Origin of the sequence: Jannaschia aquimarina (assembly GCF_000877395.1) — a bacterium.
In the GTDB taxonomy this organism is placed as follows: Bacteria; Pseudomonadota; Alphaproteobacteria; order Rhodobacterales; family Rhodobacteraceae; genus Jannaschia; species Jannaschia aquimarina.
The window spans coordinates 53,341-100,000 of the sequence record NZ_JYFE01000050.1 but is presented as its reverse complement, the minus strand read 5'-3'; the positions used below and the strand labels follow the sequence as shown (position 1 = coordinate 100,000).

42 protein-coding genes (1 of these 42 cut by a window edge) are annotated in these 46,660 nt (G+C 64.8%); 23 read left to right on the top strand and 19 right to left on the bottom strand.

Annotation, left to right across the window (positions count from 1 at the left end):
• From msrP to ahcY, 12 genes are all read right to left on the bottom strand, one after another.
• Positions 1-805, bottom strand: partial view of a protein-methionine-sulfoxide reductase catalytic subunit MsrP gene (gene msrP / locus jaqu_RS14350; RefSeq protein ID WP_043919678.1) — the 5' portion only. Its footprint begins 92 nt before the window's first position; the window shows 805 of its 897 coding nt (coding positions 1-805); the start codon lies at positions 803-805; its stop codon lies off the left edge, out of view.
• A gap of 120 nt (positions 806-925) precedes the next feature.
• Complete coding sequence (locus tag jaqu_RS14345) at positions 926-2,437, bottom strand: FMN-binding glutamate synthase family protein (protein ID WP_236687865.1); 1,512 nt, start codon at positions 2,435-2,437, stop codon at positions 926-928.
• Between the two features lie 138 nt (positions 2,438-2,575).
• Positions 2,576-3,058, bottom strand: coding sequence for a fasciclin domain-containing protein (locus jaqu_RS14340; protein WP_043919677.1), 483 nt, complete (start codon positions 3,056-3,058; stop codon positions 2,576-2,578).
• 183 nt (positions 3,059-3,241) lie between these two features.
• Positions 3,242-3,904 carry a M48 family metallopeptidase gene (locus jaqu_RS14335; RefSeq protein ID WP_052500988.1) on the bottom strand — a complete coding sequence of 221 codons (663 nt, stop codon included), beginning with the start codon at positions 3,902-3,904 and terminating at the stop codon, positions 3,242-3,244.
• A 336-nt stretch (positions 3,905-4,240) separates the two neighbouring features.
• On the bottom strand, positions 4,241-6,856 hold the full coding sequence (gene clpB, locus jaqu_RS14330; RefSeq protein WP_043919675.1) for an ATP-dependent chaperone ClpB: 2,616 nt from the start codon (positions 6,854-6,856) through the stop codon (positions 4,241-4,243).
• A 164-nt stretch (positions 6,857-7,020) separates the two neighbouring features.
• Positions 7,021-7,359, bottom strand: coding sequence for a DUF2853 family protein (locus jaqu_RS14325; RefSeq protein ID WP_043919674.1), 339 nt, complete (start codon positions 7,357-7,359; stop codon positions 7,021-7,023).
• Between the two features lie 84 nt (positions 7,360-7,443).
• On the bottom strand, positions 7,444-8,154 hold the full coding sequence (locus jaqu_RS14320; protein WP_043919673.1) for an extensin-like domain-containing protein: 711 nt from the start codon (positions 8,152-8,154) through the stop codon (positions 7,444-7,446).
• A gap of 93 nt (positions 8,155-8,247) precedes the next feature.
• Entirely contained in the window at positions 8,248-9,402 is a 1,155-nt protein-coding gene (locus tag jaqu_RS14315; RefSeq protein ID WP_052500987.1) for a PRC-barrel domain-containing protein, read from the bottom strand.
• Between the two features lie 241 nt (positions 9,403-9,643).
• Positions 9,644-10,048, bottom strand: a complete 405-nt coding sequence (locus tag jaqu_RS20760; protein WP_052500986.1) for a PRC-barrel domain-containing protein — start codon at positions 10,046-10,048, stop codon at positions 9,644-9,646.
• A 232-nt stretch (positions 10,049-10,280) separates the two neighbouring features.
• The gene (locus jaqu_RS20755; protein WP_052500985.1) at positions 10,281-10,880 is read right to left on the bottom strand and encodes a PRC-barrel domain-containing protein; all 600 of its coding nucleotides are present in this window, start codon (positions 10,878-10,880) and stop codon (positions 10,281-10,283) included.
• A 395-nt stretch (positions 10,881-11,275) separates the two neighbouring features.
• Positions 11,276-11,521 carry a hypothetical protein gene (locus tag jaqu_RS14295; protein WP_043919671.1) on the bottom strand — a complete coding sequence of 82 codons (246 nt, stop codon included), beginning with the start codon at positions 11,519-11,521 and terminating at the stop codon, positions 11,276-11,278.
• Between the two features lie 72 nt (positions 11,522-11,593).
• On the bottom strand, positions 11,594-12,979 hold the full coding sequence (gene ahcY, locus jaqu_RS14290; RefSeq protein ID WP_043919670.1) for an adenosylhomocysteinase: 1,386 nt from the start codon (positions 12,977-12,979) through the stop codon (positions 11,594-11,596).
• 539 nt (positions 12,980-13,518) lie between these two features.
• On the opposite strand from ahcY, the gene jaqu_RS14280 reads away from it, so the two are divergent.
• The 4 genes from jaqu_RS14280 to xylA all read left to right on the top strand — a co-directional run bounded on the left by jaqu_RS14280 (position 13,519) and on the right by xylA (position 16,562).
• A complete protein-coding gene (locus tag jaqu_RS14280; protein WP_043919668.1) occupies positions 13,519-14,133 on the top strand; it encodes an HD domain-containing protein in 615 nt (204 codons plus the stop codon).
• 107 nt (positions 14,134-14,240) lie between these two features.
• Entirely contained in the window at positions 14,241-14,690 is a 450-nt protein-coding gene (locus jaqu_RS14275; RefSeq protein WP_052500984.1) for a GNAT family N-acetyltransferase, read from the top strand.
• A 64-nt stretch (positions 14,691-14,754) separates the two neighbouring features.
• Complete coding sequence (locus jaqu_RS14270) at positions 14,755-15,156, top strand: DUF2177 family protein (RefSeq protein WP_043919667.1); 402 nt, start codon at positions 14,755-14,757, stop codon at positions 15,154-15,156.
• A gap of 110 nt (positions 15,157-15,266) precedes the next feature.
• Entirely contained in the window at positions 15,267-16,562 is a 1,296-nt protein-coding gene (gene xylA / locus jaqu_RS14265) for a xylose isomerase (protein WP_043919666.1), read from the top strand.
• A gap of 76 nt (positions 16,563-16,638) precedes the next feature.
• On the opposite strand, the gene jaqu_RS21685 is transcribed toward xylA, so the two are convergent.
• Both jaqu_RS21685 and jaqu_RS14260 read right to left on the bottom strand, forming a co-directional pair.
• The gene (locus tag jaqu_RS21685) at positions 16,639-16,791 is read right to left on the bottom strand and encodes a hypothetical protein (protein ID WP_161793877.1); all 153 of its coding nucleotides are present in this window, start codon (positions 16,789-16,791) and stop codon (positions 16,639-16,641) included.
• A gap of 301 nt (positions 16,792-17,092) precedes the next feature.
• Positions 17,093-17,647: an ActR/PrrA/RegA family redox response regulator transcription factor gene (locus jaqu_RS14260; protein ID WP_043919665.1), complete on the bottom strand. Its 555-nt coding sequence runs from the start codon at positions 17,645-17,647 to the stop codon at positions 17,093-17,095.
• 101 nt (positions 17,648-17,748) lie between these two features.
• Here jaqu_RS14260 and regB point away from each other — a divergent pair, with 101 nt between their 5' ends.
• From regB to trxA, 8 genes are all read left to right on the top strand, one after another.
• Positions 17,749-19,083, top strand: coding sequence for a sensor histidine kinase RegB (regB, locus tag jaqu_RS14255; RefSeq protein ID WP_043919664.1), 1,335 nt, complete (start codon positions 17,749-17,751; stop codon positions 19,081-19,083).
• A 97-nt stretch (positions 19,084-19,180) separates the two neighbouring features.
• Positions 19,181-20,935, top strand: coding sequence for a PAS-domain containing protein (locus tag jaqu_RS20750; RefSeq protein WP_052500983.1), 1,755 nt, complete (start codon positions 19,181-19,183; stop codon positions 20,933-20,935).
• Positions 20,936-21,024: 89 nt separating this feature from the next.
• Positions 21,025-21,549, top strand: coding sequence for a tRNA (adenosine(37)-N6)-threonylcarbamoyltransferase complex ATPase subunit type 1 TsaE (gene tsaE, locus jaqu_RS14245; protein WP_043919663.1), 525 nt, complete (start codon positions 21,025-21,027; stop codon positions 21,547-21,549).
• A complete protein-coding gene (locus jaqu_RS14240) occupies positions 21,546-22,520 on the top strand; it encodes an aminoglycoside phosphotransferase family protein (RefSeq protein ID WP_043919662.1) in 975 nt (324 codons plus the stop codon). The genes tsaE and jaqu_RS14240 overlap by 4 nt, the downstream gene beginning before the upstream one ends.
• Before the next feature lie 11 nt (positions 22,521-22,531).
• Positions 22,532-23,188, top strand: a complete 657-nt coding sequence (locus jaqu_RS14235; RefSeq protein ID WP_043919661.1) for a nucleotidyltransferase family protein — start codon at positions 22,532-22,534, stop codon at positions 23,186-23,188.
• The gene (gene addB / locus jaqu_RS14230) at positions 23,185-26,112 is read left to right on the top strand and encodes a double-strand break repair protein AddB (protein ID WP_043919660.1); all 2,928 of its coding nucleotides are present in this window, start codon (positions 23,185-23,187) and stop codon (positions 26,110-26,112) included. The genes jaqu_RS14235 and addB overlap by 4 nt, the downstream gene beginning before the upstream one ends.
• Positions 26,109-29,504, top strand: coding sequence for a double-strand break repair helicase AddA (gene addA / locus jaqu_RS14225; RefSeq protein WP_043919659.1), 3,396 nt, complete (start codon positions 26,109-26,111; stop codon positions 29,502-29,504). The genes addB and addA overlap by 4 nt, the downstream gene beginning before the upstream one ends.
• A 36-nt stretch (positions 29,505-29,540) precedes the next feature.
• Entirely contained in the window at positions 29,541-29,861 is a 321-nt protein-coding gene (trxA, locus tag jaqu_RS14220; protein WP_043919658.1) for a thioredoxin, read from the top strand.
• A gap of 145 nt (positions 29,862-30,006) precedes the next feature.
• On the opposite strand, the gene jaqu_RS14215 is transcribed toward trxA, so the two are convergent.
• The 3 genes from jaqu_RS14215 to jaqu_RS14205 all read right to left on the bottom strand — a co-directional run bounded on the left by jaqu_RS14215 (position 30,007) and on the right by jaqu_RS14205 (position 32,808).
• Complete coding sequence (locus tag jaqu_RS14215; RefSeq protein ID WP_089268403.1) at positions 30,007-31,014, bottom strand: phosphotransferase; 1,008 nt, start codon at positions 31,012-31,014, stop codon at positions 30,007-30,009.
• A 131-nt stretch (positions 31,015-31,145) separates the two neighbouring features.
• Entirely contained in the window at positions 31,146-32,456 is a 1,311-nt protein-coding gene (locus tag jaqu_RS14210) for an ammonium transporter (protein WP_089268404.1), read from the bottom strand.
• A gap of 13 nt (positions 32,457-32,469) precedes the next feature.
• Positions 32,470-32,808: a P-II family nitrogen regulator gene (locus jaqu_RS14205; RefSeq protein ID WP_043919655.1), complete on the bottom strand. Its 339-nt coding sequence runs from the start codon at positions 32,806-32,808 to the stop codon at positions 32,470-32,472.
• A 270-nt stretch (positions 32,809-33,078) separates the two neighbouring features.
• On the opposite strand from jaqu_RS14205, the gene jaqu_RS14200 reads away from it, so the two are divergent.
• The 8 genes from jaqu_RS14200 (at position 33,079) to jaqu_RS14165 (ending at position 42,207) form a co-directional block, all read left to right on the top strand.
• Positions 33,079-35,232: a transglycosylase domain-containing protein gene (locus jaqu_RS14200; protein WP_084629875.1), complete on the top strand. Its 2,154-nt coding sequence runs from the start codon at positions 33,079-33,081 to the stop codon at positions 35,230-35,232.
• Positions 35,233-35,344: 112 nt separating this feature from the next.
• On the top strand, positions 35,345-37,093 hold the full coding sequence (locus jaqu_RS14195; RefSeq protein WP_043919654.1) for a type I secretion system permease/ATPase: 1,749 nt from the start codon (positions 35,345-35,347) through the stop codon (positions 37,091-37,093).
• Positions 37,094-37,197: 104 nt separating this feature from the next.
• Positions 37,198-38,457 carry an HlyD family type I secretion periplasmic adaptor subunit gene (locus jaqu_RS14190; protein ID WP_043919696.1) on the top strand — a complete coding sequence of 420 codons (1,260 nt, stop codon included), beginning with the start codon at positions 37,198-37,200 and terminating at the stop codon, positions 38,455-38,457.
• Positions 38,458-38,595: 138 nt separating this feature from the next.
• Positions 38,596-39,054: a RidA family protein gene (locus tag jaqu_RS14185; RefSeq protein WP_043919653.1), complete on the top strand. Its 459-nt coding sequence runs from the start codon at positions 38,596-38,598 to the stop codon at positions 39,052-39,054.
• Positions 39,051-39,800 (top strand): glycerophosphodiester phosphodiesterase family protein, encoded by a 750-nt coding sequence (locus tag jaqu_RS14180; protein ID WP_043919652.1) that lies wholly within the window; start codon positions 39,051-39,053, stop codon positions 39,798-39,800. The genes jaqu_RS14185 and jaqu_RS14180 overlap by 4 nt, the downstream gene beginning before the upstream one ends.
• A gap of 26 nt (positions 39,801-39,826) precedes the next feature.
• Positions 39,827-41,029, top strand: coding sequence for a GNAT family N-acetyltransferase (locus tag jaqu_RS14175; protein WP_043919651.1), 1,203 nt, complete (start codon positions 39,827-39,829; stop codon positions 41,027-41,029).
• Positions 41,026-41,253 carry a 4a-hydroxytetrahydrobiopterin dehydratase gene (locus tag jaqu_RS14170; protein ID WP_043919650.1) on the top strand — a complete coding sequence of 76 codons (228 nt, stop codon included), beginning with the start codon at positions 41,026-41,028 and terminating at the stop codon, positions 41,251-41,253. Before jaqu_RS14175 ends, jaqu_RS14170 begins: the two co-directional genes overlap by 4 nt.
• 69 nt (positions 41,254-41,322) lie before the next feature.
• Entirely contained in the window at positions 41,323-42,207 is an 885-nt protein-coding gene (locus jaqu_RS14165) for a mechanosensitive ion channel family protein (RefSeq protein WP_043919649.1), read from the top strand.
• A gap of 119 nt (positions 42,208-42,326) precedes the next feature.
• On the opposite strand, the gene jaqu_RS14160 is transcribed toward jaqu_RS14165, so the two are convergent.
• A complete protein-coding gene (locus tag jaqu_RS14160) occupies positions 42,327-43,142 on the bottom strand; it encodes a MipA/OmpV family protein (protein ID WP_052500982.1) in 816 nt (271 codons plus the stop codon).
• A 96-nt stretch (positions 43,143-43,238) separates the two neighbouring features.
• Here jaqu_RS14160 and jaqu_RS14155 point away from each other — a divergent pair, with 96 nt between their 5' ends.
• Both jaqu_RS14155 and jaqu_RS14150 read left to right on the top strand, forming a co-directional pair.
• Complete coding sequence (locus tag jaqu_RS14155) at positions 43,239-43,544, top strand: DUF1330 domain-containing protein (RefSeq protein WP_043919648.1); 306 nt, start codon at positions 43,239-43,241, stop codon at positions 43,542-43,544.
• A gap of 129 nt (positions 43,545-43,673) precedes the next feature.
• The gene (locus jaqu_RS14150) at positions 43,674-44,114 is read left to right on the top strand and encodes a tellurite resistance TerB family protein (protein WP_043919647.1); all 441 of its coding nucleotides are present in this window, start codon (positions 43,674-43,676) and stop codon (positions 44,112-44,114) included.
• A 43-nt stretch (positions 44,115-44,157) separates the two neighbouring features.
• Here the strand turns inward: jaqu_RS14150 and jaqu_RS14145 are convergent, their stop codons facing one another.
• Positions 44,158-44,643 (bottom strand): CAP domain-containing protein, encoded by a 486-nt coding sequence (locus tag jaqu_RS14145; protein WP_052500981.1) that lies wholly within the window; start codon positions 44,641-44,643, stop codon positions 44,158-44,160.
• A 153-nt stretch (positions 44,644-44,796) separates the two neighbouring features.
• On the opposite strand from jaqu_RS14145, the gene jaqu_RS14140 reads away from it, so the two are divergent.
• Positions 44,797-46,158 (top strand): glutamine synthetase family protein, encoded by a 1,362-nt coding sequence (locus jaqu_RS14140; RefSeq protein WP_043919646.1) that lies wholly within the window; start codon positions 44,797-44,799, stop codon positions 46,156-46,158.
• Positions 46,159-46,660 lie beyond the last annotated feature (502 nt).

Here is a 46,660-nt window from a genome sequence, read left to right as displayed (position 1 = left end):
AGAGCCCACTTCCGATCACCCGCTCGCTGGCCTGCGACCAGCGCGGGTGATCCACCTCGGGATTCACATTCGCATAGAACCCGTACTCCCGAGGATTGGACGCCTCCCACGTTGCGTAGGGTCGCTCGGCCGTCAGACTGATGCGGACGATGCTCTTGATCGACTTGAAGCCATATTTCCAAGGCACGACCAATCGCATCGGCGCGCCATTCTGGTTCGGAATCAGCCGACCGTAGATGCCAGTTGCCAGCATCGTAAGAGGATGCATCGCCTCGTCCATCCGCAGCCCCTCGCGGTACGGCCAGTCTAGGATCGGCCTTCGGACGCCCGGCATCACTTCCGGCAGGACCGCCGTTTCGAAAGCCACGTAATTTGCGTCGTCCTGCACACCGACCTTCTCGAGCAGGGCCCGCAACTCGAAGCCGTTCCAGGGAATCACCATCGACCAGGCTTCGACACAGCGGAAACGGTAGATCCGCTCTTCCGTGGGGAGATCGCCGATCAGGTCGGTCAGATCGTAGTCGCCAGGATTGTCGACCAATCCGTCGACTTTCACGGTCCAAGGCTGCGTCTGCATCGCTCCGGCATACCGGACCGGATCACCCTTGTCGGTCCCGAACTCGTAGAAATTGTTGTAGGTGGTGATCTCTTCCCAGGTGTTCGGCTCCAACACCTCTTGGGCAGCCGCAGAGAACGGCAGCGCACCCGCGAGGGAGCCTGCTCCCAACGCCTGAATAAGACGCCGGCGGTTCAGCCAGATCCGCTCCGGTGTCACGTCATCTCGGGTGAGGTCCGGCTTCCACATGGGCAAGGTCCTATTTCGTGCGGTTCTTCGTTGCCTTCGTAGATAGTAGGAAAATCCGGGCCGCGTCTGGGCCAGGCGCCACGGCTCACGCGAATGTAACCGGGTTTGACCGTCCGTCGACTACTGTGCGGCCATCTTCGCATGCGCATCGGCACGGGGGTGGAGTTCATGCATCGGGATGCTGGTTCCGTCCGCCTGCACAATCCGAACGTGCCGCCGTCGCATCTGCCGCGGCTCGCTGACACCGACGGAATGGGCAATCGTCTCGACCTCCCGGATGATCCCGGTCGCATAGTTCGAGACGCCCTTCCATTTGTCCTCGACGACCAACCCTTTCTGAAGCCGAGGATCGTGCGTCGTGATGCCTGTGGGACAGGTGTTCCTGTTGCACTTCAATGCCTGGATGCAGCCGAGGCTGAACATGAAGCCGCGCGCCGACACGACAAAGTCGGCGCCGGCCGCAAGGGCCCAAGCAACGTCACCTGGACCGACCAGCTTCCCCGACGCGATCAGCCGGATCCGGTCCTTGAGCCCCGCCGCGTCGCGCAGCCCACTCACCATCGGCAGAGCTTCGCGGATCGACATGCCGACCAGATCGATCAATGGCATCGGCGCCGCGCCGGTCCCCCCTTCCCCGCCATCGAGCGTGATGAAGTCCGGAGCAGAATCGGGACCCCGCTCGTTGATCACATCGAAGAGCTCGACGAAGGCCTCGGCAGCTCCTCCTACCGTCTTGATCCCGACCGGTTTGCCGGAGACCTCGCGGATCCGGCCGATCAGATCGAGCAATTCGCCGGCATTCGAGGCCTCGGCATGACGGGTCGGGCTGATGCCATCCTCCCCGGGCCGCAATCCCCTGATCTCAGCAATCTCCGGCGTCACCTTCGCGGCGGGCAGGATACCGCCCTTCCCGGGTTTCGCGCCCTGCGCCAGCTTCAACTCGAACATCCTGACTTGCGGGATCGCCGCGACTTCGCGGAGCTTCTCCTCGCTTAGAGAACCTTCGATATCCCGAAGGCCGAATTTCGCCGTCCCGATCTGGAAGACGAGATCGCAGCCCCCTTCGAGGTGATATTCCGACAATCCGCCTTCACCGGTATTCATCCATATGCCTGCATCCGCACATCCTCGGCTCAGCGCACGGACGGCTGGCTTCGAGATCGCGCCATAACTCATACCCGACAGATTGAAGATCGATGGCGCCTCGAACGGCTGACGCGCACCGGGGCCTATCACCATCGGTTCGGTCTTGGCCGCCTGCGTCTCAAGCGGAGGGAAGGCGGCATTCACAAAGATCGGCGTTCCCGGAATGCCAATATTCCGTGTCGACCCGAAGGCCACCGTGTTACTTTCGCCTTCGGCGGCCTGCGCAACCCAGTCCCGCTGAGCGCGATTGAACGGCATCTCCTCCCGATCCATCGCGAAGAAATACTGCCGGAAGAATTCACCCAGCTCTGTAAACAGCGACCTGAACCGACCGATGACCGGGTAGTTGCGACGGATTGCGTCGTGTGTCTGCGTGCGGTCCACGACGAACAGGACCGCGGCCGTTGCGGCAGCCATGCCGATCAAGAAGACGAAGCCCAAAGCGAGCGCCTGGATTATCCACCCTGCCCAGTCGACCATGATCATTCGGCTCTCCTCGTGTCGCCTGGGATCCCCGCCACACGGCATCCCCCCACAGTCGGAATACCTTTCGCTGACCAGGAGGTGAACGATATCCAAGAAAAAAGGGCGCCCGAAGGCGCCCTTTCGTTCAAGATGCGGAATTCAGCCTTCGGGCAGGATCACGCTGTCGATCACGTGGATCACGCCGTTCGAGGCTTCGATGTCGGCGGACGTCACGGTCGCACCTTCGACCATCACACCATCGTCCAGATCGATCGTGACCGACTGACCTTCAAGCGCGGTGTCAGCTTCCATGTCGTCCTGCAGATCGGTCGACATCACTTTGCCGGGGACGACGTGGTACAGCAGGATGTTCGCGAGCTGCTCCTGATTTTCAGGCTGCAGCAGGCTTTCCACCGTGCCTTCGGGCAGCGCGGCAAATGCCTCGTCGGTCGGCGCGAACACGGTGAACGGACCCTCGCCCGTCAGCGTTTCGACCAGGCCAGCAGCTTCAGCAGCGGCAAGCAGCGTGCCAAAATCACCGGCGGCTTGCGCTGTCTCGACCAGGTTCGGCGTGGCCGACTGAGCGAAGGCAGGGGCGGCCATGGCGGTGACGGCGGCGGCAAGCATCGTGTTGCGGATCATATTCATTCTCCCGTTGGACTTGGGATGGTCGGTGTCGAACCATCACTCATAATACGCAGGGAAGTAGGTTTCGGTTTCCACTTGTGTGAAGAATTCACACTTTTGTTATCTGCATCGGCGGCCTCCCGCGCATCCACAGGAAGAACCGTCGAGGTCTCGCCAGACTGCGCGCCAGAGCAGCGATCAAGATGCAACCGAGATCGCTTCTTGCAAGGCTTCGATCCGACTTTGCGGGGCCGGGTGCGTTGAAAGAAAGTCCGGGCCCCGCTGCCCGCGTGCGGCCATACGCTGCCACAGCGCGACCGCCTCCTCACCTTGATAGTCGGCGCTGCGCATGAGGTGCAGCCCAAGGAGGTCCGCCTCCTCTTCCTGACCTCGTCCGTAGGGCCTCAGCACCCCGAATTCGACGCCGACGCCGAGCGCCGCCGCGATCTCATCCGCAAACTCGACCTCACCCAGATCAAGCAACCAGGACAGGACACGAAGCGCTGCGTTGCCTGCCATCTGGGCGCTCATCCGCTCGCGGGAGTGATCGGCTTCGATATGCCCGATCTCATGTCCGATGACGGCCGCCAGTTGACCCTCGGACGTGACCAAATCGAGCATTCCCTCGTAGACACCGATCTTCCGGCCGGGCAACGCGAAGGCGTTCACCTGATCGCCCGCAAAAACCGCGAACTCCCAATCTCCGGTGTCATGCCCTCCTGCCCGAAGCAGGCGTCCAGCTACACGGCGTGTGACTTCCGAGTATTCGGTGTTCGACGAGAGAGGACTTCTTTGACGGATCGCTGCCCAGGCCTCTTCGCCCATCCGCGCAGCCTCTGCCTCTGAAACGAGGATCGGCATGTCGCACCCGGTTGTCGTAATTGGTGCGGAGAGAGCCGCCCCCGCGAGGAAACGGCGGCGCGTGATCGAGCAATTGCACATGCAAGGCGAACGTATTCGGCGCAAAGGCGTTCCGCACCAGCCCTTGGGTCTTTCACGGTCGAGGAGCCCGTGGGCGTTGTGGGCCTCATCACGCGGCGCAGACTGTTCCAGACAGGGAGCTTGAGGCGTCTCTCAGAGACATGTCGGAGAAAGGGAGCGCGATATCGCAATCAAAGATCGCACCGATGATTTCGGCGCGATCGCGTCGGCTTCTTCCAAAAATGAGATCGGTGCCCCGCCAGGGGCACCGATTGATCAGTGGACGACCGCGTCCTCGGGTGGATGCCGATCGCTTTGCGCGACACGATCTCCGATCATGAGACCGTCCGGCCCTGCGGATACCGCGACGACATCGCCATCGGACACATCGCCCGAAAGGATCATCTCGGCCAAGGGGTTTTGCAGGCTCCGCTGGATCACCCGTTTCAGCGGGCGCGCGCCGAAGACCGGATCGTATCCTTCCTCTGCGAGCCAACCCTTTGCTGCATCATCCAACTTGAGCGTGATCTTGCGACCGCCCAGCCGCTTTGCCAGACGCGCGATCTGGATTTCCACGATCCCGGCCATGTCGCCGCGGGCGAGCCGGTCGAAGATGATCGCCTCGTCCAACCGGTTCAGAAATTCCGGCCGGAAATGCGCGCGCACGGCATCCATCACGTCACGCTTGGCCGCGCTCGCATCGGCTCCGTCAGGCAACTGGCTCAGCGCCTGACTGCCCAGGTTGGACGTAAGGATGATCAGCGTCTGCTTGAAATCCACGGTTCGGCCCTGGCCATCCGTGAGAACGCCGTCGTCCAGAACCTGAAGCAGCACGTTGAAGACGTCCGGATGGGCCTTTTCGACCTCGTCGAACAGCACGACCTGGTAGGGCCTCCGCCGCACCGCCTCGGTCAGAACACCGCCCTCATCGTAGCCGACGTAACCCGGAGGTGCGCCGATCAGACGGGCGACCGCGTGCTTCTCCATGAATTCCGACATGTCGATGCGGACCATCGCACCGTCGTCGTCGAACAGGAACTCGGCCAGCGCCTTCGTCAACTCGGTCTTGCCGACGCCCGTCGGTCCGAGAAACAGGAAGCTGCCCAATGGCCGGGATTCGTCGTTCAGGCCCGCGCGGGCCCGCCGAACGGCATTGGCCACGGCAGTCACCGCCTGCTTCTGCCCGATGACGCGACGGCCGAGTTCATCCTCCATGCGCAGGAGCTTCTCACGCTCGCCTTCGAGCATCTTGGACATGGGAACGCCGGTCCACCGCTCGACCACGGCGGCGATCTGCTCGGGGCGCACGGCCTCTTCGACCATCATGTCGCCCTCACGATCCTCGGCCTCGGCCAACAGGCGTTCGAGTTCAGGGATCCGACCATATTGCAGTTCGCCCGCTTTGGCGAAGTCACCGGCTCGTTTGGCCTGATCAAGCTCGACCCGCGCGTGATCCAACTGCTCCTTCAGATGCCGCGCACTGTCGAGCTTGTCGCGTTCTGACTGCCATTTGGCGGTCAGTTGGGCCGATTGTTCCTGCAGATCGGCGAGTTCCTTTTCCAGCGTCTCGAGCCGGTCCTTCGATGCCTGGTCGTCCTCAAGGCGGAGGGCTTCGACCTCAATCTGCTTCTGCAGGATGTCGCGATCCAGCGCATCCAGTTCCTCCGGCTTGGAATCGACCTCCATGCGCAGCCGCGACGCGGCCTCGTCCATCAGGTCGATGGCCTTGTCGGGCAGAAAGCGGTCGGTGATGTACCGGTTCGAGAGGGTCGCCGCAGCGACCAAGGCAGAGTCCGAGATCCGCACGCCGTGGTGCATCTCGTACTTCTCCTTAATGCCACGCAAGATGGAGATCGTGTCCTCGACCGTCGGTTCGTCCACCAGGAGCGGTTGGAAGCGCCGCGCAAGGGCCGCGTCTTTCTCGACATACTTGCGGTACTCATCCAGCGTCGTGGCGCCCACGCAATGCAGCTCGCCGCGCGCCAGCGCGGGCTTGATCAAGTTGGCCGCGTCCATCGCACCGTCAGTCTTCCCTGCGCCAACAAGAGTGTGCATCTCATCGATGAAGAGGATGATCTCGCCCGCTGCGGCGCCGACCTCGGACAGGACGGCCTTCAGCCGCTCCTCGAATTCACCGCGGTACTTCGCCCCGGCGATCAGTGCCCCCATGTCCAACGCCATCAGCTTCTTGTCTCGCAGGCTCTCGGGCACATCGCCGTTGACGATGCGCAGGGCCAGCCCTTCGGCGATGGCGGTCTTGCCGGTTCCCGGCTCGCCGATCAGAACAGGATTGTTCTTGGTGCGACGGCTCAGCACCTGCATCGCGCGCCGGATCTCCTCGTCGCGGCCGATGATCGGGTCGATCTTGCCCTCTCGCGCCCGCTCCGTCAGGTCCTGAGCATACTTCTTCAGCGCATCGAAGGTGTCCTCCGCGCTCGCGGAATCAGCGGTCCTGCCCTTTCGAATGTCGTTGATCGCAGCATTCAGGCCTTGGGCCGAGACGGCGCCAGCTTCCAGCGCGTCCTTCGCCTTCGACTTCACCAGGGCCAGAGCCATCAGCATCCGTTCGACGGGCACAAAGCTGTCGCCGGCCTTCTTGGCCACTTTCTCTGCTTCGTCGAGGACCGTCGCCGTCTCACGGCTCAGGTAGACCTGCCCCGCGTCGCCGGATACCTTTGGCAGCCGATCCACGGCAGCATCCACCGCGTCGCGCACGCGCGCAGATGCCCCGCCGGAGCGGTCGATCAGATTGGCGGCCATGCCCTGCTCATCGTCCATGATCGCCTTGAGCAGATGCTCCGGCGTCAATTGCTGATGTCCTTCACGGCTGGCAATGGTCTGAGCGGCCTGGATGAACCCGCGGGCCCGCTCTGTGAACTTCTCCAAGTCCATGTCCTGTCTCCTCTCAAGCACCCGGTGGAAAGGCCGCCCCAGACAGGGCACGGCAGCGTTCGGGCCTCATGAAATCGACATGGGTGAGGTGTTGCACATATGCAACCCGCGGGCGAACGAAAAAGGGCGCCCGCAGGCGCCCTCCAATCATCGTCGGGAAAGGGTCAGCCGTAGACCGCTTCCTTCCCGAAATGCTTCGTCAGCATGTAGTAGATGACCGCGCGGTACTTGTTGCGATCCGAACGTCCGTATTGATCCAGCACGGCGTCCAGGCCCTCGTCCAGCTTGGGCCCCTCGCTCAGGCCCAGCTTCTTGATCAGGAAGTTGTTCTTGACTGTTTCGATCTCTCCAGGCTGGCTTGCCGCGATCGTTTCGGAATCCGCGTTGTAGATCGAGGGGCCGCAGGCCTGCGTCACCTTCCGCAGCAGATCCGTGTCGAGATCGACGCCCTTGTCCTTCACCACCTGGATGTACTTGCCGACCTTCTCGTCAAGCTTGCTCATAGCTACTCTTCCTGTCCTTCCGGGCGTCCTCGCGCGCCCCCGGGCAGAGTGTTGCCGTCGCCCGGAGCGGAAATAAAGGGAAAGTTAACGGCAAAGGCCCCAGCCGGCCGATTGAAGGTGCAGATGATCTGCATGGTTGGCGTCGAAATCCGGCCCGAGGACCAGCGCAAAGCGACCACACGACCTGGCATGCGCTTGGCGCCAGAACCGACTCTCTGGGGTGTCGCCGTCCCAGTTTCCCAACAGCGGGATTTCCCGGCCGCCGATGACGACCGCCCGGATGTCGATGGCGCGCGCCGTCGCATGATAGCTCATCCTGTTTCCACCGCGGATGGTCCGGCAGTTATAGCTTCCCTGGTGCCGGACTTCTTCGAGCGGGGAACCGAACGTTTCCTCTGCGACAGCGCGGAGGTCGTGCCTTGCCCACATCGCCAGCCTGAGCGCGACGGGACAACTCGTTTCCACTTCGGGGATCGGGATGCCGCCGATCCCCGTCACGGCGACACGGTTGGCTATGCCGCACCTCGCGCCGTCTTCGAGAGGCGGCAACTCCTCATAAGTCGCGCCGGTCGACAGGGCCGCCAGACATCGGCCCGGAGATGACAGGGCCATCCGAAGCTTGATCGGGGTCAGCCAGGTTTCTGTCAGTGAAACGTCGAGGGGCGTCCCCGGACGCCATTGGACCGGCAGCGGGCTATCGGGGTCTACCGACAGCCACCAACCCACCCAGAGGAGGAGCAGGACAGTCGCGAGGCGTGACAGCAATCGGAGCAGACGGACGGCGCGGCGCAGCATCGGGACAGAATGCTTCCATCGGCGGGGAACCGTAAGCCCAATATGAAAAAAGGGCCCCGACCGGGGCCCTTCCGATTCATTCGCTAGGATCGTTCAGTACGCGTCGCCGACCGTCAGGCCGAGCGGCATGACTTCGCCCTGCTCGTCCCATTCGGGCATCGCCTGCAACTCGGATTCAGTCATGCCTTCGAGCATCAGGCCCTCTTCGGTCATCGCGAACCGGTCAAGCGGGATCGCAACGCTGTGCTCGCCCAGACCGAGAAATCCTCCGGCTCCGACGATCGCGGCAAGTTCGCCTGCGGACGTGCGGATCAGCCGGTCGACTTCACCCACATCGTTCCCGTTCGTCGACAGCACATCCATCCCGACCAAGTCCGAAACGCGAGAGTCCGCAAAAGCCGCGTATAGACCGCCGGACTGCGTCGTCTCGGTCATCTCGCCTTCCGCCATCTCAGTCTCTTCGGCGATCGCGACGTTCGGATCGGCGTCCTCGATCGTCACGTTGGCATCGGCCTGCTCGACCTGAATGTCAGCCGACTCGGCCGCCTCGATATTCACCTGCGGCTCCGCCTCGGTGACCACGACGTTACCGTCGCCTTCGGACTCTTCGATCTGGACATTCGCTTCAGCCTGTTCGAGCGTGACTTCCGCAGCGTCCGCGCGGTTGACGCGGATCTCGGGCTCGGCCGACGTGACCTGCACGTTGGGTTCCGCTTCCTCGATCGTGATACGCGGCTCCGGTCGCACGAAGCGCACGATGGGCTCCGGCTGATCGACGGCGATCTCGGGCTCGGCCGTCGCAACGTTCACGTCAGGTTCGGGCATACGGACTGTGATGGTCGGCTCGGGGATCGTCACGGTCACCTGCGGCTGGGCCTGCTCGATCGTGATGATCGGAGCCTGCTGTTCGACGGTCACGGTCGGTTCGGCGACCGTCACGGTGATCTGCGGCTCCCCCTGCTCGACCAAGACTTCCGGGCGCGCCTGATCGACCGTTACGGACGGATCGGGAACGTTGACCGACACTTCGGCGTCGGGCTGCTCGACGACGATCTGACCGCCCATGGCGCCGGCGGCCATGGTATCGCCTTCGACGACGATCGGATTGCCGTCCTGATCCAGCGTGTTCTCGAGTGCCGTGTCCTGACCTTCGGTATCGCCGTCCAGATCCGCGGTCTGGGCGATGGCGATGCCACCGGTGAGTGCGATTACCGCGACGCTGCTCAGCAGCAGGTTGTGCGTCTTCATGATTCCCTCCTTGGAGGATTGTTTGCAGTGCCTGTTAAGCCCGCGACATTCCGTCCAAGTTCCTGCTCGGAAAAAAAATTCCCGTTCTGCAACCAAAGCGCGGCCGAAGACGTTACAATCACCCACTCCCTCAAGACACGGTACCGCCTGCCCTACAGGGCTTCAGGCGTGCCTGCATTCTCGGGAAATGACACATTGTGTCGCCGCCGACCGGTCCGACGACATACTCGTACACGTCCTCCTACCCGTCCGAATCGCCGCGCGAGCCAGCTACGGTCATGTCGAGCGGCAGAGGGTCGCCCTCGCCTTGATAAGCGATCATCGCTTGCAGGTCCGATCGCGTATAGGCCGACAGGCTGAGGGAGTCCTCCGCCTGGACGAATTCCCTGAGCGGGATCGCGACGTCGTGCTCGCCGAAGCCGAGGAAGCCTCCGACACCGACGATTGCGAGGACCTCCCCGCGTACATCGACCAGTCGTTCCACTTCGCCGATAGGATCGCCATCGGCCGCCAGAACATCGGCTCCGACGAGATCGCCCACGGCCGTGTCCGCGAAGGCGCCAACCGGACCTTGCTGAGCCAAAGCCGGTATCTGCAGGAGAGCCACGGAGTACACCGCAAAAATGATGGGGATGGTGCGCAACATGATCAGGTTCCTTTGAAATGGATCGCGAAGGATCACCCGGCGGCGATGCTAGCGGAAGAGTGCTGGGCCGCCGGCCCCTGCAATCGGCCGGTCCATGCTGCAAGCATCGGCGAAGTCCTGCCCGACCGCCTGCCGAACCGACGAATACGCGTCCGGCGAGACTTGACGGCACCCTGCCGGACCGGGCGTGAAGTGGCCCTACCGGTCCGCGGCAGGGCCAGATACTGGGACGTCACTCGGTAATGACTCCCTCTTCTGCGGCACCGTCTTCACCGGTGGGCGGCTGCATTTCTGTGTCCGGTGCGATCGGCTGGCCGTCCACGGTCATGTCCATGGTCAGCTCGACCCCCGCTCCGTCATAAGGCTGCATCGCTTCGAGTTCGTCTCGCGTCATGCCCGGCAGAACCAGACCGAGTTCGTTTTCTTCAAATGAGGCGAGAGGAACGGCAACGTCACGCTCTCCAAAGCCCAGAAAGCCTCCGACACCGACGACGGCCATGACCTCGTCGCCCCCACCTGCGGTCCGGACAAGGCTCTCGACCTCGCCGACATTGCGGATCTCGCCCTCGGTTGAATTCGCGAGAACGTTCAGGCCGATGAGGTCAGCCACCGCTCGGTCGCCAAAGGCGCCGTAGAGGCCTTCGGAATCTCCCGCCATTTCCGTTTCGGTGCCTGCATCCGGCGCGGCCGGCGCTTCCGCGGTTTCACCGCCCTCTGGGGCGAGGATTTCGGCCTCCGCGTCACTTCCCGGGTTCTCGACCGCCTCCTGCGCGATGACGCCGGTTCCGACCAGCGCCGCAGCGCCGGCGAAGAGGATGCTACGAATAGTCATTCGATCTCTCCTTGGCTGACGGCCACGACGGATGCGCCGCGGCTCGCAACCATGAAAGCGCAGAACTCGGACGATGCCCGGTCCGGATCTCTTGGGCCGACGCTTCTCGCGGGATTCTGCCCGACGCCCGGTTCTGGAGAAGCGAAAACAGGCCGATCAGCCTGCTGGAACAGAATACCGCCGCGCACGGCGTGGAACGCAGCCGTCTCCTCATAGGATCAAGCGGGATCGGTTGGTCTCGACCTGAGCGTCGACGGGTCCGGTTCCTTCGGCCATCCCCCCAGCCCCTATTTCGGACGCACCCATCTCAAGGCGATCCATGGCAACGTGATCCCCGGCAATCGTCGGATCGAGGGCCAACTCCTCACCCTCTCCGGACAAAGACGCCATGGCCTTCAAATCTTCGTCGGTCTTTTCCGGAAAAACGAGGCCGTCTTCGCCTTCTTCGAGCCGGCCAATGGGATGGCGACATCGTTCTCGCTCAAGCCGATAATCCCGCCGACACCAGCGACGGCCAGAACCAAATCGGCCCCGGCGAACGCTGCGACACCCGATAAAAGGGTGGAGCGTAGTCTGATCTTTCCACGAGTGAGGCCGCCCGTAATCGGGCGGCCACCGCCGCCTGACGAGATGGCGGTCATTCCGGTTCCACCGTCCCGTTCAGTCTTCCCGAGACCGGCGCTTGGGCTCGCCAGAAGGTGCTGTCCTTCGCGTCAGTACCGGTAGTGTTCCGGCTTGAAGGGACCGTCCTGCGCCACGCCGATATAGTCGGCCTGCGTCTTGTCCAACTTCGTCAACTGCGCCCCGATCTTCGCCAGATGCAGCGCCGCGACCTTCTCGTCGAGATGCTTGGGCAGGATGTAGACGCCGGGCGTGTAGTCTTCACCCTTGGTCCAGAGCTCGATCTGCGCCAGCACTTGGTTGGTGAAGCTGGCGGACATGACGAAGGACGGATGGCCGGTCGCGTTGCCGAGGTTCAAGAGGCGTCCTTCGGAGAGCAGGATGATCCGGTTGCCGGAAGGCAACTCGATCATGTCGACCTGCTCCTTGATGTTCGTCCACTTGTGGTTCCGGAGCGAAGCGACCTGAATCTCGTTGTCGAAATGGCCGATGTTCCCGACGATCGCCATGTCCTTCATCTCGCGCATGTGCTCGATGCGGATCACGTCCCTGTTGCCCGTCGTGGTGATGAAGATATCGGCAGTGCCGACCACATCCTCGAGCAGGACAACCTCGAACCCGTCCATCGCGGCCTGAAGCGCGCAGATCGGATCGACCTCCGTCACCTTGACCCTGGCGCCGGCCCCGCGCAGCGACGCGGCGGACCCCTTGCCGACGTCCCCGTAACCCAGAACGACAGCCACCTTCCCGGCCATCATCGTGTCGGTTGCACGACGGATCCCGTCGACGAGGGATTCCTTGCACCCGTACTTGTTATCGAACTTCGACTTCGTGACGCTGTCGTTCACGTTGATCGCCGGGAACGGCAGCCCCCCGTTCTTGTGCAGCGCATACAGGCGATGGACACCGGTCGTCGTCTCTTCTGAGACGCCTTTGATCTGATCGCGCGTCTTCGTGAACCAGCCGGGCGATGCGGCCATCCGCTTGGCGATCTGCGCTTTGATCACCTCTTCCTCTTCCGACGTCGGAACGGGGATGATCTCTTCGCCCGCTTCGGCCCGGGCGCCCAGAAGGACGTAGAGGGTCGCATCTCCGCCATCGTCCAGGATCATGTTCGGCCCGTCCTCGAAAAGGAAAGACCGATCCAGATAATCCCAGTGCTCTTCGAGGCTCTGCCCCTTGACGGCGAAAACCGGCACGCCGCTTGCGGCGATCGCCGCCGCCGCGTGGTCCTGTGTCGAAAAGACGTTGCAGGATGCCCAGCGGACATCCGCGCCAAGCGCGGTCAGCGTCTCGATCAGGACGGCGGTCTGGATCGTCATGTGAAGACTGCCGACGATCCTTGCGCCCTTCAGCGGTTGCGCCTCGCCGTATTCCTCGCGGAGGGCCATCAGACCCGGCATCTCGGTCTCGGCGATATCCAGTTCCTTGCGGCCATACCCCGCGAGGTCGATATCCTTGATGACGTAGTCCTTCATGCGCGCGTTCCTCAGCCTGTGTCGGACGGCCGACTAACAGGCCATCCGGGCGGCATCAACGAGACAGCGTTGAGAGTGATACCTGTGATAGCCGCCGTCGAGCGCGTGCTGAAATCAGGCGGGCGCGCCGGGAGCCGCGGCGCCGGCGACGTTCCTCTGCCAGTCGGTGCCGGCCGCCATGATACAGCTCGTCCCGTCTGCCTTTGTCAGCAGGATGGCCCAGCTTCCGTCCTCCGGCGAAGTCCACACCTCGATGATAGCATCGCCACTCTGGAGGCCCCCACCGGAGAAGACCTCGCCGTATGCCTGGTTCAGCCTATCGGTAAGGATGACTCTTGGTGCGCAATTCTGCTGGGCAGAAGCCGAAGCCGCGGCGCAGCTAAACGCGATGGCTGCGAGAGGGATACTTGCCTTCATCCGGAATACTCCCGTCTGGGCGACACGGCGCCGGTTTGGTTTCTCTCCCCGTAACCCCCAATGAACCCCGCTGGCGGCGATAAGGTTGCATTGCCTTTGACGTCGGCCGAAGAACGGAACCGATGGCCCGCGATAGACCTCCAGCCCGTGCATGGCAGCGCATGCTTTCGGGACGCCGTCTCGATCTCCTCGACCCGACCCCCGTCGATGTGGAGATCACCGATATCGCCCATGGCCTCGCCTTCGTCGCGCGCTGGAACGGGCAAACGCGTGGCGATTGGCCCTACTCCGTGGCAGAACATTCGCTGCTGGTCGAAACGCTGTTCCAGAGGGCCAAGGTCGACGCCACGCCCGGGGAGCGTCTGACGGCGTTGCTGCATGATGCGCCGGAATACGTGATCGGTGACATGATCTCGCCGGTCAAAGCCGCCGTCGGTCCGGGCTACGGCGCGCTGGACGAACGGCTGGCCGCGGCGATCCATGTCAGATTCGGCCTTCCGGCGGTGACGCCCCCTGCATTGAAACGGCGCATCAAGGCAGCCGACAGAGTCTCTGCCTGGTTGGAAGCCGTGCACCTCGCCGGCTTCACGACCGTCGAAGCGAACCGCTATTTCGGACGACCCGATCCGGCGCTGATCGACGGGCTCGCGCTGCATTTGCGTCCACCCGCAGAAGTCCGCGAAGCCTTCATGCGTCGCCACACCGATCTGCTGGCGGCCTGCGACGCTGTCCGATAGCGCAGCAGAACCTTTGAGCCCGCAATGCGACTTGTCCCGGCAGCCGTATCCACCACACTGCTAGAAATTGCCTGCAGCGCGAGTCGTCCTTGGTCTCTCGGGCTCGGATGGTGAGCAAGGTTTCCGTCAGGCCCGCGCAGGTCTTCGACTTCGGTGGGATCGCTGCGATCCTGAACCGCGTCTTCGGACGCCCGGGGACGGTGATGCCTCAAGGCCCCGTAAAGGCCGACGAACTAAGCCGATGGATGACCGAAGACGATATCTGGCACGTGGCTGAAATCGAGGGCGAGATCGTCGGGGCCCAGTGGATCGCGCCCAGACAGGAACGTGGCGAGTGGGAGATCGCGACCTTCGTCCCACGCGGAGACCACGACATCCAAACCGGATCGCAGCTCTGGGAGGCCACGCACCGGGCCGCAAGGTCCCGCGCCGGCAAGCGCATCTTCGCCTTCATCCATCCCGGCAATGAAGGCGCGATCGCGTACTATCGCTCGCGCGGCTTCGAACAGGGTGCCGGTATGCGCGACGGCAAGATCGTCAAGGTATTCCGGCTCTGATCCGCACCGGACTAATCCGGTAGCCGCCGCGCGCCGTAACCTGATTGACCACCGGGGGAGGCCCATGCAGATCCTGACACTCTATATCGCTTCGGCGATCGCCTTCCTCGCGCTCGACTCCGTAATGCTGACGCAGGTCATACAGCCTCTATTCCAGAGGCATCTGGGGGAAATGCTGCGCAGCCCCATCGACATGGGAGCGGCGACGCTCTTCTACCTGATGTATATCGCGGGCATCGTCTGGTTCGTCGGATGGCCGGCGCTGAAGGAGGGCAGCGTCTCGCAGGCACTGGTGCAGGGCGCGCTTCTCGGAGCGTTCGCCTATGGGACATACGAACTCACATCGAAAGCGGTCATGCGCGACTGGTCGTGGACCATGGTCGCCACGGACTGGGCCTGGGGAACCGTCCTGACCGGGCTGACGGCGGCTATCGGCGTATGGGTTGCCCGAAGCCTGACTGCATAGGTAGAAATCCCTTCCCTTTGCCGCGTCACCCTTGACGCGACAGGCTCGGCGAATTCCTTTCTGCATTCGGCAGGTCGAATCCCGACCGCGGCCAAACGGGAGGGAGATCCATGGGGTATTTCGACGGTATCGAGCCGGTAGAGTTCGACGCGCGGGGCGACGGCATCACGTCATTCCGGCATTACGACCCCGATGCGACCGTCATGGGTAAGCGGCTGGAGGACCATCTGCGCTTCGCCGTCGCATGGTGGCACGGGTTCGCCTGGCCCGGCGGCGATCCGTTCGGCGGCCAGACCTTCCAGCGGCCCTGGTTCGGCGACACGATGAAGGACGCGAAGGCAAAGGCCGATGCCGCCTTCGACCTCTTCGCGATCCTGGGCCAGCCGTTCTTCTGCTTTCACGACGCCGACATCCGACCCGAAGGCGCCACCTTCGCAGAGAGCCGCCGCAACCTCGAAGAGATGGTGGATTACATCGGGGGCAAGATGGAGGCAGGCGGCCCTAAGCTCCTTTGGGGCACGGCGAACCTGTTTTCCCATCGGCGCTACATGGCGGGCGCTGCGACCAATCCCGATCCCGATGTCTTCGCCTATGCTGCGGCGACCGTGAAATCTTGCATCGACGCGACCCAAAAGCTGGGTGGCCAGAATTATGTTCTCTGGGGCGGGCGCGAGGGTTACGAGACCCTTCTGAACACCGATCTCGCCCGGGAACGGCAGCAGGCCGGGCGGTTCCTGCAGATGGTTGTGGACTACGCCCGCAAGATCGGCTTCGACGGCACCATACTGATCGAGCCCAAACCGCAGGAGCCTACGAAACACCAGTATGACCACGATGTCGCGACGGTTTACGGCTTCCTCAAGGAGTTCGGGCTGGAAGGCGAGGTGAAGGTCAATGTCGAGCAGGGGCACGCGATCCTGGCCGGCCATTCCTTCGAGCACGAATTGGCTCTGGCCGCGTCCCTGGGGATTCTCGGGTCGATCGACATGAACCGGAACGACTATCAGTCCGGATGGGATACCGATCAGTTTCCGAACAACGTGCCCGAGGTCGCGCTCGCCTACTACGAGATCCTTCGCGCCGGCGGCTTCACCACAGGCGGGACCAACTTCGACGCAAAGCTCCGGCGACAATCGCTGGATCCGGTCGATTTGGTGGCGGCGCATGTGGGTGCGATGGATGTTTGCGCCAGAGGTCTCAAGGCGGCGGTGGCTCTCTTGGAGGACGGAGAATTGGAGCGGCTCCGCGCGGACCGGTATGCCGGGTGGGATGGCGTCGCCGCGAAAGCGATGCTCGACGGATCATTGGAAGAGGCCGCTGCGCTGGTCGAGGAAAGGAGCATCGAACCCGAGCCGCGCTCCGGCCGGCAAGAACGTCTGGAGGCGATCGTGAACCGGTTCGTCTGACCTAAAGGGCGCGGCCGCGGGGAGCCGCCCGAACACCAGGTTTGGAAGATGAGAGACCGACCCTGTTTGCCAACAGTCACGAACAACCTTTTCCGGCGGCATCATCACCGTTCTGCCAACCGACGAAGCTGCCGCCTTCGAACACGACCCGAAGATCGCCGATGGCGAACTGCTCCCGCCCCGCGCCGCAGGCCACCGGCCTGGGGCGAAGTCCGGTGACCCTGGTCATACTCTCCAGGGCCCCGTCCCGGTCTCGCCCGAACCCGATCTCTCGCCCGCCAGACCCCGCGACCGATAACCCCCCCACGGACGGCACCAGTGCCAGGTCATGACGGTCGGACTGCGACCCGGGCGAGGAAACAGGATTTACGCCACAGGCAGCCAGAGCCACGACGACAAGAGGCGCAACGCACGAATATGGCTTCCTGCATAATAGGGTGACAAGCCGCGCCCGCCTCGTCGGCAGCAGAGATTGGGGCCGAGTATCCGCTTCCCGATCCATCCCGCCCGACCGCACGATCACGATGCCGTTATCTCGGAGATCTCTTGGCCAAGATCCGCTGCAATGTCCGGCGATGCATGTTGAGGCGCCGTGCGGTTTCGGAGACGTTCCTGTCGCACAATTCATACACGCGCTGAATGTGCTCCCACCGGACCCGATCTGCGCTCATCGGGTTCTCGGGCGGAGGCGGTGCCTCGTCCTCGGGGCAGAGGAGTGCGTCCATGATGTCGTTGGCATCCGCAGGTTTGGCCAGATAGTCAGTCGCCCCGATCTTTACGGCAGCGACCGCGGTCGCGATCGCGCCGTAGCCGGTCAGGATCACGATCTTTGAATCCGGTCGGCGTTCCCTGAGTTTCTCAACGACATCAAGGCCGTTGCCGTCCTCCAGCCGAAGATCGATGACCGCGTAGGCGGATGGGCGCGCGGTCGCCTTGGCCAGCCCTTCCGCCACCGATCCCGCCGCCTCGACCTCGAAGCCGCGCTTTTCCATCGCTCGTTCCAAGCGGCGCAGGAACGCCTCGTCATCGTCGACGAGCAGAAGCGTCTTGTCTGGTCCGATGTCTCTCGCAGCGGCCTCGGCCATAGGGTCCTCCCTGAAAAGCGATCGTGGGAAAGGATGGGGCGATCCCCACGTGGGTCAAACGAGCCCTTGCAGCCAATCGTTCCCGACCCATACCTCACTCCATGCCCACGCAGGCCACCACGACGCTCTTGCCGCCCGAGACCGGGGCCGCCCCGGTTCGCCTCCGGACGCTGATGAACATGCGATGGCTCGCAGTTACCGGTCAGTCCGCAACCTTGGCGATCGCCACATTTGCGCTGTCGTTGTCCTTGCCGCTTCTGGCCTGCGTCCTGATCGTGCTGCTGATGGTCGCGGCGAATCTCGCCGCGCAGCTTCTCTATTCCCCGACACACCGGTTGTCGGAACGGGAGGCGTCGCTCTTCCTGCTCTTCGACCTCGTCCAGCTCAGCGCATTGCTGTTCCTCACGGGTGGACTGAACAATCCGTTCGCCATTCTGATCGTGGGCCCCGTTACGCTGGCTGCGACGACCCTGTCGCGCCGTGCGACGATTCTGATCGGCGCGGTCGCGCTCGTCCTGATTTCTCTGCTCGGGGGCTATCACATGCCCCTGACATCCGAGAGTGGAGACGTGCTGGACCTGCCTCGCCTGCACCTGATCGGATTCTGGTTCGCCATCGTCATCACCACGCTTCTGCTCGGCGCATTCTCATTGCGCCTGACGCTTGAGACCGAACGCATGAGCAACGCGCTTCTGGCGACCCAGACCGCCCTCTCGCGAGAGCAGAAGCTCCACGACATCAGCGGCATGGTCGCCGCCGCCGCGCACGAACTGGGCACACCGCTGGCCACGATCAAACTGGTCTCGGCCGAGCTGGAGGAAGAGATCGAGGATCCCGACCAGCGGGCGGATGCCGCGTTGATCCGCAGTCAGGCCGACCGGTGCAGGGACATCTTGCGAGCCATGGGCGAGGCGGGGCGGGACGCGGACCCGCAGATGAAGGCCGCCCCGCTGCAAACCATCGTCTCGGAGGCAGCCGAACCCCACACGGACCGCGGCATCGACATCCTGTACGATTTCGCCGCCGAAAGCGGGACGTCGCCGCGCCGCCCCAGGATCCTGAGGGCGCCCGAGATCATCCACAGCCTCCGGAATCTGGTCCAGAATGCAGTCGACCATGCAGAGGCCACAGTCTGGATCGAGGGGCGATGGGACGAGAATGCCGTGCGTCTTAGGATCGAGGACGACGGCCCGGGTTATCCCGCGGAGATCCTCAGCCGGCTGGGCGATCCTTTTCTCAAATCCGTGCAGAGCAACCGTCAGAAGGACGGAATGGGCCTGGGTCTTTTCATCTCCAAGACACTGCTTGCCCGGACGGGCGCGCGGGTGCGATTCGCAAATCGGGGGGCCGACGGTCCGGGGACCCGCGGCGCGCTGGCAGAAATCGAATGGCCCCGCGACAGGATCGAGTTCGTCGAGCATGGCGGACAGAACTGATCAGGACGGATACGTCCTCGCGGGGCAAGTTAACGCCCTCTTAACCTCTTGGTGACACCTCCTTGTGGGCCGACGCTCATGTCCGAGAGGGTTGCCCGTGCCAGAATTCGCCGTTTTGCCACTCCTGCTTGTGCCGGCAGTCGCGCTCGTCGCTGGTGGCGTGCTGATCGCGATCACGGTGCTCTGGCCCCTCCCGCGGCGCATCGCGCATATGTCGGATGACATCCTGACCGCGCCCCGAACCTTTCTGTTTCGTGATGGGTATCTCGTCGAGTGCGATGGCGGCGGCTTCTTCCTTCCATCCCCCATCAACAATCTCACGGCTTGGTCCGACCTCAGAAACGCATTGGGCGAACTGATCCCGGGCGCGGACGATGCAATGGACCGCCTCGAGAGCCGCGGAGTTCCTTTCCATGTCGATGGCGGCTTCGGGCAGGACCGCCTTTACGTGATCGGGCTTCGCGACGGGCCCGAGATGCGGATCACGGTCGCCAGCGCGAGCGAGGGGAACGCGACCGTCCGGGTGGATATCGCATCGCTCAACACCTTGGAGCAGGAGATGAGCCTGCTCCGCCATTCACAGAAGATCTCCCCTCTCCTCGCGTGGGTCACCGATGAAGACGGCAAGATCGTGTGGGCGAATGGCCGCTACCGCGCCGAGTTGTCCGCGACGTTGGGCGAAGAGGCAGCGGACGCATGGCCGCTTCCGGTCCTCTTTCCGGAGGACGAGGCGCAGCAGCACGGCCCGGTCCGTCGTAGCCTCGGTGGCACCGGCGCACCCGAGAGATGGTTCGAGGTCACATCCGGACCGGTTCAGGACGGTCTGCGCCACGTCCATGCCCAGCCGCTCGGTCGCCTCATCGAAGCCGAGACCAGCCTGCGGACCTTTCTCCAGACCCTGACACGGACCTTCTCGGCCTTGCCGACGGGACTTGCGATCTTTGATCGCGATCTGCGCGCTGTGATGTTCAATCCGCAGCTTCTGGACATGACGGGGCTGGACGGTGCGTGGCTTTCGGCCCGGCCGCACCTTACGGACGTTCTGGATCAGTTGCGGGAGAACCAGCGCTTGCCCGAGCCGCGAAACTGGAAGGCCTGGCGCAGCGCCGTAATCGATACCGCATCGGACGAAACCGGACGGCCCTGGCGCGAAAGCTGGACCCTGCCAGACGGGCGGAGCTTTCGGATGACGGCGCGGCCGCAGGCGGGTGGGGTGGTCGCGATCCTGCTGGAGGATGTCAGCGCCGAGATGGCTCTCGCCCGCCAGCGGAGGTCGGACGAAGGTGTCCTGACGGCCCTTCTGGAAGAGTCGGACGATGCCTTCGCCGCGTTCGGCGCCCGTGGCGAAGCCCTCCACCTGAACGCCCATATGCGCGAGTTGACCGGGTTCGGGCCGGATGCGACCCCGGACAGGGACGCCTTTCTTTCGCGTTGGGCCCGGCTCTGCCGTCCGTCGCCGCTCTGGGGCGAGGTGCGCAATCTCGCGCATGACCGAACGCAGGCCGCATCCTGGAGCGAGAGCGTCTCGCTGGCCGACGGGACCAGCCTCGAAATACGGGTGGTTCCCCTGCCCGAGGGTCGCCTCGCCGTCCGCGTCCATGGAGATCTGGCCGCGGCACAAGCCGCGATGCGTCCAATCGTCGATCATGAGGGCCATGATGGCCAGCCGAACGGAAAGGCATCGCCGGCCGCGATCTTCGTCGCGCCGGGGCTTTCCGGCCAGGGCCGAACAGACCTTCCGAGACCCAAAAGCATTTCCGGCCTCGCGGCAGACATCGTCGCAAGCGTCACGGACGAGAGATCGGCGACAGGCGACGACACCGAAGACCGGCAGCGAGAGGCGATCGTCTGACAAACGGCGCCGTGCGCTCATCGCCTTGCGCGCGACCCGTCCCGCCGGTTAGGTCGCCGGTCATGGTGCAGGGGCCACGGATCAAAGACATGACGCGGAGTGCGGGGGGGGACGACACTCTCGCCCTGCGCGGGTCTGCCTCCCACCTCACGCTCTCCCTTCCCGACGAAGAGGCGACCCGGCGATTGGGACAGGCGCTTGCACGATCATTGACCCGCGGAGACACGGTTCTGCTGAGCGGCGAAGTCGGGGCGGGCAAGACTGCCCTCGCACGAGCCGTCATCCAAAGCGCACAAGAGATGTCGGGACAAGGACCGGAAGACGTTCCCTCTCCGACATTCACGCTTGTTCAGACGTATCGCACGGCCGGGCCGGAGATATGGCACGCGGATCTCTACCGGCTGACCGACCCATCGGAGATCGATGAGCTCGGCCTTCTGCCGGCCTTCGACGATGCGATCTGCCTGATTGAATGGCCGGACCGGCTCGGCGATCTGCGGCCTTCGGATGCCATCGAGATCGCGTTGGACATGGACGGCCCGGGCCGCAGGGCCCGTCTGACCGCACCTTCCAGGCTGATCGACGCCCTTTCCGAACAGGAGCATCCGGTGTGAGCGACAGTGACAGGATCCACGGGTTTCTGGCCCGGGCCGGACTGGCGGACACACCGCGCCGCCCGTTGGCCGGCGATGCCTCCGCGCGTCGATACGAGAGGGTGGGCCATTACGTCCTGATGGATGCGCCCCAAGGGTCAGGCGAGGATGTGCGCCCCTTCGTCAAGATCGCGGCCCGCCTTGAAGAAGCGGGGCTGTCGGTCCCGAAAGTCCATCTGGCCGACGAAACGAACGGCCTGCTCCTCTTGGAGGATCTTGGCGATACCCTCTATTCCAGTCACTTGGTCAGGCATCCGGGCGAAGAAAGCCTCCTCTATGCCACGGCGGCCGGAGCACTTGCCCGATTGCAGAACGTGCCTTGCGGGGATCTTCCCGACTATGTCTCCGCCATGGCGGATCTCGCCTGCCTGTCGGTCGACTGGTATGCGCCGGGTGCCATCCCCCGAAAGACCCTCGAAGCGGCGATGGCGGCGGCCTTGGCCGACCTACCCGAAGGGCGGGTCCTCGTGCATCGGGATTTCCACGCGGACAACCTGATCTGGATGCCTGATCGTGACGGGGCAGCCCGGGTCGGCCTCCTCGACTTCCAGGACGCGATGGCGGGCCCTCCGGACTACGATCTCGCATCCCTGGTCCGGGACGCGAGGCGCGTCGTCAGCGCCTCTGCCGAGGAGGCGGCGATAACCCGCTACCGCGCGATCTCTGGCCGAGGCGAAGCGGAGGTCACCCGTGGAATGGCGATCTGCTCCGCACAGCGCAACCTTCGCATCCTCGGCGTGTTCGCGCGCCTCTGTCTGCGCGACGGAAAGACCCGCTACGTCGATTTCATTCCGCGCACCTGGGCATTGCTCCAAGAGGACCTCCAGCACCCGTCCCTGTCCGGTCTCGCCGAAGCCGTAGGTGAGCTTCCTGCCCCGTCGAAGGCCCGGCTCGACGCCCTGCGCGCCGGAGCGGGCCGCGGTTCGCCGTGACGCGCGCGGCCATGGTCTTCGCGGCGGGCCACGGGACCCGCATGCGCCCGTTGACCGACGACCGGCCCAAGGCACTGGTCCAGGTCGCAGGACGGGCTCTGCTGGATCATGCGCTCGAACAGGTCGCCGGTCCCGGGCCGCTGGCGGTGAACGCGCATCACCATGCACGACAGATCGAGGCGCATCTCGCGGGCGGACCGGCCCAAGTGCTGGTCGAGGAGAATGCATTGCTCGACACGGGCGGTGGTCTCAAGAACGCGCTTCCGGTCCTGGGCGCCGGCCCGGTGGTGACCATGAATGGCGACGCGGTCTGGCATGGCCCGGCGGCGCGCGCGACGCTTACCGAAGCCTGGGATCCGGAAAGGATGGACGGGCTGCTCCTGATCGTCCCGGCGGACCGAGCGATCAACGCCGAAGCCCTGAGCTTCGGCCTGGAGCAAGATGGCAGGCTGACGCGCGAGACACGGGACCATGCCTTCACCGGCGCCGGTATCGTCAAGATTGACGGCTTGGCCGCATTCGAAGGTGTCTTCTCGCTACGGGATCTGTGGTGGAAAATGCTGGCCGCTGGCCGCCTCTTCGGCGTCGTCCATCCCGGCCACTGGGCCGAGGTCGGCCGTCCGGAGCATATCGCGCCCGCCGAAGCGATGCTTGCGCGCCTTCGATGAAGGTCTGGTACGAACCTCTGGGCGTCGACTTCACGGCGGCATTCGTCGAGGGATTGCGCAACCGGATGGTGGACGCGCCACCGGAGGCGATGGCAGGCGTCACGGTCCTGTTGCCGACCGCACGAATGGAACGGCGCGTGCGGGAGATGTTCCTGAATGGCGGCGCCGCGATCCTACCACGCCTTGCCTTGGTCTCGGATGTCTCGGCCCTGCTTCCGACCCTGCCGCTTCCCGTACCCCGCAGCGGGCTCGACCTTCAGCTCGACCTCGCGCGGCTGATCGACCATTTGCTCGAACGACGCCCCGATCTGGCACCGCGCGGGGCTGTCTTCGATCTTGCCGCTTCCCTCGCCACCCTTCTCAGGGAGATGAAGGAGGAGGGCGTCGGCGCCGACGACCTGGAGAAGATCGACCCCGGCCAATTGGCGGTGCACTGGCAGGACAGTCTCGCCTTCCTTCGGATCGCCGCGAACATGGCGTTGGATAACGGAACATGCGCGCCGGAGGACGTGCAGGCGATCTGCCTCGATGCGTTGGAAGCTGAGTGGAACAGATCGCCACCCGGCCGGATCATCGTCGCCGGCTCGACCGGGTCCCGCGCACCGACCGCCCGGCTTATGCGCATGGTTGCGGGCCTGCCCGACGGCGCAGTCGTTTTGCCCGGCTTGGACACCGACATGCCGGACGCGGACTGGGCAGGCCTCGGTGACGATGGCGGCGCGCAGGACCATCCGCAGTGCCGGCATCAGGCGTTTCTGGCATCGCTCGGGCTGGACCGGACGAACCTGTCCCAATGGAGCGACCGGACACCGGTCGCGGCGGCGCGGAACGCGCTCGTTTCGTTGTCGCTGCGCCCCCCTCCGGTCACGCATGCCTGGTTCGAGGAGGCGCCGGGCCTCGTCGACACGCTCCCGGAGGCCTGCGACGGTCTCACGCTCGTCGAAGCCCAGAGCCCGATCGAGGAAGCCGAACTGATCGCGCTGCGGTTGCGAGCGGTCGCCGAAGACGGGACACGCGCGGCGCTCATCACGCCGGACCGGACATTGTCGCGGGAAGTCTCGGCACTCTTGGACCGGTGGGGGATCGAGCCGGACGACAGCGCAGGGCGGCCATCGAACCTCTCGCCACCGGGGCGGCTGCTATTGGCGACGGCGCGGATGCGCGGTTTGCGTCCGGACTCCGAGGGATTGGTGGCACTTCTCAAGCATCCGCTCGTCCATTCGGCCGGCGCGCGCAACGAGCACCTCCTGCGGACCCGAACCATGGAGCTCGGCTGGCTCAGAGGCGGACCGCTGCATCCGGACCGGGAGGGATTTCTGGAATGGGTCGATCTTGAAAAGAGCCGTATTCGCTCCGACCCCTGGACGGATTGGATGGCAGATCTTCTGCTGCGGCTGGAAGACCAGAGCCCGCGCGCGGACCTCGCCACTCATGTCGCAGAGCATCTGGACCTCCTGCAGGATCTTGCGGGCGGCTCACCATTGGCCGACGCGGAGCGTCCCACCGGCACACTCTGGGATGGGCCGGCAGGACGGACCGCGCGGGAGGCGATGGAAGAGCTTGCCGCCGCGGCGGAGGGTGGCGACGGCCTGATCCTGGGCACGGCGGAGTATGCCCGGCTGCTGACGGCACATCTGTCCGGCAAGGATGTCCGGGAGCCGATCCAGCCCCATCCGGGGATCATGATCTGGGGCGCGCTCGAAGCTCGTGTGCAAGGGGCCGATCTGGTCATCCTCGGCGGGCTCAACGACGGGATCTGGCCATCGCTGCCCGCGCCAGACATGTGGCTGAGCCGGGCCATGCGCGCCGCCTGCGGCCTCCGCTCTCCGGACAGGACGGTGGGCCTGTCCGCGCACGACTTTCAGCAGGCCATCTCCGGAAAAGAGGTCTGGCTGACGCGGGCCACGCGGACGGCAGATGCGCAGACCGTGCCGTCCCGTTGGCTGAACCGACTGACCGGGCTGCTTTCGGGGATGGGACCGGAGGGGCAGATCGCGCTGGCTGACATGCGGAACCGGGCGGAGCGGTGGCGCGCGGCGGCACGGCCCCTTGTCACGGCACAGCCCCGGCATCTGGCCTGCCCTGCCCCGCGCCCCGCGCCCATGCCGCCGCCCAACCGCTTCGGCGACATCTCGGTCACACAGGTCGAGACGCTGATCCGGGACCCCTATGCGATCTACGCCCGCAAGGTCCTCGGCCTCCGGGAACTCGACCGGCTGCGGCCGAAATCGGACCCGGCGCTTCGGGGAACGGTGGTCCACGACGCCCTCGCCCAGCTCGATCGGATCGAGGAAGGCGAGGACGCCCTGCTGGACGCGCTATCGCGGCAAATGGCGATCCATGGGGTCCCCGGGGCCGGGCGGCGGCAACTCTTGCGGGGGCGCTTCGCCCGGATCGCGGGCGAGTTCCTCGCGGAGGAGGCGGAACGCCGCGAGAGTCGCGCAGGTGGCCCCATGCAGGTCGAGGAATGGGGCGAGATGCCGTTGGACGGGCTGGAGGTGGTGCTGAAGGCGCGGGCGGACAGGATCGACGACCGCGGGACGGATGTCGCGATCTTCGACTACAAGACAGGATCCCTGCCGACGGAGAACCAACTCGCCCATTTCGCCAAACAGCTCTACCTCGAAGCCCTCATGGTCGAGGCCGGGGCGTTCCGGAAGCTCGGTGCGCGAAAGGTATCGGAGGTCGCCTATCTGGGCGTCGGCACGAACCTCAGGACGGTCAAAGCCGCAATCACGCCGGAGCTTCTGAACGATCACAAAAGCGGCCTCGAAAGGCTGATCCGGGGATACACCAAGACCTGGGCTTTTCCCGCACGCCTCATGCACGAGCATATCGGCTATGCCAGCCCATACGACCACCTGTCACGCTACGGCGAATGGGACGATACCGATGTGGCCGTGCGGATCGAGGTGGGACGATGAACGAAAAGCCGACCCTCCAGCCGCGCGGCGATCTAGATCCCGCAACCCGCGCGCAGGTGGATGCCGCCGATCCCAGCGGGTCGGTCTGGCTGGCCGCGAATGCTGGATCGGGAAAGACGCGGGTGCTGACGGACAGGGTCGCCTGGTTGCTCCTGCAGGGCACGCCACCCGACCGGATCCTGTGCCTGACCTTCACCAAAGCGGCGGCGGGCGAGATGCAGAACCGTCTGTTCGGAACGCTTGGCAAATGGGCGATGCTTCCCGACGCGGATCTGCGCGCGGCGTTGCGACGGCTCGGCGTGGCGACCGCCATGCTCGACGATCCGGGTGCGATGCGACGCGCGCGAACCCTTTTCGCCGCCGCGATCGAGACGCCGGGCGGCCTGAAGATCCAGACGCTGCACGCGTTCTGCGCCGCGCTGCTTCGGCGCTTTCCGCTGGAAGCGGGCATTTCCCCGAGCTTCTCGGAAATGGACGACATCGCCTCGGCACGCCTGATGATCGAGACGCTCGATGCGATGGCCGAAGATCCGTCGGACGCCCCGCTCGTGGAAGCCCTTGCCGCGCGCCTCACCACGGCCGAGCCCGAAAAATGGCTTGCGGGGCTATATGCCCTGCGGGACACATTCCGCTCGGTGCCGACCGAGCGGGGCTTGCGCGACCTGCACGGGATCACGGCTGCGGACCGCGCGCAGGTCTTCGAGACGGCGATCAACGCCGAGGCGCTGTGCGTTCTCGAACGGGTCCGAGATGCGGCGAAGGGCGGATCGAAGACGATGGTCGATCTGGCCGGTCGCCTCTCTCAGGCCATGCTGGCGGATCCCGAGACGCGGTTCGAACTCTGTTATGCCTCGCTGGTCACGAAGGATGGCGATCTGCGCAAGAAGCCGGTCACCAAACCGGTTGCGGAGAAGCTCGATCCGTCCGACCTGGAGGCGCTGACAGACCTCGGGCACCTCCTGCTCGAGGCGAAGGACGAATTGCTCGGCTTCGACGCACTCGACCGGACCCGCGTCTTGCATGACTTCGCCTCCCGATTCTTCGCCCGCGTCGAGGTCGAGAAGGCGGCGCGCGGCTGGCTGGATTTCACGGATCAGATCCTCATGGCGCGGGATCTGTTATCGACGCGATCGACAGCACAATGGGTCCTGTGGAAATTGGACGGCGGGATCGAGCATATCCTCGTCGACGAGGCTCAGGATACGAGCCAGCCGCAATGGGATGTGGTCGCGGCGCTCGCCGGAGAGTTCGGGGCGGGCGAAGGCGCGCGCCCCGGCACACGTACACTCTTCGTGGTGGGCGACCGAAAACAGTCGATCTACTCGTTCCAGGGTGCGGATCCGGCGGCGTTCGACCGCATGCGCGACGTCTTCGGCAACATGCTCGCCGGAGGGACCCCGCTAAGGGACCACGCGCTGCGACACTCCTTCCGGTCCTCGCCGGCGATCCTGAAACTGGTCGACAGGGTTTTCGCGGCGCCGTCGGGACTGGGAGAAGAAACGCAGCACATCGCCTTCAAGGACGCCCTGCCGGGCCGGGTCGACCTATGGCCGCACGTGCCGGAGCCCGAGAAGCCCGCAGAGCGCGACTGGTCGGACCCCGTGGATGCGCCCGCTTCGGACGCGGCGAATATCGTCCTCGCCCGGCAGGTCGCAACCGAGATCCGGCGCATGATCGACGATGGCGTTCCGATCGAGGCCGGAGGAGTCCGGCGACCGGTCACCGAAGCGGATATCCTCATCCTCTTCCGATCACGAAGCGCGCTCTATTTCGCGACGCTCGCGGCTTGCAAGGCGCAGGGGCTGAACCTCGCCGGGGCGGACCGGCTGCGTCTCGCGGATGACCTGGCAGTTCGCGACATTCTCGCGCTGCTCCGCTTCGCCGTCACGCCCGAAGACGACCTTTCGCTAGCGGCGGTCTTGCGATCCCCTCTGTGCGGCTTGTCCGAGGATGATCTCTACCGCGTCGCGGCCGGGAGAGGCGACCGCACATTGCTCCGGTCGTTGCGGGAAAACGGCCGGTTCGCGCCTGCGGTCGAGACGTTGGATGACATCTTGGCACAGGCCGATTTTCTGCGGCCTTACGAGATGATCCAGAGAATCCTCGTACGCCACGACGGAAGGCGACGGCTTCTCGGTCGCCTCGGCGCCCCGGTTGGAGAGGCGATCGACGGCCTGCTGCATCAGGCCCTGGACTACGAGGCGCTGGAAGTTCCAAGCCTGACCGGGTTCCTCGGCTGGATCGACGAGGCCGATATCGAGATCAAGCGCGAAGCGACCGGCGGCGCGATCCGCGTGATGTCGATCCATTCAGCGAAGGGTCTCGAAGCGCCGGTCGTCATCCTTCCGCAATGTGGCGCGCGACAGACCAAGTCTCCCCCTGACCTCCTCCGCGCGAATGGCACGGTGATCTGGAAACCCAAGTCCGACGACATGAACGCACGCCTCCGTGCGCATGGGGAGGAATGGCAAGCCCGACAGGCGGAGGAAGAGGACCGTCTGCTCTATGTCGCCCTGACACGCGCGGAAACCTGGCTGATCTGCGCGTCGGCCGGAGGCGGACACGGCAAGACGGACGACGCTGGCGCCCATCCTCCGGGGAGCTGGGCCGAGCGGATCCGCGACGCGCTGGAGGCGGAGGGGGCTGTGCCGCTCGCTCATGCCGGGGGAAGTGGATGGCGCCTTCAAACCGGCGATTGGGAAAGCCCAGGTATTGTCACGACACCAAAGCCATCCCACGCGCCCGTCCCGGTTCCCTGGCTGGAGGATCAGGCGCCACGCCCCGACCTCCCGGCGCGGCTCGCAAATCCATCTGATCTTGGGGGAGAGAAGGTCTCCCCCGGCGAATTCGGCGACTTGCTGCAACGCGATGATGCGTTGCTCCATGGCAGGCGGGTTCACGCACTCCTCGAACATCTTCCGGGTGTCCCCGAGGAAGACCGCAAGGCGGCGGCCCAGACCCTGCTCGACCGCCATGCTCCAGGTCTGACAGACGGTCGGGACGACGCGATGGCAGAAGCGGCGTCGGTTCTGGCAGCCTTCCCCGATCTCTTCGAGGGCACGCTTGCCGAAGTGCCATTCGTATTGCCGGCCGGGGACGGACGGCCCGGCCTTTCGGGAACGATGGACCGGGTTCGCGTGACGCCGGACACGGTGCATATCGTCGATTTCAAGACCAACCGCGTCGTCCCGGACCGACCGGAAGATGTGCCGGAAGGTCTGTTGCGCCAGCTGGGCGCCTACCAAGCGGCCGGTGTCGCGATCTGGCCTGGCCGGACGATACGCACATCGCTTCTCTGGACCGCCGTGCCGTCGCTGATGGACATCCCTGCAGAATTGGTCACCGCCGCCTGGAACAGGGTCCCCATTGACGCCGGCGAGGGCACTGCATAGCTTCGCGTCCCACGCCGTGAGCCGCAGGAGAACACCATGCCCACCGTCGCCGCCACCGACGCCACCTTCGACACAGAGGTGAAGCAGTCCGACATTCCCGTCGTCGTCGACTTCTGGGCCGAATGGTGCGGACCCTGCAAACAGATCGGCCCGGCCCTCGAAGAACTCTCGGATGAATATGCGGGCAAGGTGAAGATCGTGAAGGTCAATGTAGACGAAAACCCGCAATCGCCCGGCCAACTCGGCGTCCGCGGGATCCCGGCACTCTTCATGTTCAAGGACGGTCAGCCGGTCGATCAGAAGATCGGCGCCGCGCCGAAGGCCGCGCTGAAGGATTGGATCGACGGCGCCGCCTGACCCCCCCGGATCAGTTCGAAATACGGCCCCGGACCGACGGTTTCGGGGCCGTCTCTTTTTCGGTCCTGGCCATCGAACGGGGCCCGGTTTCACGCGTGTGTCGACAGGTTCGCGGTGCCGCCGCTCTTGCTCGTCTTCGGGGTTCCTACGGCTCAGGATCGGAAGAGAAGACATGTCGAAGAAGGGGACGAAGGCGTTCGTAGCTGCGCCGCTTTGCATCGGTACGCGCCCCCCATCGTGAGGGAACTCGCATCATTGTCTGGATAAGCCGCGCCTGAGCGAGGACCTCGATCGAACGGTCCTCTGAAGGAATGACGCCGTACCCGCCGAAGAAGGCGTCGCGCACATCGTCCGGGATCAGGCGGCCGTGCGGCAGATCCTCCGGCATCCGGAAAAGAGAGACGTAATCCAGCAGAAGCTTTGCGATGTCATGGCCGACGGGGCCGGGTTGGTCCGCCGAGATGTCCACGCCCGACACGCATGTGTCCGACAGGATCAAGTTCCTCATGTGGAGGTCCCCATGGCGACGGGCGTTCACCGTGCTGCCCCCCGAAAGGCAGGATGCCATCGCCTCGACATGCCGGGTCCCTCGGACGATGAAGAACTGCGCAGGAGCGGATCGCTCCCCCCCGCGGATCGAACGTCTCAGGCGCCGCATCTGGCGAGTAACAGGGAGCGTGTCGAAGGGCGCGCGGTCAACCGGCCCCGATCGGTGGAATCGGTCGAGCCAGGCGCCAGCCCGGGTCAGAAACGCGCGCTCCTCCGCCACGTCTGCCGCCTCGCGCATGAGATCGGCAAGCGCGCGGCCCGGGACGTACTCCATGAGCATGGACTGCGACCCCCGATCGACCGCGAGGAGGCCGGGAATCGCGAATGCCGCGTCCGCGGGAAAACCGGCGTGGGCAAGGCGCAGCTGTTCTGCGTGACGGACGAATGCGTCGGGCTCATAGGGTCGAAGCTGGTGCTTGATGACGACGCGGGTTCCGTCCGCGTGGGTCGCGAGGCAGGTGACCCGCGCAATGCCCAGGTCGTCGCGCAGCGAAAGGCGGACGATCGACCACCCCCCATCCGGTAGGTCGGCGGCTTGGCGCAGGCGGGGCCAGGACGCCCGGGCGGATAGCTCGAGATCGGTTTCGATGGGGGCTGTGGGCATTGCCGCAACGATGCCAGCCGGAACGGCGCCCGACAAGCGCGCCTCAAACGAGAACCCCCGGGCGACCGATCGCCCGGGGGTCTTCTTAGGGCCTCCGAAGGGAGGAGTGGAGGCCCGTTCAGTCCGGCAGGTCAGCCTCGGGCGAATTCCGGATAGGCTTCCATGCCCAGCTCGGTCGTATCCAGGCCCGCGACTTCGGCCTCTTCGCTGACGCGGATCCCGCCAGCCGCCTTCAGGATGGACCAGACGATGATCGAGGCGATGAAGACGAACCCGCCGATGGCCGCGAACCCGATGAACTGGGTCACGAACGAGGCGTCGGCATAGACCGGAACGACCATCGTCCCCCAGAAGCCGGCGATCAGGTGCACCGGAATGGCGCCGACCACGTCGTCGATCTTGAACTTGTCCAGCATCGGGACGGTGAAGACCACGATCACGCCGCCGACCGCACCGATCCAGAGCGCGCCGAAGAGCGTGGGCTCGAGCGGAGACGCGGTGATCGAGACCAGACCGGCCAGAGCGCCGTTCAGCACCATGGTCAGGTCGACCTTCTTGTACATCACCTGGGTCAGGATCAGCGCGGCGATGGCGCCGGAGGCTGCAGCCATGTTGGTGTTCGCGAAGATCCGGCTGATATCGGTGACGTCGCCGATGGTGCCCATCGCCAGCTGCGAACCACCGTTGAAGCCGAACCAGCCCAGCCACAGGATGAAAGTGCCCAGCGTGGCGAGCGCGAGGTTCGAGCCGGGCATCGGGATCACGCGACCATCCTTGGCGTATTTGCCGAGACGCGGCCCGAGGATGATGGCACCGGCAAGGGCGGCGAAGCCACCGGCGGCATGCACGAGCGTGGAACCGGCGAAATCGTAGAAGCCCATGTTGGCCAGCCAGCCACCGCCCCACTGCCACGACGCCTCGATCGGGTAGATCAGGCCGGTCAGGACGACGGTGAAGATGAGGAACGGCCAGAGCTTGATCCGCTCGGCCAGTGTTCCCGAGACGATCGACGCGGTCGTGGCGACGAACATCAACTGGAAGAAGAAGTCCGATGCGCCGGAGTACCCGGTCGCCAGATCATCCCCGCCCACCGGATCAATCGCCTTGAGAGAGAAGGTGCCGAAGATGTCCTGGATGATCCAGTTCCCGTCGCCGGGATACATGACGTTGTAGCCGATCAGCCAGTACATGACCGATGCGATCGAGAAGAGCCCGATATTCTTGGTCAGCTGGGTCGTCACGTTCTTTGACCGGACGAGGCCGGCTTCGAGCATCGCGAATCCAGCCGCCATCCAGAAGACCAGGAAGCCGCCGATGAGGAACAGCAGCGTGTTGAAGATATAGGCCGTATCGGCCAGCGACGCGAATTCCGCGTCCTGGGCCAAGGCCGCACTGGGCAGCGTAATCGCCGCGCCGGTTACGAGAAGCTTGGTGAGGTTCATACTCGTCATCCCCTTAGATCGCGTCTTCGTTCAACTCGCCGGTGCGGACCCGGACGGCCTGCTCGACGTCGAGGACGAAGACCTTGCCGTCCCCGATCTTGTCCGTCTTCGCGGTGCCCGTGATCGTCTCGACGACCTGATCCGCCATGGCGGCGGGTACGACGATCTCGAGCTTGACCTTCGGCACGAAGTTCACGGCGTATTCGGCGCCGCGATAGATTTCGGTGTGGCCCGACTGGCTGCCGAAGCCCTTGATCTCGGTGACCATCATTCCGCGCACGCCGATGGAGGTCAGCGCCTCGCGGACCTCCTCCAGCTTGAACGGTTTGATCGCTGCGATGATGAGTTTCACCTTTGCGTCCCCTGCATTGCGGCCCCGATGGACCGGATGGCGAGAGGTTGAGGCGACGGAGGTCCGCGCGTGCAACGTGAGGGGGAGTGCAGAACCATACGAGAAAGTCCCGATGCCGGAAATTTTGCCTCTTTCTGAGGCACTGCATTATTTTTGTGCAGATCGTGGACGCTTCGCTATCGGATGACAGCCCGGTTTTGGGTGCATTCCGAGTCGGCCTCCCCTATTTTGCGGAAAACGGCCCCGTGAGGGCCCGGAGGGATCGGGCAGATGGCAGCGAAGAAGGGCGGCAAGCGTCTGGTGGCGGAACGGCGAGCGGTCGCTCAGCCCCGCAAGAAGACCACCACCGGAAAGAAGCGGCGAAGTGCGCCGGCCCGGAAGTCCGGCGTGTTGGCCAAGGTGCTCTGGCCGTTCCGGTTCCTGGCCCGGCTGATATGGTCCGTGACCTGGCGCAGCGCGGCGGTTGTCGCGCTTATCGTCGCGGCCGCGACCATCTGGAACTACGCGCGGATCCCCGATCTTGCCACGCTGGCAGACGGCAGGGCACGCGGGTCCGTGACGATGACCGACCGGGCAGGCGACACCTTCGCATGGCGCGGCGATCAGTTCGGTGGCATCGTCCTGGCTCAGGATGTCAGCCCCCACTTGAAACAGGCCGTCGTCGCGGCCGAGGACAAGCGGTTCTACCGCCATCTGGGCCTGTCGCCTCGCGGTATCGCCGGGGCGATCCGGTCGAACCTGCGCGCTGGAAAGGGGCCGTTCTCCGGCGCAGGCGGATCGACGATCACACAGCAGGTCGCCAAACTGCTCTGCCTCGGCGAGGACTGGGACCCGAGCTCTGGCATCAGCGAGGCGGAGTTCGAGTCGGAATGCCGTGCCGGGACCATCTGGCGGAAGATCAAGGAAGTCCCATACGCGTTCGCACTTGAGGCGAAGTTCACAAAGGACGAAATCCTGTCGATCTATCTGAACCGCGCCTATCTCGGCGGCGGCGCGAGGGGCTTCGAGGCGGCCGCGCAGCGCTATTTCGCCAAGTCGTCGTCGCGGGTGAACCCGGCCGAAGCCGCCATGCTCGCCGGGCTCCTGCCAGCGCCCAGCTATTATGCACCGACCAACAACCTGCAACGCGCCCAGGATCGTGCGGCGACCGTGCTGCGCCTCATGCGGGAACAGGACAGGCTCTCCACGGCAGAGTTTCAGGCCGCGATGGAGAGCCCGGCCACGCTGTCTCGCGCGGCACGGGACGAAGCCGGCAACGCATTCGCCGATTGGGTGATGAAGGATGGCCCGGATTTCCTCACCTCCGACACGACAGAGGATGTCGTGATCCGCACCACGTTCGACCCGAAAATCCAGCAAGCGGCGGAAGCCGGCCTGCAGCACATCTTCGAGACGAAGGTTCGAGAGGGCTCTGAAGCGCAGGCCGCAATCGTCGTGATGAGCGCGGATGGCGCCGTCCGGGCGATGGTCGGCGGCCGGAACACGCGGGGCGCGGGACAGTTCAACCGCGCGACGCAGGCGGTGCGCCAGACCGGCAGTGCCTTCAAGCCGTTCGTCTACGCCGCGGCGCTCGACCTCGGAATGCGTTACGACAGCGTCGTCAACGATGGCCCGCTCGCCATTCAGGTTCCCGGATCGGGGACATATTCGCCGGACAACTACACCAACCGCTTCTACGGGGACGTCACGCTGACCGAAGCGCTGGCCCGGTCGTTGAACGCCGCGACTGTCCGGCTGTCGGAACAGGTGGGTCGCGACATCGTGCGGAACGTTGCGCGTGACTTCGGCATCGACAGCGATCTGGCCGCCGGTCCGGCCCTCGCCCTCGGCGTGAGCGAGTCGACCCTGCTCGAGATGACGGGCGCCTTCGCTGGCATCCTGAATGGCGGCACGTCGGTCACACCCTACGGGATCACGTCCATGACCCTGCGCGGTGACGGAGAACCTCTGCTCGACCGTGAGAACGGCCTTGGAGAGCGCGTTATCAGCAACGAGGCCGCGCGACAGCTCGTCTACATGATGAGCCGGGTGGTAGAAGCAGGCACGGGGACCCGAGCCGACCTGCCCGACCGCCCCGCTGCCGGAAAGACGGGAACGACACAGGCGGCGCGCGATGCCTGGTTCATCGGCTTCACGGGTGATTACGTCGCGGGGGTCTGGATGGGATACGACGACAACACACCTTTGACCGGGGTGACCGGCGGCGGCCTTCCGGCGGATATCTGGCGCGAGGTCATGGTCCGCATACACGACGGCCTGCCGCCGACCCCGCTTCCGATGATCGAACCACGTCAGGCCCCGGCACAGGTCGCGCAGCCCGCGCCCCAGAGGCAGCGGGACCGTCCGCAACGCCAAAGGCAGGGCGACAACGTGGCCGAGCGTGTCTTGATGGAAGTTCTTGGCGGCATCTTCCGCCGGAACTGACGTAGCGGGGTAACGGAACCCTTACCTTTGGGTCCTACCCCCTCGCCCGCGGGCCGCGGGGCCGCTAAGAGGCAGGAAACGGGGAAGAGCCCCGCCGAAGGGACGGACGAAAATGGCCTCCAGGGGACGCCCACCGCATGACGGTGCGGGCGAAATCGCCAATCTGCGGCGAAAATCGACGAATCTGCTGATTGCGGCGGCGATCTTCTCGGTCGCGGTCAATCTGCTGATGCTGACCGGCCCGATCTACATGCTTCAGGTCTATGACCGGGTTCTCGGGTCACGGTCCGAGGAAACGCTGATCGCACTGACCGTGCTGATCACCTTCCTGTTCCTCATGATGGGCATCCTGGACCACCTCCGTGGCCGTGTGATGGCCCGGTTCGGCGCCCGGCTTCAGGATGGGCTCGATGGTCGGGTGTTCCAGGCGCATCTGCAACACGCGGCCCGCACGCCGGGAGGGCCGGGCGGGCGGACCCCGCTGCGGGATGTCGAGGCGATGCAGAGGCTGCTGTCATCGCCGGTCTTCCTCGCCCTTTTCGACGTGCCATTCACACCACTCTTCCTGACGGCGATCTTCATTTTCCACCCATATCTGGGCATTCTGGCCCTGGTCGGAGGCCTCATCCTCATCTCGGTCGCCGCCTTCAACCAGTGGACGACGCAAGGCCCAATGGCCGAAGCGAACCAGGCGAATTCGCGCGCGGAATACACCGCTCAGCAACTCGCCTCGGATGCGGAACTGGTTCAGTCGCTGGGCATGCGCGGATCCGCCTTTACCCGCTGGCGCAAGGCGCGCGAGGTGTCGCTGGCCGGCACCGTCGCGCTGTCCGACCGGTCGGGTTTCTTCACGGTGACCACGAAGACCCTGCGTCTCTTCCTGCAATCGGCAATGCTCGGACTCGGCGCATGGCTTGTGCTGCAGGAACAATTGACCGCCGGTGCGATGATCGCGGGATCAATTCTCATGGGGCGCGCCCTCGCTCCGATCGAGATGCTGATCGGCCAGTGGCAGAGCGTGCAGGCCGCGCGCCGGGGCCGTAGCGCGGTCATCGAGTTGCTCTCGGAGACCCCACCCGAAGCTCCGCGGCTCGCCCTTCCGCGGCCGGCGGCCCGCATCGTTGCGGAAACCGTGACCGTCATCCCGCCCGGCGCGAGCCAGGCCTCCTTGCGCGGCGTGTCCTTCTCGATCAACCCGGGCGAGGCGATGGGCGTGATCGGGCCGTCCGGCGCGGGGAAGACGACGCTCGCCAAAGCCCTGACGGGGGTTTGGGTGCCGGCGGGCGGCAAGATCCGCCTGGATACTGCGACCCTCGATCAATACGATCCTGACGTTCTAGGCGCTCTGATCGGCTACCTCCCTCAGACGGTAACGCTGTTCGACGGCACGATCGCAGAGAATATCGCCCGCCTGGCCCCCGAACCGGACCCCGAGGAAGTGGTGAAGGCGGCCAAGGCGGCAGGTGCGCACGAGATGATCACCGCCCAGCCCAAGGGCTACGACACCCCCGTATCGGCCATTGGCGGCCGCCTCTCTGGCGGGCAGATCCAGCGGATCGGACTAGCGCGGGCCATGTATGGCAACCCGGTCCTCTTGGTGCTGGACGAGCCGAATTCCAATCTCGATAATGCAGGCAGTCAGGCCCTGAACCGGGCAATCCGCGATCACAAGGAACGCGGCGGCGCGGTCGTCATCATCGCGCACCGACCCGCAGCGATCCAGGAATGCGAGACCTTGCTGATGATGGAAAACGGGATGCGCACCGCCTTTGGCCCCCGTGAGGACGTTCTGCGGCGGGTCACGAAGAACCACCAGCAATTGCTGCAGAAGACCAATCCCGGTACGGGGGGCGTGACATGACCAAGCTGCCGGTCAAAGCCGCCACGGCAAAGGTCCCCGCCAATCGGGCCTCGATTCCAGCCAGCGCGGCTTCGCCGACTTCAGGATGGTCCGCCAAGCGCCACATGACGATGGGCATCATCGCGATGTCCGTCCTTCTGGGCGGGTTCGGCACCTGGGCGGCGACCGCGAATATCTCGGGCGCAATCATTTCTCAGGGCCGCGTGGCGGTCGAGGATAACCGCCAGGTCGTCCAGCATCCCGATGGCGGCGTCGTCGGAGAGATCTTCGTGCGTGAAGGCGACCGTGTCGACGAGAACCAGATCCTGCTTCGTCTCGACGACACCCTGCTGCGGGCCGAGGCGGAGATCGTGGAGGACCAGCTCCGCGCCCTCGAAGCCCGGTCCGCGCGCCTCGAAGCCGAGCGCGACAATCAGGACATCTTCGAATTCGATCAAGACCTGCTCGATGCCGCGGCAGAGGACGAAGAGATCGCCGATGCGGTAACGGGTCAGCGAAACCTGTTCGATGCCCGTGCCGAGTCGATCGCCACGCAGACCGAGCAGTTGAGTCGACGCAAGGATCAGATTTCGTCCCAGATCCAGGGGATCGAATCCCAGCGGGAGGCGCTCGAGACGCAGCTCGCCTTCATCGAGGAAGAGTTGACCGCACAGCAGACCTTGCTGGCACAGGGGCTGACCCAGGCTCCGCGCGTTCTGTCGCTCCAGCGCGAACAAGCCCGGTTGCTGGGACAGGTCGGTGAGCTGCAGGCGGCGGTTGCTGAATCCGAGGGCCGCATCACCGAGATCGACCTTCAAATCGTGCGCCTGTCCACCGACCGGCGCGAGCAGGCCATCGCCGAATTGCGTGACCTGCGCGTGCGCGAGGTCGAACTCGGCGAACGTTTGCGCGCGCTCGAAGAACAGCTGTCCAGACTGGAGATTACGGCCCCTGTCGCCGGAGTGGTCTATGACCTTCAGGTCTTTTCGGAGCGTTCGGTGATCCGCCCGGCCGATCCCGTGCTCTATCTCGTGCCGCAGGATCGCCCGCTCGTCATCCGCAGTCAGGTCGAGCCCATCCATATCGACCAGGTGTTTCCCGGACAGCCCGTGACCCTGCGCTTGCCGGCTTTCGATGCGCGTACAACGCCCGAGCTTGCGGGTCGTGTCGTGCGGGTCAGCCCGGACGCCTTCATCGACGAAGCGACGCGGCGTGCCTATTACTCGGCCGATATTCTGCCTGAAGATGGTGAGATCGACCGCCTGTCCCAGCCGCTTCTGCCGGGGATGCCGGTCGAGGCCTACCTCCGGACAGAGGATCGGACGCCCATCGCCTATCTCGTGAAGCCGCTGACGGATTACTTCAACCGGGCTTTCCGCGAGTAGCTTTACGGGATTGGGGTGAGTCTGGGCCATGCGGTCCGCCCGAACGAATGCAGCCTGCATCAGGATCCGAATCGAGGCCGTTGCGCGTGTGCCGCCGTCATGCCACCCCTTCGGAAACCCATCCGGAGGAGTCCGCCCATGTCCGTCGAAGACCGTCTGATCGAACTCGGCCACGCGCTCCCGGACGCGTCTGCGCCCGCCGCGAACTACGTTCCTTACGTCCAGGTGGGGAACCTGCTGTTCGTATCCGGCCAGATCAGCCGGGAGGGCGATGACCTCATCCGGGGAACCGTCGGCGACGACATGTCGGTCGAGGAGGGAGCCGCTGCCGCGCGCACCTGCGCCCTCGGCCTCCTCGCGCAGGTCAAGGCCGCGTGCGACGGAGATCTTTCACGGCTCAAACGCGTCGTGAAGCTGACCGGCTTCGTCAATTCGACCCCTGACTTCGAAGGGCAGCCACAAGTCATCAACGGCTGCTCGGATCTGCTCGTCGATGTGCTCGGGGAGGCGGGGCGCCATTCCCGCTCGGCCGTCTCGGCCGGCGCGCTCCCGCTCGGCGTGGCCGTGGAGATCGAGGGCATCTTCGAGATCGCGTGACCCTTCCGGCGGGTTTCACCGATCCCGGTCTGATCGCGCACCGCGGATTGCATTCGGACGGGATCCCCGAGAACACAATCGCCGCGATTTCCGCTGCGATAGACCGTGGCTACGGTATAGAGATCGACGTTCAGATCAGTTCGGACGACGTGGCGATGGTCTTCCACGACGAAGATCTGACCCGGCTCTGCGGCCGGTGCGAGCGCGTCGACACCCTCTCCTCGGAGATGCTGCGACAGATCGAGGTCGCGGGGACGCGGCAGCGGATCCCGACACTTTCGCAAGTGCTTGGTCTCGTGCGGGGCCGCGTGCCGATCCTGGTCGAGATCAAGGACCAGGACGGACAGATGGGTCCGGATATCGGCAGGCTGGAAAGAGCCGTCGTACGCGATCTGCGTGACTACGAGGGGCCAATCGCGGTCATGTCCTTCAACCCGCATTCCGTCGCGGCCATGGTCGATCTGCTGCCGGAGATCCCACGGGGTCTGGTGACGTCTGCCTTTCAGTCAGAAGATTGGCCCGATCTCCCTGCCGAGACCCGTGCGACGTTACGGGAAATTCCAGATGCGGATGCCGTCGGAGCCTCTTTCATCAGTCATCAATCGGATGCTCTCTCGATGCCACGCGTGGCAGAATTGAAGCGTTCGGGCATCGCCATCCTCTGCTGGACGATCCGTTCGCCGGAGCAGGAACTCACGGCGCGTCTGGTTGCCGACGGCGTAACATTCGAAGGCTACTTGCCCTGACGCATATCGCCTCCATTTGAAACGGAATGACCGCCCCTCTCCCTGATGAAGAGCCCCGGATCACGGTCGAGGTCTGCGCTGGCGTGGACGCGATCGACCCGGCGACGTGGGATCACTGCGCCGATCCCGGCCCGGCGGGCGCGCGGCCCGTGGATCCCTTCACGACGCACAGGTTCCTGTCGGCCTTGGAAAGGTCGGGCTCGGTCGGGCCGGGGACGGGCTGGCAGCCGCAGCCGCTGATCGTGCGTCAGGACGAGGAGGTGATCGCGGTCGCGCCGCTTTACGTCAAGGGGCACAGTCAGGGCGAGTATATCTTCGACCACAACTGGGCCCATGCATGGGAGCGGGGCGGTGGCGCGTACTATCCCAAGCTCCAGATCGCAGTCCCCTTCACGCCGGCGACCGGGCGGCGCTTTCTTGTTGCGCCCGGGCATGACGAGGCCGGCATGTCGGCGCTGATCGCGGGCGCGGCGCAGGTCTGCGAAACGAACGAGCTTTCATCGCTCCACGTGACGTTCTGCACCGAAGAGGAGCGAGCGCGCGGCGAAGCGATGGGGCTGTTGGGCCGGTCATCGCAACAATACCACTGGGTCGATGATGGCTTCGGCGATTTCGACGGCTTCCTCGCCGCGCTCTCAAGCCGCAAGCGCAAGAACATCCGCAAGGAACGCGCACAGGCCCAAGGCTTCGGAGGACGGATCCACGCGCTCACCGGCGACGAGATCGAGCCCGACCACTGGGACGCTTTCTGGCATTTCTATCAGGATACGGGCGCGCGGAAATGGGGTACCCCCTACCTGACGCGCGCCTTCTTCGATGAAGTTCAGGCAACGATGCGGAACGACGTCCTCCTGATCCTTGCCGAGCGGGACGGCAGGTGGGTGGCCGGGGCGCTGAACTTCATCGGACGCGAAACGCTCTACGGGCGCTACTGGGGCTGTACGGAACACCATCCCGCGCTGCATTTCGAACTCTGCTACTATCAGGCGATCGAATGGGCCCTGGCCAATGGCTTGACCCGCGTCGAAGCCGGCGCACAGGGCGACCACAAGCTGGCGCGCGGCTACCTGCCCGTCACCTGCCATTCTCTGCACTTCATCCCTCACGACGGGTTCCGGGATGCCGTTGCGCGGTTCCTCGACGCAGAGGCACGGGCCATCGAGGAGGATATCGAAGTGCTGACCGCCTACGGCCCTTTCCGCCGGGCGAATGTGGAGGAACAGGAATGAGTTGGATCGAAAAGGACGGGGCCCTGGAACGCGAGTTCAAGTTCAGGGATTTCAGCGAAGCCTGGGCCTTCATGTCGCGCGTGGCGCTTCTGGCCGAAGCTCAGGACCACCACCCGGAATGGTCGAACGTGTACAACTGCGTTTCCATCCGCCTCACCACCCATGATGCAGGCGGCCTGACGGACAAGGACCGCAAGCTGGCGGAAGCAATCGACGCGCTCTGACGCCTGATCCGTCTGGTCCTGCCGCACCGCGCTTGATAGCAGCCCCGAAACGCCAGTTCCGGGGGCCCCATGCGCGACCTTCTTTCGACCGAAATCTATGCCGGCCGTACGCTCGGCGATTTCCTGAGCCTCGAATTCCTCGCCTCGCTGCTTGGGGATGTGCTGTCGGCGATCCTCATCATCATCCTGGCCTTCATCCTGTCAGGCTTCGTCAGCCGCCGGATCAAGGGTCTGTCCCAGAAGCACGAGCGTCTGGACGACACGCTCTTCGAGTTTCTCGCCAACATCGCGCGCTACGCGATCCTCGCCGTGGCGGGGGTCGTGGTGCTCAACACGTTCGGGATCCAGACCACCTCGATCGTCGCCGTGATCGGTGCGGCCGGTCTGGCGATCGGTCTGGCACTGCAAGGGACGCTGTCCAACGTCGCGGCCGGGGTGATGCTGATCCTGTTCCGGCCCATCAAGAACGGCGATTTCGTCGTGATCAACGGCCAAATGGGCACGGTGAAGTCCATCAACCTGAACTTCACCGAGTTGGCGAGCATCGGAAATTTCCAGATCATCATCCCGAACTCGGAGGTCTGGGGGAACACGATCGTCAACTACTCGGCCTACGACATGCGACAGGCCGAATGGGTCTTCGGCGTCAGCTACGATGCCGACCTGCATCTCACGGCGCAGGTGATCCGGGACACCATTACCTCCGACCCGCGTTTCGTCGCCGAACCGGAACCGACCATTCTGGTCGACAGTCTGGGGGACTCGTCCGTGAACTTTCTTGTCCGGGCCTGGGTCAAGAGGACCGACTTCTTCGGCTACTGGAAGGATATGAACAGGGATGTGAAGATCGCCCTCGAAGGGGCCGGCATCTCGATCCCCTTCCCCCATCGCACCTTGATCGTGCAGCGGGACGACGACGTTGCGGGAAGCGAGGCCGCAGCAGGCGGGGCATAGGCCCGTCCGCCTGCTTCCGGCAGCATTGCCACCCTTCGTATTCCGCCAGAATGCCGCGCCTCTGGCGGGTCAGGCCCGACACGTCGACGCCGGGGCCCTGCCCCGCGCCGCGGGGAAGGCTAGAAGCCGAAGGTAAAGCGCCGGGTCACTCCGATTCTCGCGCTGACCTGATCGTCGTCCTGAACGATCGGGCTGTCGGCCGCGTCACCGCGAAGCCTTTCGTAACGGACGGCAGCGTCCAGACCCCAAGTATCGTTGAAGCGGTACCCCGCGCCCAACTCGACCCCGGTCGAGACAAGCCCGCTATCCGGATCGTAGGCATCGAATGCACTCGCCGCCGCTTCCTCGGGCGTGACCCCGAAATAGGTGTCGACATACTCGTCCGAGCCGAACAGCGCACGGGGGCCAAGTCGAAGAGTCAGACGATCGCTTGGCCGCAGAAAGGCATCGGCGCCCAGCTCGCCGACGAAGGACTCGTGCCCGATGACGCCGTAGCGCACGTTGCCGAAGACCTGCCAATCGCGGGTCGCGTAGCGAAGCCCTGCCCCCAGTTCGAGAGAGGCGTCGACATCGTCAAGCCCGGCCAGTTCGTCAGAATCGTCGTCGTCACGCTTTCCGATGTAGCGGAAAGATCCGGTGATCCCGAACCCCTCGGGATAGGAATACGGGTCCTGACTCCCGAATTCGAGACGGCCCAACCGGAAGTAGTCCAGCGCGACGCCGAGATCGGCACCAACCTCGCTGCTGTTGTCACCGAAATAGCGCGGGTTCGAAGAAACCCCCGTCCGAAGCGTGAACCCGAGCGCGGGCCCGCCCGTCCTGCTCGACGCTGTCGCGGAAAAATCCATCGGGTCGGCAATCGAATCCAGCGTTTCTTGCGCAACGAGAGGTGTCGCTGCGACAAACGTCATCGCGACGGTCAGAATGCGGATCATGAGGCAAACTTTCAGATCGTCATGTGAGCAAGACTCACTTAGCACAGGTTATCCGTTAGGCAACGATAGGTTGCATTGATGAATGGAGAAGACAGGATGGCAAAGGGATACTGGATCGCTCATGGCCGGGTGGACGACCCCGAAGCCTACGACCTCTATCGCGCGGCGAACGCGGCGCCCCTGGCGGAGTATGGCGGTCGCTTCTTGGTCCGCGGCGGCGCGCGAGAGCTGGTCGAAGGCGATGCCAAGCCAAGGACGGTGGTGATCGAGTTTCCTGACTACGACGCGGCGTTGTCCTGCTACCGCAGCCCCGCCTATCAGGCTGCGATCGAGTTGCGGCGGGGTATCAGCGAGAGCGATCTGGTCATTTGCGAGGGGTGGACAGCCCCGGAGGGACACTGATCCGCCGGAAGGAACTTCCGGTACGGCTCAGCGAATATCACGCGCCGTGCAGGCATTCTGACCCGATGGCGCACAGCCTCGCCTCCGGGCAGGTCTGGCAACTCGCGCGATGCGTCTTAAATAGCGCGGATGTTTGCAGATCTCCTCCGCCGTCTCGGCACGTCCGAGCCAGAACGCCTGCCCGAACCCGATGCCCGTCTCGCCCTAGCCGCGCTTCTCGTGCGTGTGGCCCGCGCGGACGGCGACTACGCTGAGATCGAAAAGGCCCGGATCGACCGCGTCCTCGCCCAGCGCCATGGCCTTGCCGCGGATGCGGCAACCGCGCTCCGGACGGAGGCGGAGGGGCTGGAGGCCGAAGCCCCCGACACCGTCCGGTTCACGCGCTCGCTCAAGGATGCCGTTCCGCTGGAGGAGCGGGCGGCCCTGCTCGAGGCGCTCTGGTCGGTCGTGCTGGCAGATGGAACGCGCGACGTGGAGGAAGACAGCCTGCTCCGGCTGCTCTCGAACCTTCTGGGGATCGCGGACCGCGACAGCGCCCTGGCCCGCCAGAGAGCCGAGCAGAACCTCTAGCGCCTGGCGTACCGCTCGCCTCGCGCAGTGTGGCGGGACATGATCAGGCGCCGCAGGGTCGGGCGAGGACCATCGTCCAGTAGAGGCGTCCCGATGCATCGGATGCCACGCCGATCCCGACATCCTCGGCCTGCCGGATCATGATGTTTCGGCGGTGCCCCGGCGAGGTCATCCAGGCCTGTACGACATCCCGCGCCGATTGCTGGCCGGCGGCAACGTTCTCGGCGGCCAGGCACGGCTCGTAGCCAGCCCGCTTCACCCGCTGCATGAGCGTCGAGCCCCCCGGGCCTCGGTGGCCGATCCGGCCCTGCCGCGCCATGTGCTCCGAATGGCGTTTCGCGGCCCGGCTGAGACGTGCATCGCTGCGAAGGGCGCCGAGACTGCGCCGCTGCGAGTTCGTGAGCTGAACCACATCCCGGGTCGACACCCCGCGCGTAGATGGCGTTTGCACACCGCCCGCCGTATCCGGCGGTGGGGCCTGACACCCGGCAAGGGCAACGGTCAGAAGCAGCGCGAGCGGTCGAATCATGGGCAATCTCCGAAGGTTGGGGGATCCTCTTGCCCAAATCGGGCCGCGCGGGGGCAAAAGTCCCGCATCCGGATGGCAAAGCGCAAAGATCTGCCGCTTGTTCAGGACATTCGGCAGGACTAAGCCGATGGTCACCACAATTCGGAAACAGACATGGCGTCTCCTGACTGGCTGTCCAAGAGCCCCGTTCACGTCCGCACGTATCTGGAAGGTCGCCGTCTGGACGAGGTGGAATGCGTGGTCGCCGACCTGTCGGGCATCGCGCGCGGCAAGGCGATGCCCGCTGCCAAGTTCGCCCAGCAGGGAAGCTTCTACCTGCCGGCGTCGATCTTCCAGCAGACGATCACCGGCGAATGGGCCGATGACGGCGACGCAGCCTTCACCGAACCGGACATGATCCTTACCCCCGACTACTCCACCACCCGCGCCTCGCCCTGGACGGCGGATTGGACGGTGCAGGTTATACATGACATGGTGGATCAGGGGGGGGCGCCGATCGATGTGGCGCCGCGCAACGTGCTCAAGCGCGTGGTTGACACCTACGCCGCTCGGGGCTGGCGGCCCGTGGTCGCGCCCGAGATGGAGTTCTTTCTGATCGCGCGGAACACCGACCCCTCAGTGCCGGTGGAGCCTCCGATGGGGCGCTCGGGGCGGCGGGCGGCGGCGCGGCAGGCCTACTCCATGTCCGCCATCGACGAATACGGCCCCGTCATCGACGACATCTACGACTTCGCCGAGGCCATGGGGCTGGAGATCGACGGCATCCTGCAGGAGGGCGGCTCGGGCCAGGTGGAGCTGAACCTGCGCCACGGCGACCCCGTGAAGCTGGCCGACGAGATCTTCTGCTTCAAGCGCATGATCCGCGAGGCGGCGCTGCGCCACGATTGCTACGCGACCTTCATGGCCAAGCCGCACCAGGACGAGCCCGGCTCGGCCATGCATATCCACCACTCGGTCGTGGACATGGCCACGGGGCGCAACATCTTCGTCGACGAAACCGGGCACGAGACGCCGGCCTTCCTTCATTTCATAGGCGGAATGCAGGCGCACCTGCCCGCCGTGATGGCTCTGCTGGCGCCCTACGTGAACTCCTACCGGCGGTTCGTGCGGGACCTCGCCGCGCCGATCAACCTGGAATGGGGCCGCGACAACCGCACCACGGGGCTGCGCGTCCCCGTCAGCGGGCCCGAGGCCAAGCGGGTCGAGAACCGGATCGCGGGCATGGATTGCAACCCCTATCTGGGCATCGCGGCGAGCCTGGCCTGCGGCTATCTGGGCCTGCGCGACGAGACGGCCCCCTCGCCGCAATATGCGGGCGACGCCTACGACCTGGAGGCGGCAATCCCGCGCGATCTGAACACGGCGCTGGATCTCTTCGAGGAGGCGGCGGAGGTGCGGGAATTGCTGCATCCCCATTTCTCGTCGGTCTACGCGGCGGTGAAGCGGATGGAATACGGCGCGTTCCTTCAGGTCATCTCTCCCTGGGAGCGGGAGCACCTGCTGCTGAACGTCTGAGGGTCCGCGACCGACGATTCGGAGGGAGCGCGAGGGCACCGTACGGTCGATTCCGGCGAAAATCCGCTGTGCACCCCCTGTGCACCCCCTGTGCACCCCCCGTCTGCACAGATGGCACCCGAGGGGGGGCCGGGCCTCCGCTTGCCCGCAGGCGTGTCTGTTGCGCGCCGCCTTGAGCGGCTCGCGCGGGGGCGGACCGGACGGGGCATCGAGCCCCGTCCGGCCCGGCCGGGGGCCCTGCCTCCGGACCCCCGGGATATTTGAGAAGCAGAGAAGGAGGTGGGTGAACCGGCGGGGACGCGGGGAGGGGCGTCACCGGTCGGTGGGTCAGCGACTGGGAGAGGTCCCGGTGATCGTGAGGCGAATGGAGCGTGTGACGAACCTGCGGATCGAGCGGCGTACTAGTGTTGGGTGAACATTACATGCCTACTATTTGCAGTCTGACCCGGGTGCGGTCATCAAGTTAAGCATCTTTGCCCCAAAATTACGGGACATGATGATG

What these genes read in the sequence shown, in the direction of transcription:
- regB (WP_043919664.1), top strand. Translation starts at nt 17,749, where the DNA reads ATGCCCACGCAGGCCACCACGACGCTCTTGCCGCCCGAGACCGGGGCC.
- clpB (WP_043919675.1), bottom strand. Translation starts at nt 6,856, where the DNA reads ATGGACTTGGAGAAGTTCACAGAGCGGGCCCGCGGGTTCATCCAGGCC.
- jaqu_RS14320 (WP_043919673.1), bottom strand. Translation starts at nt 8,154, where the DNA reads ATGCTGCGCCGCGCCGTCCGTCTGCTCCGATTGCTGTCACGCCTCGCG.
- jaqu_RS14340 (WP_043919677.1), bottom strand. Translation starts at nt 3,058, where the DNA reads ATGATCCGCAACACGATGCTTGCCGCCGCCGTCACCGCCATGGCCGCC.
- jaqu_RS14170 (WP_043919650.1), top strand. Translation starts at nt 41,026, where the DNA reads ATGAGTTGGATCGAAAAGGACGGGGCCCTGGAACGCGAGTTCAAGTTC.
- addB (WP_043919660.1), top strand. Translation starts at nt 23,185, where the DNA reads ATGAAGGTCTGGTACGAACCTCTGGGCGTCGACTTCACGGCGGCATTC.
- jaqu_RS14235 (WP_043919661.1), top strand. Translation starts at nt 22,532, where the DNA reads ATGGTCTTCGCGGCGGGCCACGGGACCCGCATGCGCCCGTTGACCGAC.
- jaqu_RS14145 (WP_052500981.1), bottom strand. Translation starts at nt 44,643, where the DNA reads ATGATTCGACCGCTCGCGCTGCTTCTGACCGTTGCCCTTGCCGGGTGT.
- jaqu_RS14270 (WP_043919667.1), top strand. Translation starts at nt 14,755, where the DNA reads ATGCAGATCCTGACACTCTATATCGCTTCGGCGATCGCCTTCCTCGCG.
- jaqu_RS14195 (WP_043919654.1), top strand. Translation starts at nt 35,345, where the DNA reads ATGGCCTCCAGGGGACGCCCACCGCATGACGGTGCGGGCGAAATCGCC.
- jaqu_RS14260 (WP_043919665.1), bottom strand. Translation starts at nt 17,647, where the DNA reads ATGGCCGAGGCCGCTGCGAGAGACATCGGACCAGACAAGACGCTTCTG.
- jaqu_RS14150 (WP_043919647.1), top strand. Translation starts at nt 43,674, where the DNA reads ATGTTTGCAGATCTCCTCCGCCGTCTCGGCACGTCCGAGCCAGAACGC.
- ahcY (WP_043919670.1), bottom strand. Translation starts at nt 12,979, where the DNA reads ATGAAGGACTACGTCATCAAGGATATCGACCTCGCGGGGTATGGCCGC.
- jaqu_RS20755 (WP_052500985.1), bottom strand. Translation starts at nt 10,880, where the DNA reads ATGACTATTCGTAGCATCCTCTTCGCCGGCGCTGCGGCGCTGGTCGGA.
- jaqu_RS14140 (WP_043919646.1), top strand. Translation starts at nt 44,797, where the DNA reads ATGGCGTCTCCTGACTGGCTGTCCAAGAGCCCCGTTCACGTCCGCACG.
- tsaE (WP_043919663.1), top strand. Translation starts at nt 21,025, where the DNA reads ATGACGCGGAGTGCGGGGGGGGACGACACTCTCGCCCTGCGCGGGTCT.
- jaqu_RS20760 (WP_052500986.1), bottom strand. Translation starts at nt 10,048, where the DNA reads ATGTTGCGCACCATCCCCATCATTTTTGCGGTGTACTCCGTGGCTCTC.
- jaqu_RS14175 (WP_043919651.1), top strand. Translation starts at nt 39,827, where the DNA reads ATGACCGCCCCTCTCCCTGATGAAGAGCCCCGGATCACGGTCGAGGTC.
- jaqu_RS14275 (WP_052500984.1), top strand. Translation starts at nt 14,241, where the DNA reads ATGGTGAGCAAGGTTTCCGTCAGGCCCGCGCAGGTCTTCGACTTCGGT.
- addA (WP_043919659.1), top strand. Translation starts at nt 26,109, where the DNA reads ATGAACGAAAAGCCGACCCTCCAGCCGCGCGGCGATCTAGATCCCGCA.
- jaqu_RS21685 (WP_161793877.1), bottom strand. Translation starts at nt 16,791, where the DNA reads ATGACCAGGGTCACCGGACTTCGCCCCAGGCCGGTGGCCTGCGGCGCG.
- jaqu_RS14280 (WP_043919668.1), top strand. Translation starts at nt 13,519, where the DNA reads ATGGCCCGCGATAGACCTCCAGCCCGTGCATGGCAGCGCATGCTTTCG.
- xylA (WP_043919666.1), top strand. Translation starts at nt 15,267, where the DNA reads ATGGGGTATTTCGACGGTATCGAGCCGGTAGAGTTCGACGCGCGGGGC.
- jaqu_RS14210 (WP_089268404.1), bottom strand. Translation starts at nt 32,456, where the DNA reads ATGAACCTCACCAAGCTTCTCGTAACCGGCGCGGCGATTACGCTGCCC.
- jaqu_RS14295 (WP_043919671.1), bottom strand. Translation starts at nt 11,521, where the DNA reads ATGACCGCCATCTCGTCAGGCGGCGGTGGCCGCCCGATTACGGGCGGC.
- jaqu_RS14200 (WP_084629875.1), top strand. Translation starts at nt 33,079, where the DNA reads ATGGCAGCGAAGAAGGGCGGCAAGCGTCTGGTGGCGGAACGGCGAGCG.
- jaqu_RS14190 (WP_043919696.1), top strand. Translation starts at nt 37,198, where the DNA reads ATGACGATGGGCATCATCGCGATGTCCGTCCTTCTGGGCGGGTTCGGC.
- jaqu_RS14215 (WP_089268403.1), bottom strand. Translation starts at nt 31,014, where the DNA reads ATGCCCACAGCCCCCATCGAAACCGATCTCGAGCTATCCGCCCGGGCG.
- jaqu_RS14160 (WP_052500982.1), bottom strand. Translation starts at nt 43,142, where the DNA reads ATGATCCGCATTCTGACCGTCGCGATGACGTTTGTCGCAGCGACACCT.
- jaqu_RS14155 (WP_043919648.1), top strand. Translation starts at nt 43,239, where the DNA reads ATGGCAAAGGGATACTGGATCGCTCATGGCCGGGTGGACGACCCCGAA.
- trxA (WP_043919658.1), top strand. Translation starts at nt 29,541, where the DNA reads ATGCCCACCGTCGCCGCCACCGACGCCACCTTCGACACAGAGGTGAAG.
- jaqu_RS14345 (WP_236687865.1), bottom strand. Translation starts at nt 2,437, where the DNA reads ATGATCATGGTCGACTGGGCAGGGTGGATAATCCAGGCGCTCGCTTTG.
- jaqu_RS14315 (WP_052500987.1), bottom strand. Translation starts at nt 9,402, where the DNA reads ATGAAGACGCACAACCTGCTGCTGAGCAGCGTCGCGGTAATCGCACTC.
- jaqu_RS14335 (WP_052500988.1), bottom strand. Translation starts at nt 3,904, where the DNA reads ATGCCGATCCTCGTTTCAGAGGCAGAGGCTGCGCGGATGGGCGAAGAG.
- jaqu_RS14165 (WP_043919649.1), top strand. Translation starts at nt 41,323, where the DNA reads ATGCGCGACCTTCTTTCGACCGAAATCTATGCCGGCCGTACGCTCGGC.
- jaqu_RS14325 (WP_043919674.1), bottom strand. Translation starts at nt 7,359, where the DNA reads ATGAGCAAGCTTGACGAGAAGGTCGGCAAGTACATCCAGGTGGTGAAG.
- jaqu_RS14185 (WP_043919653.1), top strand. Translation starts at nt 38,596, where the DNA reads ATGTCCGTCGAAGACCGTCTGATCGAACTCGGCCACGCGCTCCCGGAC.